The organism is Streptomyces sp. 7R007, from assembly GCF_054850255.1.
This window is the reverse complement of record NZ_JBTWMV010000048.1, coordinates 1-53,796: the sequence shown is the minus strand read 5'-3', so window position 1 is coordinate 53,796 and position 53,796 is coordinate 1. Positions and strand designations below refer to the sequence as shown.

Here is a 53,796-nt window from a genome sequence, read left to right as displayed (position 1 = left end):
GCCGGATGGGAACACGTCCGCATCCGGCGCGCGCCGGTGGAGGGCCGGGACCGCGGTGGCTCGCGACGGGCCGGGCGCTCCTTCCCTCAGGTCGTAGAAGGAGGTCCGGACCCTGCACCACCGCACTGGCTCGCACGCCACCGCGGTCCTCGGCCTGCCCGCGCACCCGCCGTCCGGCCACCCCTCATCCGGGCCGTAGGGCGGTCGCGGGCCGCCTGTGGGTCGGTCCTCGGTCATCGGCTGGAGCGGCCGCCGAGGTGAGCCGCACGGCTTCGCCGTCAAGTCCGCTGCCGAACACGGGGATCACGACCTGGCCGGGAACAACACCCCGGTGCGCCCGGGGTCGTGGGTTCCGGGCGGCGCCGCGGCCTGGGCGCGACAGGACAGATGTCGGCCGCGGCGCCGCCCGGAGGTCTCAGACCCGGGCGCCGGAGAGGCGCTCGACCGCCCGCAGCAGGGCGGAGTGGTCCAGGCCGCCGTCGCCCTGCGCGCGCAGGGACGCCACCAGCTGGGCGACGACGGCGCCGACCGGCAGGGCCGCGCCCACGGTGCGGGCGGCGTCGGTGACGATGCCCATGTCCTTGTGGTGCAGGTCGATCCGGAAGCCGGGCCTGAAGTCGCGCTGGAGGAAGTTGTCCTTCTTGCGGGTCAGCACCGTCGAGCCCGCGAGCCCGCCGTTCAGCACGTCCAGCGCGGCCTTCAGGTCCACGCCCGACTTCTCCAGGAAGACCACGGCCTCGGCGCACGCCTGGATGTTCACGGCGACGATCAGCTGGTTGGCGGCCTTCACGGTCTGGCCCGAGCCGTGCGGACCGCACAGCACGATGGTCCTGCCCAGCGCCTCGAACACCGGCCTGGCCTCGTCGAAGTCGGCCTGCTCGCCGCCGACCATGATGGACAGCACGGCCTCGACGGCACCGGCCTCACCACCGGACACCGGCGCGTCCAGCACCCGGATGCCCTTGTCCGCGGCGGCCTTCGCGAGGTCGACGGAGGTCTGCGGGGTGATGGACGACATGTCGATCAGCAGGGCGCCGGACCGGGCGTTGTCCAGGATGCCGTCGGGGCCGTAGGCGACGGCCTCGACCTGCGGGGACGCCGGCACCATCGTGACGATCACGTCGGCGTCGCGCACGGCCTCGGCGATCGAGCCGGCCGCGGTGCCGCCGGCGGCGGTCAGGCGGTCCAGCTTCTCCCGCTCCAGGGTGTAGCCGGTGACGTCGTAACCCGCCTTGATCAGGTTCTCGGACATGGGGGAGCCCATGATGCCGAGGCCTATCCAGGCGATCTTGGGGAGGTTGCTCATGTCGGGGGTGCCTCTCGGTGCGGGGGTCAGCGGGACAGCCAGTCGAAGGCCTCGGAGCTCGGCCGGTCGCCCGGCTTGTACTCCAGGCCCACCCAGCCGTCGTAACCGGCCTTCGTCAGCCGGCCCAGGAGGTCCGCGAGCGGCAGCGCACCCGTTCCGGGCGCGCCGCGGCCGGGGTTGTCGGCGATCTGGACGTGACCGGTCTTCGGGGTGAACTCGTCGATCACCGCGGGCAGGTCCTCGCCGTTCATGGACAGGTGGTAGAGGTCCATGAGGAAGCGCGCGTTGCCCAGGCCCGTCGCCTCGTTCACCTTGTCGACGATCCCGACCGCGGCCCGGGCCGACACCAGCGGGTAGCGCGGCGACTCGGGCCTGTTCAGCGCCTCGATCAGCAGGATCGCGCCGATCCGGTCGGCCGCGCGGGCCGCCAGCACCAGGTTCTCCAGGGCCAGCGCGTCCTGCTCGGCCGGGTCCACGCCCTCGACGCGGTTGCCGTACAGGGCGTTGAGGGCCGTACACCCCAGGGACTGCGCGAAGTCGGCGGCCACGTCGACGTTGGCGCGGAACCTGTCCGACTCCTCGCCGGGCAGGGACAGGGCGCCGCGGTCGGGGCCGGGCAGCCGGCCGGCGTAGAAGTTCAGGCCCGTGAGCCGGACGCCCGCGTCCTCGATCGCCGTCCTCAGGGCGTCCAGCTCCGACCGCTCGGGGGTGGGGGAGTCGATCCAGGGCCACCACAGCTCGACCGCGGTGAAGCCGGCCGCGGCGGCGGCCGCGGGGCGCTCCAGGAGCGGGAGTTCCGTGAAGAGGATCGACAGGTTGACGTTGAAGCGCTGCTCATCGAATCCCATACGGGCCGGCGCTCCCTTCCGTGGCGAGGGACTGGTCATTCAAGAATTCCATATTGCGGAAGTTTGTTTCTGCTTAACGGAAGACTGCCTGGGGTGGGGGAGGGCTGTCAAGTACTCTGAAGGGGTGGCCCGCTCCAACGACGAGGTCGCCGCGCTGCTCCAGGAGTACGCCGACCTGATCTCGATCACCGGCGGAGACGCGTTCAAGGCGCGCGTCTACGAGAAGGCCGCCCGCGCGGTCGGCGGCCACCACGCCGACGTCGCCACACTCGGCCCCAAGGGCCTTGAGGAGATCCCGAACGTCGGGAAGTCCATCGCCCGGAAGGTCCTGGAGTACGTCGACCACGGCAGCATCTCCGCCGTCGAGGAGCTGCGGGCGAAGATCCCCGCCGGCGTCCGCCGGCTGACGGCCGTCCCCACCCTCGGCCCGAAGAAGGCCATGGCCGTCTACCAGGAGCTGGGCATCTCCTCGGTCGAGGAACTGGCCGAGGCCGTCCGCCAGGAGCGGCTGCGCGACCTCAAGGGCTTCGGGCCGAAGACCGAGGAGAACATCCTGCACGGCATCGAGCTGCTGCGGTCCGCGGGCGGGCGGGTCCGGCTGGACGTGGCCACGGACCTCGCGGAGTCGGTCGTCGACGCGTTGGCCCGGACCACCGGCTGCCCGCGGGTCACGTACGCCGGATCGCTGCGCCGCATGCGCGAGACCATCGGCGACATCGACATCCTCGTGGCGGCGGACCGGCCGGCGCCGGTGACGAAGGCGTTCACCGCACTGCCGTACGTCACCGAGGTCATCGGCACCGGCGAGAAGAAGACCTCCGTGCGCACCGAAAAGGGTCTCAACGTCGACCTGCGGGTCGTGCCGCCGGACTCCTGGGGTGCGGCCCTGCAGTACTTCACGGGGTCCACAGCGCACAACATCCGCGTCCGCGAGCGCGCCGTGCACCACGGGCTCAAGCTCTCCGAGTACGGGCTCTTCGACGTCGGGACCGGCGAGAAGATCGTCTCCGAGACGGAGGAGGAGGTGTACGCCCGGCTCGGGCTGCCGTGGATCGCGCCGGCCCTGCGCGAGGACCGCGGGGAGATCGAGGCCGGGCTGCGCGGCGAGCTGCCCGAGCCGGTCACGGAGGCCGACCTGCGGGGCGACCTGCACACCCACACCGACCTCACCGACGGGCTGGCCTCGCTGGAGGAGATGGTCCGGGCCGCCGCCGGGCGCGGCTACGCCTACTACGCCGTCACCGACCACGCGCCCGACATGGCCATGCAGCGCATGACCGACGAGCGGATGCTGGCCCAGCGGGAACGGGTGCGCGCGCTCGACCGCGCCCACGGCGGCCGCGGCGGGATGCGGCTGCTGCACGGCACCGAGCTGAACATCGGACCGGACGGCGAGGTGGACTGGCCGCCGGAGTTCCTCGCCGGGTTCGACCTGTGCGTGGCGTCCGTCCACTCGCACTTCAACCAGGGGCGCGAGGCCCTGACCCGACGGCTCGTGCGGGCCTGCGAGAACCCGTACGTCCACATCATCGGCCACCCCACCACCCGCCTCATCGGCAGGCGGCCCGGCATCGACGCCGACCTCGACGAGGTCTTCGCCGCCTGCGCCCGCACCGGCACGGCCCTGGAGATCAACGCCCACCCCGACCGCCTCGACCTGCGCGACGAGGACATCCTGCGGGCCCGCCGGCACGGTGTGCGGTTCGCCGTGAACAGCGACGCGCACTCCGTGCTCCACCTGTCGAACATGCGCTACGGCATCGGCACCGCCCAGCGTGGCTGGCTCACCCGGGACGACGTGATCAACACCTGGCCGCTGCGGCGGCTGCGCGGCTTCCTGCGCAAGGCGAAGCCGTAAGCGGATGCCCGAAAGGCCGTGCCGCGCGTTAGGTTGAGCGCGTGCGATTGAGAGTGGAGTTCACGACCGAACCCTTCGACCTCGACGAGGCCCCCGGGCACGCGCTGGTCGCCCGCGAGGTCCTGGAGGCGGCCGAACTGGACGCGGTGGACGTCGGACCGTTCGGCAACACCGCGGAGGGCCGCGCCGACGCGGTGCTGACCGCCGTGGACGCCCTGCTGCGCAAGACCCTGGAGGCCGGCGCCACCCGCGTCTCCCTCCAGGTCAACGTGGTCGGGGAGGACGCCGAGTGACCGGCACCGGGGACGAGCCCTTCATCACGGCCGTGAAGCCGCTGGTCGACGCCATGGGCGGAGAGATGCTCCCGCCCGACGAGGCCGGCCCCGACGACGTCGTGCTCGCCTGGGAGGGCGCCGACGTGGTCGCCGTACGCCTGCCGCAGCTCGCCGACTCCCTCGACCACATCCTGGCCGCCATGGAGCGCAAGAAGGGCAAACCGCTGGCCGACCTGGACCGCAAGGCCAAGCAGGAGGTGGTCCGGATACTGGAGGCGCGCGGCGCCTTCTCGGTACGGCACGGCGTGGAGACCGTCGCGAGCGCGCTCGGCGTCAGCCGCTTCACGGTCTACAACTACCTCAACCGCGACAAGGACAGCTGAGCGCGGCCCCGTCCCGGCGACGCTCCGGACGGGTTTCGTTACCCCGAATTTTCAACAGACTGTTGACGCGCGGTCGTGGGGGAGCGTTAGCTGACTCCCGTGACTCCGACCTCCACGCCCCCTGGCCTGGTCCGGTTCAACGCCCTGGAGGAGCACGCGGCCCTCGCGGTCCTGCACGAGACGTGCGCCTCCACCACGTGGGCGAAGCGGCTGCTCGCCGCCCGGCCGTACGCCACCCCCGACGACCTCTACGCCGCCGGCGACGCCGCCCTGGCCGAGCTGAGCGCCGAGGACCTCGCCGAGGCCATGGCCGGCCACCCGCCGATCGGCCGCCCCAGGCCCGGCGACCCCGCCTCGGCCCGGGAGCAGCGCGGCATGGCCGGCGCCTCCGAGGAGCTCAGGGCGGAGATGCTCGACCTGAACCTGGCCTACCAGGACCGCTTCGGCCACGTCTTCCTGATCTGCGCCACCGGCAAGAGCGCCGAGCAGATGCGGGACGCGGTCAGGGAGCGGCTCGGCAACCCGCCGGAGCGGGAGCGCGAGATCGTCCGCACCGAGCTGGGCAAGATCAACCGTATCCGGCTGGCCCGGCTGGTCGAAGAGCTCGCCGACGCCGAAGAGGAAGCCTGAACCATGAGCACCAGCACCACCGCCTCCGTGTCCACGCACATCCTGGACACGTCCGTCGGCCGCCCCGCCGAGGGCGTCGCCGTCCGGCTCTCCGTCCGCGCGGGCCGGGAAGCGCAGTGGCAGGCGCTCGGCGGCTCGGCGACCGACGCGGACGGCCGGTGCAAGGACCTGCCGGCACCGCCGGAGGGGACGACCCACGTACGGCTCGACTTCGCCGTCGAGCCGTACTTCGAGAAGTTCGCGAAGAACCAAGCCGATGCGCAGCAGGACGCCCCCGCGAATCGGGACAGCGGTACCGGTGCGTTCTTCCCGGAGGTGGCGATCACGTTCGCCGTCGTGCCGGGCGAGCACTACCACGTACCGCTGCTGCTCAACCCGTTCGGCTACTCCGTATACCGAGGGAGCTAGCTACAGATGCCCACCATTCTGGGACAGAACCAGTACGGCAAGGCCGAGAACCGAGTCGTCAAGATCACACGGGACGGCGCCACCCACCACATCAAGGACCTCAACGTCTCCGTGTCGCTCTCCGGCGACATGGACGAGGTCCACTACTCCGGCTCCAACACCAACGTGCTGCCGACCGACACCACCAAGAACACGGTGTACGCGTTCGCCAAGGAGCACGGCATCGAGTCCGCCGAGCAGTTCGGCATCCACCTCGCCCGCCACTTCGTCGCCTCCCAGGAGCCCATCCACCGGGCCCGCATCCGCATCGAGGAGTACGCCTGGGAGCGGATCGAGCACACCGGCAAGGGCGCGCACTCCTTCGTCCGCAAGGGACAGGAGACCCGCCTCGCCCAGATCACGTACGACGGCTCCTCCTGGGAGGTCCTCTCCGGCCTGAAGGACCTGACCGTCCTGAACTCCACCGACTCGGAGTTCTGGGGCTACGTCAAGGACCGCTACACCACCCTGCCGGAGGCGTACGACCGCATCCTCGCCACCGAGGTCTCGGGCCGCTGGCGGTTCAACTGGACCGACGACGCCCAGCCGGCGCCCGACTGGGAGGAGTCCTACCAGCAGGCCAGGAAGCACATGCTGGAGGCCTTCGCGGAGACGTACTCGCTCTCGCTCCAGCAGACGCTGTACGCCATGGGCACGCGGATCATCGAGCACCGCGGCGAGATCGACGAGGTCCGCTTCTCCCTCCCGAACAAGCACCACTTCCTGGTGGACCTGGAGCCGTTCGGGCTGAAGAACGACAACGAGGTGTACTTCGCCGCCGACCGGCCCTACGGCCTGATCGAGGCGACCGTCCTGCGGGACGGCTGCCAGGCGCGGATCCCGGCCGACCTGACCAACCTGTGAGCCCTGCCGTGACCTCCCCACGCAACGACGAAGGAACGAGCATGGCAGCCACCCGGCGCATCGTCATCGACAACTGCGCGATCGCGACCGTCGACGCGCACGACACCGAGTACCCGAGCGGGTACGTCGTCATCGCCGGCAATCGCATCGAGGCGCTCGGCGCGGGCCGGGCCCCCGAGGGCCTGGAGAACGTCGTACGCCGCATCGACGCCACCGGCCACCTCGTGACGCCCGGCCTGGTCAACACCCACCACCACTTCTACCAGTGGATCACCCGGGGCCTGGCCACGGACCACAACCTCTTCGACTGGCTGGTCGCCCTCTACCCGACGTGGGCGCGCATCGACGAGCCGATGGTCCACGCCGCCGCCCAGGGCTCCCTGGCGATGATGGCCCGCGGCGGGGTGACCACCGCCATGGACCACCACTACGTCTTCCCGGCGGGCTCCGGCGACCTGTCCGGCGCCATCATCCGCGCCGCCCGCGAGACGGGCGTCCGCTTCACCCTCGCCCGCGGCTCCATGGACCGCAGCGAGAAGGACGGCGGACTGCCCCCGGACTTCGCCGTCGAGACCCTCGACGGCGCCCTCGCCGCCACCGAGGCCACCGTCAAGGAGCACCACGACGCCTCCTTCGACGCGATGACCCAGGTGGCCGTGGCGCCCTGCTCCCCCTTCTCCGTCTCCACCGAACTCCTGCGCGAGGGCGCCCGGTTGGCCCGCCGGCTCGGCGTGCGCCTGCACACCCACGGCTCGGAGACGGTGGAGGAGGAGAAGTTCTGCCACGAGCTGTTCGGGATGGGCCCGACCGACTACTTCGAGTCCACCGGCTGGCTCGGCGAGGACGTGTGGATGGCCCACTGCGTCCACATGAACGACTCCGACATCGCCGCCTTCGCCCGCACGAAGACCGGTGTCGCCCACTGCCCCTCGTCCAACGCCCGCCTGGCGGCCGGTATCGCCCGGGTGCCGGACATGCTGGCGGCCGGCGTCCCGGTCGGCCTCGGCGTCGACGGCACCGCCTCCAACGAGTCCGGCGAACTGCACACCGAGCTGCGCAACGCCCTGCTCATCAATCGCCTCGGCGCCCATCGCGAGGCCGCCCTCAACGCCCGCCAGGCGCTGCGCCTCGGCACCTACGGGGGCGCCCAGGTCCTGGGCCGCGCGGGCGAGATCGGCTCGCTGGAGCCGGGCAAGCTGGCCGACCTGGTGCTGTGGCGGCTGGACACCCTCGCCCACGCCTCCATCGCCGACCCGGTCACCGCGCTGGTCTTCGGTGCGGCGGCCCCGGTCACGGCGTCGTTCGTGAACGGCCGTCAGATCGTCGAGGACGGCCGCCTGTCGCACGTCGACGAGGACGCGATCGCCCGCTCGACCCGGGAGCAGGCCCAGCGCCTGGCGCGCATCGCCGCGCAGGGCTGACCGGTTGGAGACCTCCGGTCGAGGGGGACGGCCCTCGACCGGTGGTCATGGACCCGAGCCGGGTCCATGACGACCGTCTCCGGGGCGCACGTGGACGCGTGCGCCCCGGAACGGCCACCGTCCCCGGGCCCTCCCCCTTCTCGACTCCGCTCGAACGGGAGGCGCCCCCATGCCCACGCGCACCACCTCCCTGAAACCCACGTCAGAGCCGACGTGTCACCCGCCCGGAGGAGCCGCAGTGAACGCAGTGCCCGTCCACCCCGTCGACGAGAAACTTCCCGCGCACAAGATGGCGGCCACCGGCCTGCAGCACGTGGCCGCCATGTACGCCGGAGTCGTCGCACCGCCCCTGATCGTCGGCGCGGCGGTCGGCCTGTCCGCCGCCGACCTCACCTTCCTCACCGGCGCCTGCCTGTTCACCGCCGGCCTCGCCACCTTCCTCCAGACGCTCGGCATCTGGAAGATCGGCGCCCGCCTGCCCTTCGTCAACGGCGTCACCTTCGCCGGGGTCGCCCCGATGACGGCGATCGTCGCCTCCACCCACGACAGGGCCGACGCGCTGCCGGTCATCTTCGGCGCGGTCATGGTCGCCGGTCTGCTCGGATTCCTGGCGGCGCCCTTCTTCGGCAAGGCGGTCCGCTTCTTCCCGCCGGTCGTCACCGGCACGGTCATCACCCTCATCGGGGTGTCCCTGCTGCCGGTCGCCTTCGGCTGGGCGCAGGGTCCCGACCCCGCGGCGGACGACTACGGTTCGGCGACCAACCTGGGCCTCGCGGCGGCGACGCTCGTGCTCGTCCTGGCGCTGCGCCGCTTCACCCGCGGCTTCGTCCGGCAGATCGCCGTGCTGCTCGGCCTGGTCGCGGGCACGGTGGTCGCGATCCCCGTCGGCGGCACGGACTTCGGCCCGGTGGCGGACGCGGGCCTGGTCGGCTTCCCCTCCCCGTTCCACTTCGGGGCGCCGCAGTTCCAGCTCGCCGCGATCCTCTCCCTGTGCGTGGTGATGGTGGTGTCGATGACCGAGTCGACCGCGGACATGCTGGCGCTCGGCGAGATCGTCGAACGCCCCGCGGACGAGCGGACCATCGCCGCGGGCCTGCGCGCCGACACCCTCGGCTCGGCGCTCAGCCCCCTCTTCAACGGCTTCATGTGCAGCGCGTTCGCCCAGAACATCGGCCTGGTCGCCATGACGCGGATCCGCAGCCGCTACGTCGTCGCCACCGGCGGCGGCTTCCTGGTCCTGATGGGCCTGTGCCCGGCGGCCGCCTCCCTGATCGCCGTCGTACCGCGCCCGGTGCTCGGGGGCGCCGGGGTGGTGCTGTTCGGCTCGGTGGCCGCGAGCGGCATCCAGACCCTGGTCAGGGCCGGCCTGGACAAGGACACCAACGTCCTGATCGTCGCCGTCTCCCTCGCCGTCGGCATCATCCCGATCACGGCCCCCGACTTCTACCACGCCTTCCCCGGGACCGCGCGGATCGTCCTGGACTCCGGCATCTCCACGGGCTGCGTCGCGGCCCTCGCGCTCAACCTGGTCTTCAACCACCTGAGTCCGGGCCGCGATCCGCAGCGGGCGATCCCCCCGGTGGTGCCCGCCGTCACCTCCGAGTGACCACGGCCCTGCCGGGCGGGCGCGTCCGGGATCAGCGGGGCCGTACCGCCTGGCAGGGCGACGCCTCGGGGAGTCGGCCGGTGAAGTAGGAGCGGGGTGGGACGCCCATCAGGGTGCGGAAGTCGGTCGTCATGTGCGACTGGTCGTAGTAGCCGGTGGCGGCGGCGAGTTCGGCCCAGGGGCGGGTGGCGGCGTGGTCCAGGACGGTGCGGACCCGGTCGATGCGGGCGTAGTGCTTGGGGGAGAGGCCGACGCCCTCGGCGAACAGGTTGCGCAACTGCCGCTCGCTAACGGCCAGTTCCCGGGCCACGGCACGCACCGGCCGCGGCGCCCGGCCCGCCTGGACCGACAGCGCGGCCACGCCCGCCCGCAGCAACGCGGTCCGGGCGCGGTCCGCATGCGCCGCGAGCCGTTCGGGGAGCACCTCGACGAGCCGGGCGAGGGCCTCCTCGGGCGTCAACCGGTCCAGTTCGCCCGCCAGTTGCGGGCCCACGGAACCGGGCAGGTCGGCCAGCGGCACCGCACGTCCGACGAGGTCGAGGGCCGGCACGCCGAGCAGCGGGCGGACGGTGCCGGGCGCGAGCCGCAGTTCGACGCAGGACACGCGCCGCTTGCCCCGGTGGTAGGAGGCCCTGGCGCGGGGGCCGACGACCAGGGTGCTGCGGCGGCCGCTCTCCCCGGTGCGCACGACCACCCGGGTCGCCGCCTCGGGCAGGTGCACGAACGGCTCCGTCGCGGGCTCGTCGCCGACCGACACGGACCCGATGGCGGCGACCCACGGGCGCAGCGCCTCGGGAGTGGGCAGGACCTCACGGAACACGGCGTTCGTCACCCCTCCACCGTAAGCGCGCCGCCGGCCCGCCGGGGGCCCGCAACCGTGCCGGAATTTCCAAGAACTCCGGCCCGTGCGCCGCCCACCGTGGTGGGCATGATCCTAGTGACGGGTGCCACGGGCACCATCGGCAGTGACGTCGTACGACAGCTCGCGGCACGCGGGGAGAAGGTGCGCGCCCTGACCCGCGACCCGGACAGGGCCCAGGTGCCCTCCGGGGTGGAGACGGCGTACGGCCACCACCGCGACCGGGCGTCGGTCGAGGCGGCGATGGCGGGCGCCGAGGCCGCCTTCCTGGTCGGGGTGTTCGGGCCGGACGACGCCGGGCACGACCGCGCTCTGGTGGAGGCGGCCCGGGCGGCGGGGGTGCGGCGGATCGTGAAGCTCTCCGCCATCGGCACCGGCGACCCCCGGCTGGGCGAGTTCGGCACCTGGCACCTGCCGGGCGAGGAGGCCGCACGGGCGAGCGGCCTGGAGTGGACCGTCCTGCGCCCGTCCGCCTTCGCCTCCAACACGCTGTCCTGGGCGGCGGCCGTCAGGGAGGGCGTCCCCGCGCCCAACATGATGGGCGGCGGCCGCCAGGGAGTCGTCGACCCCAGGGACGTGGCCGAGATCGCCGTGGCCGCGCTGCTCGATCCCCGGCACGCGGGGCACACGTACACCCTGACCGGTCCCGAGACGCTCAGCGCCGCCGAGCAGGCCGGCATCCTCGGCGCGGTCCTCGGCCGCCCGGTGCCGCTGCACGACCTGTCGCCCGAGGAGCGCCGCGCGCAGTTGCTGGCCTCCGGTCTGAGCGAGCACTACGCGGACGGCCTCGTGGTCACCGCGCGGTTCGTCCAGGAGGGCGGCAACGACGTCGTCACCGACGACGTGCCGACGGTGCTGGGGCGGCCGGCGCGGACCTACCGGGAGTGGGCCGAGGACCACCGGGAGGCGTTCCGGCAGGACTGAACGGCCGCTGCGGCGGCGGGAGTTCAGGCGGCGCGGGGCCGCAGGGCGACCGCCGCCAGGGCCAGCGCCGCCGCCGCGACCAGCGCCGCCACCCGCAACGCCAGCTGGTAGCCCTCCGCCGTCGCCGCGACGAGCCGCGCCCCCCGGCCGAGCAGCGCGTCCGTCCGGCTCGCCGCCAGCGTCGACAGCACCGCGAGTCCCAGGGAACCGCCCACCACCTGCGTGGTGTTGAAGAGCCCGGAGGCCACTCCCGCGTCCTCCTGCCGCGCCCCCGACATGGCGAGCCCGGTCAGCGGGGGCATCGCCGCGGCGAACCCGGCGGCCAGCAGGAGCATCGGCGGCAGGACGTCGGTGACGTACACCCCGTGCACCGGCGCGCGGCTCAGCAGCGCCATGCCGACGGTGATCAGCACCAGCCCGGCCAGCAGCGCCCGGTACGCCCCGAAGCGGGCGATCGCCCTCGCGGACAGGGCCGTCATCAGCACACCGATCGCGACGGGCGCGGGCAGGAAGGCCAGCCCGGTGGTCAACTCGTCGAAGCCCAGGACGCGTTGGAGGTAGAGCGCGCCGATGAACTGGAAGCCGTACATCGTCGCGATCATGAGTACCTGGACGCCGTTGGCGCCGCTGAGCAGCCGGGAGCGCAGGAGGCGCAGCAGCAGCAGCGGGCGTGCGGTCCGGGCCTGGCGGAGGACGAAGCCGGCGAGGAGGGCGAGAGCGAGGGCGGCGAGCAGCGCCGTGACGGTCGCGTCGCGGTCGCCGGCGCCGACGATGACGTACACCGTGAGCATCAGCGCGCCGGTGACCAGCGCGGCCCCCGGGTAGTCCGCGCCGCTGCCCAGCCCGGCGCCGCGCGCCGGCGCCAGCACGCGCACGGCCGCGAGCCACGCCACGACGCCAATCGGCAGGTTGATCAGGAAGATCCAGTGCCAGCTCAGCGCCTGCGTCAGGGCGCCGCCGAGGAAGGTGCCGAGGGTCGCCCCGACCGAGCCGACCGCGCTGAACACCGCGATGGCGCGGGCCTGTTCACGCGGCTCGGGGAACAGGGCCACGAGCATGCCGAGCACCACCGCCGACGCCATCGCCCCGCCGACGCCCTGCACGGCCCGCGCGGCGACGAGCAGGCCCTGGCTGCCGGCGACCCCGCACAGCACGGACGCGGCCGTGAACACGGCGAGCCCCGCCGTGAACATCCGCTTGCGTCCCACCAGGTCGCCCAGCCGGCCGGCCAGCAGGAGCAGCCCGCCGAACGGGATCAGGTACGCGTTCACCACCCACGCCAGGCCGGGCCCGGTGAAGCCCAGGTCGCTCTGGATCGCGGGCATCGCCACGGTCACGATGCTGCCGTCCAGGATGGTCATCAGCGTGCCCGCGCACAGTACGACGAGGGACGTCCAGCGGGAGTACGTCCGGTGCGGCGGGGATGTCCTGGCTGCCGCGGACTGTATCAGGGACGGCATGACGGCAAGGGCCTCCTAGGTGCACGACTTGTAACGGGGTTTATCGTGCGTAACCATGGAGGGCGGCGTAAGGAGGCAGTTCGATGTCCCAGAGGAACACCGGTGTTACCTCCCAGGTCGTGAACGCGCACGCGTGCCCGGTCCGCGAAGTTCTTGACAGGGTCGCGGGGAAGTGGAGCGTCCAGATCCTGGTGGCCGCGGCCCACGGGCCCATCCGCTTCACGGAGTTGGAGCGCGGCATCGAGGGCATCAGCCGCCGCATGCTCACCCTCACCCTGCGCAACCTGGAACGCGACGGCCTCGTCACCCGCACCGTCCACCCGACGGTCCCGCCGAAGGTCGAGTACGCACTCACGCCGGTGGCCCACGAGCTGCACGAAACCCTGCAACGCCTCACCGACTGGGCCGAACGCAACCGCGTCTACATCGCCGAGTCCCGCGCAACCTACGACATGCAACAAACCGACGCCCCGGCCGGGGCGCCGTCGTAGCGCAGCCGGTGGCGGGGCGTCGGCCGGGGCCGGCCACTGCACCGCGGCCCACGCCCCCGGGCGCGCCACGTCCTGCCGCGCAGGTGCGGGCGCGAGGTGTCCGAGGCGGGTCAGGCGTCGAAGAACGTCGGGTCGGTGGACAGTTCCTGGAAGATCTTCTGGGGGTTGGTGACCAGGCGGCGTTCGTTCAGGTCGAGCAGGCCGCCCACCGCCGTGATCTCCGCGGCCACCGTGCCGTCCGCCTTGCGGATGGTCTGCTCGGTGCGGAACGTCTTGCCGCCGACCCAGTCGAAGGCGCACGTCACCTCGACCTCGTCACCGGCGCGCAGCTCCCGCTGGTAGCGGACGGTGATCTCCAGGACGACCGGGCCCACGCCCCGGCCTATCAGGGCCGCCTGGGTGATCCCGGCCGCCTGCAGCAGCGACCAGCGGGCGTGCTCCGCGTAGTTGACGTACACGCTCTGGTTGAGATTGCCCGTCATGTCGGTTTCGTATCCGCGGACGGTCACCGGTACGGAAAACGGCTCGCTCACGACTTCCCCTTCTGGCCATGGACGTCTGCCTGCGGGCGGCTGCCCGCCCGACCGATCTTGGCACGCCCGTCACACGCGCCGGGGCGATGCGAGCAGATAACGCGCCCTGGACCGCGGGTCGTTGTGCTCGCCGACCTGCCATCCCGCCCGCTCCAGCGTGGCCCCGCACGCCCGCAACGCCTCCGGGTCGGCCTCGTGCACGGCGACGGCGTCCGGCTGCGGGGTCGCCCGCACGCGGTAGCCCGGCTCCGGTCCCGCCGGCCGGTGCCCGGCCGCCTCCAGGGCGAGCGCGGCGGCCTGCACCAGATGCGTGCGCTCCCAGCCGCACGGCCGGTTCGTCGCCCCGTCCGGGTTGGTCATCCGGCGCAGCTCCAGCAGCCCCTGCCAGGCACTGTGCACCTCACGCACCCGCGCCGGCCCGCCCCGCGGCGGCGCCTCCTCGCCCCCGACCCGCGCGGCGAACACCCCGGCGGCCTGCCCGGCGTCCTCCGGTACGGGCTCGGCCTCCCGTATCCGGTGCCCGGCCGGCGTCAGGAAGTGGTCGTGCGGCGGGCGCGGGTGCCGGAAGGCGAGCCCGTGCCGGACCAGCGCCGCCAACTGCGCCTCCGTACCCCGCAGGCGCCCGGTGACGGGATCGGCGGCGTCGATGACACGCCGCAGGGCGGCGGTCGGCGGTCGTGTCACGGCGTACTCCTTCCGGCCCGGGCCTGTCTCCTCCCACCTGCCTGGAAGGCTACGACGGGGGTCTGACAACCGACCCACCCGCCGCGACCGCCACGGCGTTCTCAGGCGGGCTGGCCCAGGGGCCGGATGGTCAGGGTGTTGAGGTCGACGCCCGTCGGCTGGTCGAGAGCGAAGCAGACGGCCTCGGCGACGGGCTGGGGCGGCAGGGCGAAGGGGGGAACGCCGGCGCCTTGCCAGAAGGGCGTGTCGATCATGCCGGGGTTGACGAGAGTGACACCGACGCCGCGGGTCGTGGCGTACAGGCGCAGGTTCTCGGCGAGCCCGGTGATGGCCCACTTGGTGGCCGAGTAGAGGTTGGCGGGGGAGTTCTTCAGCCCGGCGACGCTGCCGACGAGCACCAGCCGTCCGCCGGTGGCTTCGAGGTGGGGCAGGGTGGCATGGGCCAGCAGGGCGGGACCGAGGACGTTGGTGAGGACCATGGGCGCCCACGATGTCGGGTTACCGGCCCCGATGGAGTCACCGGACATGAATCCGGCGTTGGCCACTGCCGCGTCAAGGGCACCGAAATGCTCCACGGTCCGGGTCACGGCCGACTCGGTGGCCTGCCAGTCCGCCGCGTCCGCGACCAGGCCCAGCAGACGGTCGGGGTGACCGGTCTCGTCGAGGAACGCCTTCAGCCTGCTCTCGTCGCGTCCGGTGACGGCCACGCGGTGGCCGCGGTCGACGAGCAACCGCGCGGTGTGGGCGCCTATACCGCTGGTCGCGCCGGTGATCAGTACGGTCCTGGTGGTCATGGTCATGCTCCTGAGGTGGGGATGAGAGGGCGGACGGCGGCTCGCGGTGAAGGTGAAGGAGTGCCGGTCACGTCCGCCGGTCCCCACGAAACCGGCGCCGCCTGAAGCGGACAAGGTCGCGTTCATGGGGGGTACGGACTCAACCTCCCTCGCCGGCCGGACCGTGGGTACCGTGGGCGAATGGAACCTCCGCCCGGACACCACACCGGGAGTCACACGGACCACCGCTCGGCCATCCGCGACTTCCTCGTCAGCCGACGCGCCAAGCTCACCCCGGACCGGGTCGGACTGCCCACCAGCCGGCGCCGCCGGGTTCCGGGACTACGGCGCGAGGAGGTCGCGGCCCTCGCCGGCGTGAGCACCGAGTGGTACACGCGGCTGGAGAAGGGCCACATCGGCGGCGTCTCCGAGGACGTGCTGGAAGCGGTCGCGCAGGCACTGCGCCTCGACGAGGACGAGCGCACCTACCTGCTCGAACTGGCCAGAGCGGCTCGCCCCGCCCGCCGCAGGCCGCACCGCCGCAGGGACGTCGAGATCCCGTCCGCCGTCCAATGGATGGTGGACTCCATGACCATGGCCCCCGCCTTCGTACGCACCGGGCGTCTGGACATCGTCGCGAGCAACGCGCTGTGCAGGGCCCTGTACTCGCCGATGTTCGACAGCGACACCACCGGCGACCGGGGCTGCGCCAATTTCCCCCGTTACTTCTTCCTCGACCCCGGCTCCCGCGACTTCTTCGCCGACTGGGAGGAAGGCGCGAGGGCCACGGTCGCGGTGCTCCGCGCCGAAGCCGGACGCGAGCCCCACGACCGGGCCCTGCGCGAGCTCGTCGGCGAACTGTCCACGCTCAGCCCCGAGTTCCGCACCATGTGGGCCAGTCACGACGTCCGGATCCGGCACGAAGGCGTCAAGCGGCTGAACCATCCCGAAGTCGGCCGTGTGGAGATGACCTTCCGCTCCCTGGACCTGCCGCTGCCGCAACGGGCCGTCCACGACCTGATCATCTACACGGCCGAGCCGGGCACCCCCTCGGAGGACCGTCTCAGACTCCTCGCCAGTTGGACGGCACCGCAGGCCGCACCCACGGAACGGGACCGCCCGCCCGGCTGACGTCACACGCGCGCGGCCCCGGCGAGTCGTTGATCAGGCCGTCGGGGACCGCTACGGCCGGATGTTCCACCCCGCGATCACATGCCGCCCGTGCTCCGTCCCCAGCCGGCACAGCGTGCCCGTGCCCAGTTGGAACAGCGCCCCGCCCGAGGGCGGCAGTCCGAGCCGGCGGGCCGTCAGGACCCGCAGGAAGTGCCCGTGCGCCACCAGCACCACGCACCCCTCGGTGTTGGCGAGCGCCGCGTCCGCCTTGGCCAGCATCCGGTCGGCCCGCTCGCCGACCTGCTCCGGCGTCTCCCCGGGATGCTCCGGCGGCCCGGGCGCCACCCCGTCCGTGAACAGGAACCACCCCGGCCGCTCCCGCTGGATCTCGACGGTGGTGACGCCTTCGTACCCGCCGTAGTCCCACTCCCGCAGGTCGGCGTCGACCCGCGCCTCGTCCAGCCCGATCAGCTCGGCCGTCTCCCGCGCCCGCTGCAGCGGGCTGACGAACGCGGCCCCGATCCGGTGCGAGCGGATCAGCGGCACCAGCCGCCGCGCCTCCTGGCGCCCCCGCTCGGTCAGCGGCACGTCGCTCCACCCGGTGTGCCGCCCGGACCGCGACCACTCGGTCTCACCGTGCCGGACGAGGAAGAGATCACCCATGCGCCCAGGCTAGGAGCGCGTCACTGCCGGTACCCGCCCAGGAACCGCCCGATCCGCCCGATCGCCGCCTCCAGGTCGTCCGCGTGGGGGAGCGTGAGGATGCGGAAGTGGTCGGGGGCCGGCCAGTTGAAGCCGGTGCCCTGGACCACCTGGATCTTCTCCCGCAGCAGCAGGTCCAGGACGAACTTCTCGTCGTCGTGGATCTTGTGCACCTTGGGGTCGATACGGGGGAACGCGTACAGCGCGCCCTTGGGCTTGACGCAGGACACGCCCGGGATCTCGTTGAGCTTCTCCCACGCCACGTTGCGCTGTTCGTGCAGCCGCCCGCCCGGCGCGGTCAGCTCGCGGATGGACTGCCGGCCGCCGAGCGCGGCCTGGATGGCGTACTGGGCGGGCGCGTTGGCGCACAGCCGCATGGAGGCCAGCATGGTCAGGCCCTCCAGGTAGTCGCGCGCGTGCTGCTTGGGGCCGGTCACCACCAGCCACCCCGAGCGGAAGCCGGCCACCCGGTACGTCTTCGACAGGCCGCAGAAGGTCAGCACGACCAGGTCGGGGGCGAGGGCGGCGGCGGAGTGGTGCACGGCGTCGTCGTAGAGGATCTGGTCGTAGATCTCGTCGGCGAAGACCATCAGCCCGTGCCGGCGGGCGAGGTCGAGGATGCCCTCGACGACCTCCCTGGGGTAGACCGCGCCGGTGGGATTGTTCGGGTTGATGATGACCACGGCCTTCGTTCGGTCCGTGATCTTCGACGCCATGTCGGCCAGGTCCGGGTTCCAGTCGGCCTGCTCGTCGCACAGGTAGTGGACCGCCTTGCCGCCGGCGAGCGTGGTGACGGCCGTCCACAGGGGGAAGTCCGGGGCGGGGATCAGGATCTCGTCGCCGTCCTCCACGAGGGCCTGGACGGCCATCGACACGAGCTCGGAGACGCCGTTGCCGAGGAAGACGTCGTCGACGTCGACCTCCAGGCCGAGCGTCTGGTAGCGCTGGGCGACCGCCCGGCGGGCGGAGAGGATGCCGCGCGAGTCGGTGTAGCCGTGCGCCTGGGGGAGCATCCGGATCATGTCCTGGAGGATCTCCTCCGGCGCCTCGAAGCCGAAGGCCGCGGGGTTGCCGGTGTTCAGGCGCAGCACGCTGTGCCCCGCCTCCTCCAGCGCGTTGGCGTGCTCGATCACCGGGCCGCGGATCTCGTAACAGACCTCGCTCAGCTTGTTCGACTGCCGGAACTCCATGCGCGCTCGCCCCTCCGGTTACGTGTGATGCTTGGTTTTACCAAGTTCGAGCTTGGAAAGTCCAACAACTTGTCTAGACTGCGTCGCATGTCACCTCGCCGAAGCTACGACCAGTACTGTTCCGCCGCCCGCGCGCTCGACCTGGTCGGCGACCGCTGGACCCTGCTGATCGTCCGGGAGCTGCTGGCCGGTCCCCGGCGCTACACCGACCTGCACGCGGACCTGCCCGGCGTGAGCACGGACGTGCTGGCCTCCCGGCTGAAGGACATGGAGCGGGACGGGCTGACCACGCGCCGGCGACTGCCTCCGCCGGGTGCCGCCTACGTCTACGAACTCACCCCGCGCGGACGTGAGTTGCTGCCGGTGCTGCAGGCGCTCGGCGCGTGGGGCGAGGGCGAGCTGGGCGAGCGGCGCCCCACGGACGCCGTACGGGCGCACTGGTTCGCGCTGCCGCTGCTGCGGGCGCTGGCCGGGCAGGGGGAAGGGGTCGCCGAAGTGCGGCTGGAGGAAGGGGAGTTCCATCTGTACGTCGGTACCCAGGACGGGCCGGTGTACGGCGACGGGGCGGCCCCGGGTGAGCCGGACGCGCGGCTCGTGCTGGACGGCGACACGTGTGCGGCCCTGGCGCGCGGGGAGGTGGACCTGGCCGAGGCGGTGCGGGCGGGGCGGGTCACCGTCACCGGCGAGGGGACGCTGGCCAAGGCGTTGCGGGAGACGTGAGGTTCGCTGGGGGAGGGGCTGGGGCCCCGCCGTGACCAGGCGGCACGGCAGGCGTGAGGTTCCCTCCGGGGAGGGCCGGGGCCTGCCGCACCAGGCGGTACGGCAGGCCCCTTGACGTACCGTCAGGCGCCGGGCGGCACCCGTGACGGCCGGCCCGAACCCCGCGTCAGCGCGTATCCGCCGACTCCGGCGAGCGCGGCCAGCACGCCGCCCACCGCCGTCCACACCCAGCGGTCGGACCACCAGCCGGACGACCAGCCGCCGTCGGGCTCGATGCTCGACAGCACGGCCGACTTCGACGACGAACTCTCCTCGTCCGACTGCGCCTTGACGGCGATCCCCGGCACCAGCGGCTGCGCCAGCGAGCCGTCCACGGCCGCCGAGCCGCCGATGTCCTTGGAGCCGACGCGGACCGAGGTGTCCACCGGCAGGCCCAGGTCGGCGGTGGCGAGGCGCACCGCCGTGAGCCGGACGTAGTAGGTGCCCGGCAGCGGGTCGTCGGCCCACGGCTCCGACCAGGCCCGGACGGTGCGCAGCGTGCAGGCCAGTTCCACCGAGGCCGCGCCCTGCGCCGCGGTGCGGGTCTGCGCGCCGTACTGGCAGGCCTGGCGGCGGCGCAGGCCGTCGTACACGTCGATCTGCCAGGTCTGCGCGCCGTGCACGTCCGGCAGCTTCACCGTCGCCTCGACGGTGGGGCGTTCGCCCGCGTCCGCCGGGAACGACCAGTACAGGTAGTCGCCCGTGGAGGCGCTCGCCGTGGCCTCCTGGCCCTGCTCGATCTCCGTCGCCGTACGGAACGACGTACCGGCCGAGGTGGGCGCCGAACCGTCCGCCGACGCCGAGGGGGACGGCGAGGAGTCGGCCACGGCCGGTGCGGCCGCGAGCCCGAGCAGCAGCGCCGCCGCGCCCAACGCACGTGTGATCCGCATCAGTTGGTCCTCCAGACCGCGACCCGCCAGCGCGACAGCCAGCCCCACAGCACACCGGCGAGGAAGCCGGCCAGTACCAGCACCCCGAGCAGCCACCAGCCGCGGCCCAGCCCGAAGGAGGCCACGTCGCTCGCTTGCGAGGGGCCGTCGACCACGTCCACCGTCAGCTCCAGCGGGAGCCCCGGCGTGGTCTTCACCCCGGAGGCGGCCGAGAAGGAGTTGGTCACCTCAAGGCACACCGTCTCGGCCGGGGCGTCGTCCTCGTCGCCGTCCGCCTTGGGATAGCGCAGGCCCGTCGAGATCACGTCCGTACGGCCGTTGCCCGCGGCCTCGCCGCGCACGATCTCGCGGCCGTGCACCGTCACCGCCCGCAGCAGCACCCCGTAGTCGGGGTTCACCGCCCGGTCCGCGCCCACGCTCACCGAAGTGCGCAGCTCCTGACCGGGGTTGACGTCCACGCGGTACCAGCGCTCCTGGCCGAACTCCTCGCGGTCGGTGTACAGCCCCGACTTCAGCGCGGGTGCCTGCGCGCACTGCGAGGCACCCTCGGTGGCCACCGGCGTCACCACCGGATCGGCCGCCCGGTCCACCAACTGGTTGACCTTGTCGGTGAGTTCGTCGGTGTGCTCGACCGAGGTGTACGTGCCGCCGGTCGCCTCGGCGATACAGCTGAGCTGCTTGTTCAGCTTGGTGCTGGGGACCAGGCCGAGGGTGTCGATCGTCATGCCGATGCCCTTGGCGGCGATCTCGCGGGCCACCTCGCACGGGTCCAGCGGGGCGCACGTGTCCTCGCCGTCGGTGATCAGGACGATGCGCTTGGATCCGTCGCCGCTGCCCAGGTCGTCGGCCGCCTTGAGCAGCGCGGGGCCTATCGGCGTCCAGCCGGTGGGCTTGAGCGTCGCCACCGCCGTCTTCGCCTCGGTGCGGTCCAGCGTGCTGACCGGGTACAGCTGCGCGGTGTCCTTGCAGCCCGTCTTCTGGTCGTCGCCCGCGTAGTTGGCGCCGAGTGTGCGGATGCCGAGCTGCACGTCCTCGGGCGTGCCGTCCAGCACCTCGTTGAACGCCCGCTTCGCCGCCGCCATCCGGGTGCCGCCGTCGATGTCCCGGGTGCTCATGGAGCCGCTGACGTCGAGGACGAGGTCGACCCTCGGCGTGGCCTCGCCCGTGGGTTCGCCGGCGGCCGCCGTCGCCGGGAACGCCCACCCGGCCGTCAGTGCGGCCAGCAGGGCACAGACGCCTGCCGCCAGCCGTTGTGTTCTGATCATCGACGGATCTTATGGAGCGGCGCCGCCGTGATCCAAAACGAGCGGTCAGGGGCGGGAGCGGAAGGTCAGCGCAGCGGGTTGGGCAGAGCGGTCCACTGGTCGCCGGGGATTCCCGGCGACAGCCGCATCAGCGTCAACGCCTTCACCGGAAGCGGCTGTTCGCACAGCGCCACCACGTCGGGGGTGCGCGGCAGCTCCCGTACGACCGTCTCCAGCGCCGCCCGCAGCGCCGGCGCCGAACCCGCCGTACCGGCGAGCGCGCCGCCCACCAGGGAGCCGAACAGCTTGCGCCGCAGGGCGGTTTCGTCGTCCGTGACGACCCGTGCGGTCAGCTCCGGCACCGGGATGCCGTGCCGGGCCAGCCGGGCGGGGCTGACGCGGATGTCGGCGAGGTCGCGGTAGACCAGGCGCAGCGGGGCACCCGTCCCCGACAGCACGACCAGCAGGTTCTGGCCGTGTGCCTCCAGGGCCACACCGAGGTCCAGCAGGCGCAGGCACACCGTGAGGGCGAGACGCGTGAGGTCGACGAGCCGGCGCGGCGATGCGGGCAGGTCCGTGGTGGCCAGCGCGGCCACCGGCACCACCCGCTCGCCGCGGTCGGTGGCCGCGTACGTCTGCGGCGACTCCCGCACCACCGCCGCCAGGTCGGGGGAGCCGGCCGCGGCGGCGCCCAGCGTGCGGGTGACGTGCAACAGGCCGCCCGTGCGCGCCGCCAATGCCTCCCCGAACGCCGAGAGCGCCGCCGACAGCGACACCGAGGAGACCGAGATGTCCCGCACGGACGACGTCAGCCGGGCGCTCAGCGCGGTCTTGACGTGCGGCCCGCCGGGCACGGCGAGCGTGCGCAGCGACATCAGCGGACGCGCCGCGGCCCACTCCTCGCAGGACCGCTTCAGGACGTGCTCCGCCTGCCACGGATGCACCGGCAGCAACAACCGCCCCCCATCCCGCAGTTCCCCCGGCCACGCCCCGCTCACCACGCACTCCCGCTCCCGCAGCGGCACCGTCCCCAGCGTCACCACCGGCCGGTGCTCGGGCGCGTACGCGAACTGCTCGGCGACGGAGAAACCGGGCCGGGAACGGCAGTTGGGATGGTAGGGATGCCCGTCCACCACCCGCTGCTCCCACTCCCAGTCCGAACCGGGCCGCTCCTCCGGGCGGGCCCCCTGCCCCGCCCGCGACAACGCCAACGAGGCCACGCTGTGCGCGAGTTCGCCCGCGAAGTCCGTCCCGTGCGGGACCGCGAGAGCGGCCATCAGCCGTGCCGGGTGGTCGTACGGCGTGCCGTCCAGCTCCACCGAGGTCACGTACGCGGCGGTGGCGTACGGGTCGCACGCCGGGCCGTGCAGCCGGCGGCCGTCCCGCAGCCGCAGGGTGGTGCCGTCCCGGCCGGCGATCCACGGCAGCGGCTCGTACGCGAGCGCGCGCCACAGCCGGGTCAGCACGGCCGCCCGGGCTCCCGGCAGCGCGGCCTCGTAGCGGGCCACGAGACCGGGGCGCAGGGCGGCCAGTTCCTCGGCGACCTCGGCCTCGGCGGGGTGCGGACGGTGCACGGAAGGGCTCCTCGGGTACGAGTAGGGCGTCACGGACAGGGCGTGACGGCATCCATACTGATCGTCTCCGCCCGAAACGCACACCTGGGAACGAGTGGAACGCGTGGATCTCATCCCCCCGCCCGCCGATGACGCCGACGCGGCCGCCCGCGCCGACGCCTACGCGGTCGCGCCCCTGCTCAACTGCCTGCTGCGCGAGGTCGCGCAGCCGGTCGCGGACCGCACCTACCGCCTGCCCGGCGTGGACCGGCTGCTGCGGGTCACCGGCACCCGGCGGCCCACCGCCCCCGAGGTGTACGCGGCCGGCCGCTGGCACCGCGTCGGCCACACCGAACTGGTCAAACTGGTCGCCGAGGAGCTGCGCCGTCACACCGGCCTGTCCAACCACGAGCTGCCCGCCGAGATGATCGACAGCCGGGACGCCGTGGCCGCCCTGCTCGCCGCCCGCGCCCGGACCACGGCGCCCGAGGACCCGTACCTGCGCTCCGAGCAGTCCCTGGTCACCGGCCACCCCTGCCACCCGGCCCCGAAGGCGCGCGGCGGCGGCCCGGTCGCCGCCTGGCTGCCGTACGCCCCCGAGGCGTACGCCCGCTTCCCGCTCACCCTGCTCGGGGTGCGCGCGGACACGGTCGTCGAGGAGGGCGACACCTCGGCGCTCGACGCCCTCGGCGAGGCCCCGCCCGGCTACCGGCTGCTGCCGGCCCATCCCTGGCAGCTGGAGCTGCTCGACCTGACGGACGCCTTCGCCGACGGCCGCCTGATCCGGCTCGGCGAGACCGCTTTCGACGCCTTTCCCACGGCCGCCGTCCGCACCCTCTACGCCCCCGGGGACGACCTGTTCCTCAAGTTCAGCCTCGACGTCCGCATCACCAACGACATCCGCCGGCTGTGGCGCCACGACCTGCGCACACTGCGCCGGACCGACAGCGCCGCCGCCCGCGCCCTGGCCGGCGGCCCGGCCGCCTGGCTGAGCGACCGCGGCTACCGCACCGCCGGCTTCGCCTTCGAGGAACTCGCCGTCCTCGTCCGCGACGGACTGCGCGCCAAGCTGCCGCCCGGCGCGACCCCGCTGCTCGCCGCCGGCCTGGTGGAGGGCTTCGACGGCAGCCCGCTGGAGCACGCGGCCGACCCGGCGGCCTGGTGGGAGGCGTATCTCGCGGCCGTCGTGCCCCCGGCGCTGGCCGCCTTCGCGGACCACGGCGTCGTCCTGGAGGCCCATCTGCAGAACACGCTGGTCGCCGTCGACGCCGCCGGCACGCCCGTGCGGGCGCTGTTCCGGGACGCCGAGGGCGTGAAGCTGCTCGCGGACGTCCCCCGGGCGGCCGGCTGGGAGCGGCTGGTGTACTGCCTGGTCGTCAACCACCTCACCGAGGTCGCCGCCGCCCTGGCCGAACACCACCCCGGCCTCGACCCCTGGCCCGCCGCCCGCCGCGCCCTGACCCGCACCGGCCTGCCCGAGACCGCCGCCCTGCTCACCGCGCCCACCCTGCCCGGCAAGACCAACCTGCTGCTGCGCTGGACCGGCGCGGACGGCGCGGACGCCCGCTATCTGCCGCTGCCGAATCCGCTGGCCGGGTGAGGGCTGACATACCCTGGCCGGTGTGCTGCGCGATGTGACTGCTGTGCGATACGTGACCCCGTTGCGGTCGGGCGGCTCCGTGCCCGGGGTCGTCGAGGCCGACGACCTGGGCACCTACGTCGTGAAGTTCACCGGCTCCGCGCAGGGCCGCAAGGCGCTGGTCGCCGAGGTGATCGTCGGCGAGCTGGCCCGGGCGCTCGGCCTGCGCTTCCCCGAACTGGTCCTGGTCCACTTCGACCCGGCGATCGCGGAGAGCGAGCCGCACCAGGAGGTGCGCGACCTGCACGCCGCCAGCCGGGGGGTCAACCTCGGCATGGACTACCTGCCGGGCGCGAAGGACTTCACCCCCGAGGTCGCCCGGGTCTTCCCGGTCGATCCCCTGGAGGCCGGCCGGATCGTCTGGCTGGACGCCCTCACCGTCAACGTCGACCGTACGGTGCACAGCTCCAACCTGATGGTCTGGCCGACGCTCGGCACCGTGCCGCCGCGCCTGTGGCTGATCGACCACGGCGCGGCCCTGGTCTTCCACCACCGCTGGGACGGCTCCGACCCGGCGAAGGCCTACGACTTCCGCCACCACGCCCTCGGCCACTACGGCCCCGACGTGCGCGCGGCCGACGCGGAACTGGCGCCCAGGGTGACCGAGGACCTGCTGCGCGAGGTCGTCGCCGAGGTGCCGGAGGACTGGCTGACCGACTTCGCGACCCCGGCCGAGATGCGCGAGGCGTACGTCGGCTATCTCCACGCGCGCGTGCGGGCCTCCGCGGCCTGGCTGCCCACCGACTTCCCGACCCGGGAGGAACTCGCCGCAGAGGAGGCCCGCCGGGCGGCGCGCACACAGGAAGGCCGGCCGGACTGGCTCAAGCGGGTCCCCGACCTGCACGGCAAGCCGGCCGCGGAACAGGATTGGTCGGTGCACCTCGGATGAGTCCCGTCGAACCCGTCGAACCCGTCGGAACAGGGGAACTGGTCGAACCCGTCGCGCCCGTCGTGCAGATCGAGTACTGCACCCAGTGCCGCTGGCTGCCGCGGGCGGCCTGGCTGGCGCAGGAGCTCCTGACGACCTTCGAGACCGAGCTCGGGGAGCTGTCGCTCAAGCCCGGCAAGGGCGGCGTGTTCGTCGTGCGCGTGGACGGCGAGGTGGTCTGGGACCGCGGGCAGCAGGGCTTCCCCGAGCCGACGGCCGTCAAGCAGGCCGTACGCGACCGAGTGGCCCCGGGGAAGTCCCTGGGCCACTCGGACAGGTGACGGGTCGTCAGCCGCGCAGCTGCTCGTAGGCGGGGAGGGTGAGGAAGTCCGCGTAGTCCTCGTCGAGGGAGACGGTCAGCAGCAGGTCGTGGGCCTGCTGCCAGTGGCCGGCCGCGAAGGCCTCCTCGCCGATCTCCGCGCGGATGGCGTCCAGTTCCTCGGCGGCGACCTTGCGCGCCAGCTCCGGAGTGGCCTTCTCACCGTTCTCGAACTCGACGCCCGCGTTGATCCACTGCCAGATCTGCGAGCGGGAGATCTCGGCGGTGGCCGCGTCCTCCATCAGGTTGAAGATGGCGACCGCGCCCAGGCCGCGCAGCCACGCCTCGATGTAACGGATGCCCACCTGGACGGCGTTGACCAGGCCCGCGTAGGTCGGCTTCGCGTCCAGGGAGTCGACCGCGATCAGGTCGGCCGCCTCGACGTGCACGTCCTCGCGCAGCCGGTCCTTCTGGTTCGGCTTGTCGCCGAGGACCTTGTCGAAGGACTCCATGGCGATCGGCACCAGGTCGGGGTGGGCGACCCAGGAGCCGTCGAACCCGTCGTTCGCCTCGCGGTCCTTGTCGGCGCGGACCTTCTCGAAGGCGACCCTGTTCACCTCGGCGTCCCGGCGCGAGGGGATGAAGGCCGCCATGCCGCCGATCGCGTGCGCGCCGCGCTTGTGGCAGGTGCGCACGAGGAGTTCGGTGTACGCGCGCATGAACGGGGCCGTCATCGTGACCGCGTTGCGGTCCGGCAGGACGAACCTGGCGCCGCCGTCACGGAAGTTCTTGACGATGGAGAACAGGTAGTCCCAGCGGCCGGCGTTCAACCCGGAGGCGTGGTCGCGCAGTTCGTAGAGGATCTCCTCCATCTCGTACGCGGCCGTGATCGTCTCGATCAGGACGGTGGCGCGGATGGTGCCCTGCGGGATGCCGACGTAGTCCTGCGCGAAGACGAACACCTCGTTCCACAGGCGCGCTTCGAGGTGCGACTCGGTCTTCGGGAGGTAGAAGTAGGGGCCCTTGCCGAGGTCGAGCAGGCGCTGGGCGTTGTGGAAGAAGTACAGGCCGAAGTCGACGAAGGCGCCGGGGACCTGCTCGCCGTCCAGCTGGAGGTGGCGCTCGTCGAGGTGCCAGCCGCGCGGGCGCATGACGACCGTGGCGAGTTCGTCGTCCGGGCGCAGGGCGTACGACTTGCCCGAGGCCGGGTCCGTGAAGTCGATGTTCCGGGTGTAGGCGTCGATCAGGTTGAGCTGGCCGAGGACCACGTTCTCCCAGGTCGGTGCGGAGGCGTCCTCGAAGTCCGCGAGCCAGACCTTCGCGCCCGAGTTGAGGGCGTTGACGGTCATCTTGCGGTCGGTCGGGCCGGTGATCTCGACCCGGCGGTCCTGGAGCGCGGGCGGGCAGGGGGCCACCTTCCAGGAGTCGTCCGCGCGGATCGCGGCGGTCTCCGGGAGGAAGTCGAGGGTGGAGGTGCGGGCGATCTCGGCGCGGCGCTCGGCGCGGCGGGCGAGGAGTTCGTCACGGCGCGGGGTGAAGCGCCGGTGCAGCTCGGCCACGAAGGCGAGGGCCGCCTCGGTGAGGACCTCCTCCTGCCGGGGCAGGGGCTCGGCGTCGACGATGGCCAGCGGGGACGGCGCTGGTGCGGACATGAGCGGTCACTTCCTTCAGCGGTGGCACCGGGTGCCAGTCGAACCGGGTACGGCGAGCGGCGCCCTCGAACCCGTCGGGCGCTTCTGAGCAGTGGATACTAGTTTCCTCATCGTGGAACTTCAATGGTTTGTTGATGTCGAGATTCTCCGGGTCGAGGAAAGGTGGCGCTCCGTGCCACCGGGCTCACTCAAGGTGGACCAGATCGGCCTCGGTGTCGATGTCGTAGGGCTGGGCCACGTCCCCGCACTCGACCAGCGTGATCGACGCCGCGTGCGCCGTGAGGTAGGCGCGGGCGCCGCGGTCCCCGCTCGCGCTCGCGGCGACCCCGGCCCAGTGCGCGGCGCCCAGCAGCACCGGATGCCCGCGTACGCCGTCGTAGGCGGCCGCGACGAGCGACGACTCGTCCTCGTACGCGGCCAGCACCCGCCGCACCGCCCGCGCCCCGATCCCCGGCTGGTCCACCAGCGACACGAGCGCGGCCCGCGCCCCCGTCCCGGCGAGCGACTCCAGCCCGGCCCGCAGCGACGTCCCCATCCCCTGCGTCCATCCGGGGTTCTCCACCAGCACGCACCCGCCCAGCTCCGCCCGCTCCCGCACGTCGGCGGCCCGTGCTCCCAGGACCACGTGGACGCGGGTGCACCCGGCCGCGCGCAGTACGCCGACCGCGTGCTCCACCAGCGGCCGGCCCCGGTGTTCCAGCAGCGCCTTGGGCCGCCCGCCGAGCCGCCGCCCGCCTCCCGCGGCCAGGAGCAGCCCCGCGATCCGGTCCTCGTTCTCCGTCATGCGTCCTGCATACCTGACATCGGGGCGAGTGCCCGGTTTCCCGGGGTTGAATTTCGGTCCGTACGGTGGCGCGGCGGGCATCGCGTGGCGTTTACTGACCCGCGTCCCCCGGCGCCCGACCAACGCCACGGGACACGACGGGACCGCCGGGCGGGATTCACCGGACGACGGCGCGCAAGGACGTGCGAGGGGGAGAGCTGTGTTGCGGAGCTTGGGGCAGAGACCAGTGACCGGCAGTGACGAGGACCCGAGGGTGGCGGGGCTGCGGACGGCGGTGTCCCGGCTGCGCCGCGAACTCGCCGCGCACCCGGCCGAGTTCCCCGACCGCGCCATCGCCGAGGACGAACTCGCCGCGCTGGCCGCCATGACGATCGACGGGAGCCCCGAAGTGCCGCGCCTGCGCCGCTCGTTGCTGGTGATCGCCGGCGCGATCGGTTCGGTGAGCGCGCTGTCGCGCGGGCTCACGGAGGTGCGGGACGCGGTGGAGCTGTTCGGCGAACCGCCGCGCGGGAAGCGTTAGTTCACGCGGGGTTCTGGGTGGCCAGCGCCTGGGACAGCTCCGTCGCGACCTGCTGCAGCACCGGCACGATCCGGTCCGTCGCCGTCTCCGTGACGCGGCCCGCCGGGCCGGAGATCGAGATGGCCGCGGCGGTGGGGGAGTCGGGGACCGGCACCGCCAGGCAGCGGACGCCGACCTCCTGTTCGTTGTCGTCGATCGCGTAGCCCTGGCGGCGGACGTCCACCAGCGCCGCGAGGAAGCCCTCGGGCGTGGTGATCGTCTTCTCCGTCGCCGCCGGCATGCCCGTGCGGGCCAGCAGCGCCCGCACCTCGTCGTCCGGGAAGCCCGCGAGGAGGGCCTTGCCCACGCCCGTGGAGTGCGGCAGGACGCGCCGGCCGACCTCGGTGAACATGCGCATGGAGTGCTTGGACGGCACCTGGGCGACGTAGACGATCTCGTCACCGTCCAGCAGTGCCATGTTCGCCGTCTCGCCGGTCTCCTCGACCAGGCGCGCCAGGTAGGGGCGGGCCCAGGTGCCGAGCAGGCGGGAGGCGGACTCGCCGAGGCGGATCAGCCGGGGACCGAGCGCGTAGCGGCGATTGGGCTGCTGACGGACGTAACCGCACACCACGAGCGTCCGCATGAGGCGGTGGATGGTGGGCAGCGGCAGCCCGCTGGTCGCGGACAGCTCGCTCAGGCCGACCTCGCCGCCCGCGTCCGCCATCCGCTCCAGCAGATCGAAGGCGCGCTCGAGGGACTGGACGCCACCGCCGGCGGAGGACCTGGCGGAGTCGGTGGTGCTGGCGCTGGACGTCGGCACGGCGCGTTCCTTTCGGGGCTGGCAGGAAGGGCCTGGCAGGAAGGCCCAAAGCCTACCCGGGGGTCGGTTGACTCCCTGATGGTGCATAGCTACGTTCTGCTTGCCGGAATCATAATTTCGCTTTGTGGAAACGTCCAGAGTGTCGTCCGGCGGGACTCCGCGGTGACGCGTGCTCTTGACGGTACGGGAGCGGGAGTGAAGACTCCTTCAACAGAACGTTGAATTCCGTTACGTGGAAGTTAACGGCGGCAGAGAGGGGTCGGGGTGTCCGACGGAGAACTGGTGCTGCGCTCGACGCGGGTCGTCACACCGGAGGGGACGCGCGCCGCCTCGGTCGCCGTCCGCGCCGGCACGATCACGGCCGTACTGCCCCACGACGCCCCCGTCCCGGCCGGCGCCCGCCTGGAGGACCTCGGCGACGACGCGCTGCTGCCCGGTCTGGTCGACACCCACGTACACGTCAACGACCCCGGCCGCACCGAGTGGGAGGGCTTCTGGACCGCCACCCGCGCGGCGGCGGCCGGCGGCATCACCACCCTCGTCGACATGCCCCTCAACTCCCTCCCGCCGACCACCACGGTCGACCACCTCCGTACGAAGCAGGCGGTCGCCGCCGACAAGGCCCACGTAGACGTGGGCTTCTGGGGCGGCGCCCTGCCCGACAACGTCAAGGACCTCCGCCCGCTGCACGAGGCGGGCGTCTTCGGCTTCAAGGCGTTCCTGTCGCCGTCCGGCGTGGACGAGTTCCCGCACCTCGACCAGGACCGGCTCGCCCGGTCCATGGCCGAGATCGCCTCCTTCGACGGCCTGCTGATCGTGCACGCCGAGGACCCGCACCACTTGGCGGCGGCCCCGCAGCAGGGCGGCCCCCGGTACGCCGACTTCCTCGCCTCCCGCCCCCGTGACGCCGAGGACACGGCGATCGCCCACCTCGTCGACCAGGCAGAACGCCTCCACGCGCGCGTGCACGTGCTGCACCTGTCCTCCAGCGACGCCCTGCCGCTGATCGCCGGGGCCAAGGCGCGGGGCGTCCGGCTCACCGTCGAGACCTGCCCCCACTACCTCACCCTCACCGCCGAGGAAGTCCCGGACGGCGCCAGCGAGTTCAAGTGCTGCCCGCCGATCCGGGAGGCCGCCAACCAGGACCTGCTGTGGCGGGCGCTGGCCGACGGCACCATCGACTGCGTGGTCACCGACCACTCGCCGTCCACCGCCGACCTCAAGACCGACGACTTCGCCACCGCCTGGGGCGGCATTTCGGGACTCCAGCTGAGCCTGCCCGCCGTGTGGACGGCGGCGCGCGAGCGCGGGCACACCCTCGATGACGTGGTCCGCTGGATGTCCGCGCGGACCTCCCACCTGGTCGGGCTCACCCGCAAGGGCGCCATCGAGCCCGGGCGCGACGCCGACTTCGCGGTCCTCGCGCCCGACGAGACGTTCACCGTCGACCCGGCGGCCCTCCAGCACCGCAACCGCGTCACGGCGTACGCGGGCAGGACCCTGTACGGCGTCGTGAAGTCGACCTGGCTGCGCGGCGAACGCATCGCCGCCGACGGCGAGTTCGCCGCGCCGAGGGGCCGGCTGCTGAGCCGAGAGGCCGGCTGCTGACCCGCACCCCCACCCCCTGACCCGCCCGCACCCGCAGCGGCCGACACCCGAAAGGACACCCTTCGTGACGGCGATCCCGAGCTTCACCGGCGACGCGAACCCCTACGGAGGCGGCGACCCGTACGCGGACTACCGCACCGCCGACTTCCCCTTCACCCGGTACGCCAACCTCGCCGACCGGCAGCTGGGCGCCGGTGTCATCGCCGCCAACGACGAGTTCTTCGCCCAGCGCGAGAACCTCCTGGTGCCCGGGCGCGCCGAGTTCGACCCCGAGCACTTCGGGCACAAGGGCAAGATCATGGACGGCTGGGAGACCCGCCGCCGGCGCGGCGCGAGCGCCGAGCACCCCTGGCCCGCCGCCGACGACCACGACTGGGCGCTGGTGCGCCTCGGCGCGCCCGGCGTCGTGCGGGGCGTCGTCGTCGACACGGCCCACTTCCGCGGCAACCACCCGCAGGCGGTGTCCGTCGAGGGCACGTCCGTCCCCGGCGCGCCCTCCCCGCGGGAACTCCTCGGCGACGACGTGAAGTGGACGACCCTGGTGCCGCGCACCCCGGTCGGCGGCCACGCGGCGAACGGCTTCGCCGTCGCCGTCGAGCAGCGCTTCACACACCTGCGCGTCAACCAGCACCCCGACGGCGGCATCGCCCGCCTGCGCGTGCACGGCGAGGTCGTGCCCGACCCGGAGTGGCTGGCGGTCCTCGGCACCTTCGACGTGGTCGCCCTGGAGAACGGCGGCCGGGTCGAGGACGCCTCCGACCTCTTCTACTCGCCGGCCACCAACACCATCCAGCCGGGCCGCTCCCGCAAGATGGACGACGGCTGGGAGACGCGCCGGCGCCGTGACCAGGGCAACGACTGGATCCGCTACCGCCTGGCCGCGCAGGCCGAAATCCGTGCGCTGGAGATCGACACGGCGTACCTCAAGGGCAACAGCGCGGGCTGGGCGGCGGTGTCCGTGCGGGACGGGGAGGACGGCGACTGGCGCGAGGTCCTCCCGCGCACCCGCCTCCAGCCCGACACCAACCACCGCTTCGTCCTGCCGGCCCCGTCCGTCGGCACGCACGCGCGCGTGGACATCTACCCCGACGGAGGCATCAGCCGTCTGCGCCTGTTCGGCTCCCTGACGGAGCAGGGCACGGCGACGCTGAGGGCCAGGTACCAGGAACTGGGCGGCTGACGGCTGGCCCCCGACGCCGGACGGGCCGCGCCCCGACGCCGGACGAGTGACTTCGCGGCCCGTCCGTATGTGAGGAGGAGGTTCCGCCGAGCGGGCCGGAACTCTTCCGGTCGCCTCCGTCGTTGTCCCGGCGTGACACTTCAGCAAGAGATCGTCGGCAACGCCATGCAGATGGCGGTCGTCAACCTGCAGCTCGGTCAGACCGTGTACTGCGAGGCCGGAAAGTTCCTGTTCAAGACGGCGAACGTGACCATGGAGACCCGTCTGTCCGGTCCGTCCGGCGGCGGCCAGCAGCAGGGCGGAGGCGGCGGCATGGGCGGCATGCTGCGCCAGGCCATGGGCACCGCCATGCAGGTCGGCCAGCGCATGCTGGCGGGCGAGTCGCTGGCGTTCCAGTACTTCACCTCCCAGGGCGGCGAGGGCACCGTCGGCTTCGCGGGCGTGCTCCCCGGCGAGATGCGCGCCCTGGAGCTCGACGGCACGCGCGCGTGGTTCGCCGAGAAGGACGCCTTCGTGGCCGCCGAGTCCACCGTCGACTTCGGCATCGCCTTCCAGGGCGGCCGCACCGGCATGAGCGGCGGCGAGGGCTTCATCCTGGAGAAGTTCACCGGCCACGGCACGGTGATCATCGCCGGTGCCGGCAACTTCATCGACCTCAACCCGGCCGACTTCGGCGGCCGCATCGAGGTCGACACCGGCTGTGTCGTCGCCTTCGAGGAGGGCATCCAGTACGGCGTCCAGCGCGTCGGCGGCCTCAACCGCCAGGGCCTGATGAACGCCGTCTTCGGCGGCGAGGGCCTGTCCCTGGCCACCCTGGAGGGCAACGGCCGGGTGATCCTGCAGTCCCTGACCATCGAGGGGCTGGCGAACGCCCTGAAGAAGGCCCAGGGCGGGGACAAGCAGGGCCCGACCGGCGGCCTGTTCTCCACGCACGCGGGATGACCGGCCCGGCCGACCACCGATGAGTTGCGGGCGCCGGCGGGGTCTGAGGTGATGACAGCAGACCCCGCACCAGGAAGCAGGAACCCGCCATGGGCAAGCTCGTCTCCACGATCTTCGTCACACTCGACGGCGTCTACCAGGCCCCCGGCGGCCCCCAGGAGGACACCCGGGGCGGCTTCGAGCACGGCGGCTGGAGCTTCGTCTACGGCGACGACGACTTCGGCCGGTTCGTCACCGAGGTCTTCGAACGCCCCGGCGCGTTCCTCCTCGGCCGCCGTACGTACGACATCTTCGCCGCGTACTGGCCCAAGGTGACCGACCCCGACAACCTCGTCGCCGCCCAGTTGAACACTCTGCCGAAGTACGTGCCCTCGGCCACCCTCACCGACCCCTCCTGGGCCGGCACGACCGTCCTCGGCGGTGACCTCGCCAAGGAGGTCACCGCCCTCAAGGAGCGCACCGACGGCGAGCTCCAGGTGCACGGCAGCGGCGCCCTCGTGCAGTCGCTGCTCGCCCTGGACCTGGTCGACACCCTGCACCTGGCGACCTTCCCGGTCGTGCTCGGCACGGGCCTGCGCTTCTTCGCGGAGGGCGCCCTGCCGACCAGGTTCCGCCACACCGGCGGCCTCGTCACCTCCGCCGGGGTCTCCATCCAGACGTACGACCTGGCCGGGCGGCCCGAATACGGCTCCTACGAACTCCTCGAGAACGCCTGACCGAACGCCGTGTGGGGGCCGTGTGGCGGCGCGCGGCCCCACGTTAACTGCCGGAAAACTCATCGGACTTGACGGGAAATTCTGCGGAGTTGTCATTGACATGCCACCATCTACGCGCGTCATCATGAGGGCATGAGATTCCCCCCACGCGCCACTCGGATCGGCGCCGCAGCCGCACTTCTGTCCGCCCTCCTCGTGGGCGGCACCGTCTCCGCCACCACGGCGGACGCCGCTGCCACCTCCGTCGGCAGCATCTGCTACAGCGACCTGCCCTCCCAGGCGTACGACACGCTCGACCTCATCGCGTCGGGCGGCCCCTTTCCGTACGCGCAGGACGGCACCGTCTTCCAGAACCGCGAAGGCGTGCTCCCCTCACAGCCGTCCGGGTACTACCACGAGTACACCGTCATCACGCCTGGCTCCTCCACGCGCGGAGCTCGCCGCATCGTCACCGGCGAGGAGTACGAGGAGGACTACTACACGGCGGACCACTACGCCACGTTCGACCTGATCGACTTCGGCTGCTGAGCGGCTTCCTCCGCCCGGCGGTCCGCTGAGGAGCGGCGCGACCGTCCGGAGGGCCCGGCCGCGCTCACCCGGGCCTCCGGCTCACCTGCCGCACTCCGGCTCACCCGCCGGATTCCCGGCAACGCTTTCCACGGCACCACCCTCGCCCCGCGGTCCCCCCACATCGGCCGCGGGGCGAGCCGCGTCCGCCGGGGCTGCGGTTGCCCGCGACGGGTGCCTGCGCGCCGAAAGTCTGCGGCGGCGCGACTTTGGTCGGCGATCGGCCTCGCGCAGGGGTGAACGGCGGCTTCCCTGCGTAGATTTGTCGACCGTGAGGGATGAAGAGGCGACGTCGGCCGCCGCGCGGGTCGTGGGACACCGGTGGCTCTTCCCGTCCGCCGTACTGCACGAACTCGACCCCGACGCCGGCCGGTCCGCCCGGCCGCGGCGCACCGCGCGGGACTGGGTCGTCGACGTCACCTGCTTCCTGCTGGCCGTCGCCGTCGCGCTCGCGGCCGCCAACTCCCTGCACGACCAGCCGCACCTGTCGCACTCCCTCGCCGTCTTCGACCAGCTCCTCGGCGCCCTGGCCTGCGCCGCCGTCTGGCTGCGCCGACGCTGGCCGGTCGGCCTCGCCGTCGCCATGCTCCCCGTCGGGCTGCTGTCCAGCACGGCGGGCGGCACCGGCATGGTCGTCCTGTTCAGCCTCGCCGTGCACCGGCCCTTCCGGTACGTCGCCTGGATCGGCGGTGTCTCCCTCGCGCTGATCCCGCTGTTCTCCTGGATGCGCCCCGATCCCGACCTGCCCTACGCGGGCGCGGTCGCCTTCGCCGAACTGCTCACGCTCACGGTCATCGGCTGGGGGATGTTCGTACGGTCCAAACGGCAGCTGATGCTGAGTCTGCGCGACCGCGCCCGGCGCGCCGAGACGGAGGCGCGGCTGCGGGCCGAGCAGGCGCAGCGGCTCGCGCGCGAGGCCATCGCCCGCGAGATGCACGACGTCCTCGCGCACCGGCTGACCCTGCTCAGCGTGCACGCCGGAGCGCTGGAGTTCCGGCCGGACGCGCCCCGCGAGGAGGTCGCCCGGGCCGCCGGCGTCATCCGGGAGAGCGCCCACGAGGCCCTCCAGGACCTGCGCGAGATCATCGGCGTGCTGCGGGCCGGGGAGCCCGACGAGACGGGGCGTCCGCAGCCGACGCTCGCCGCGCTGGACGCGCTGGTCGCCGAGTCCCGCGAGGCCGGCATGAAGGTCGCCCTCGACAGCCGTGTCACCGACTCCGCCGCCGTCCCGGCCTCCGTCGGCCGCACCGCCTACCGCATCGCCCAGGAGGGCCTGACCAACGCCCGCAAACACGCCCCCGGCACCGAGGTCACGGTGTCCCTCACGGGAGCGCCGGGGGAGGGCCTGACGGTGACGGTACGCAACCCGCCCCCCGAGGGCGAGGTCCCGCACGTCCCCGGCTCCGGCCAGGGCCTGATCGGCCTGACGGAACGCGCGACACTGGCCGGCGGACGCCTGGAACACGGGGTCGCGTCGGACGGGGGGTTCGAGGTGCGGGGATGGTTGCCGTGGGGGGCGGGGGGATGAGGCCGCGGTTCGTGGGGGGCGGGGGGATGAGGTGGCGGTTTGTAGGGGGCGGGGGGATGAGGTGGCGGTTCGTGGGGGGCGGGGGGATGAGGTGGCGGTTCGTGGGGGGCGGGGGGATGAGGCGGCGGTTCGCAGGGGGTGACGTGCGCCGCAACTGTGCCGACCCCGCCCACCGCGCCCCGGCGAGGCGCGCCCATCCACGCGCGCGTGCCCTCTGCGCCAGGGCGCGTCGCCTCCCGAGGTGCCCGAGGCCGGCTCTCACGCGTACGTGCCCGCGGTGCCAGCGCCGTCCGCGCCCGCGATGTCCCCGCTTGCCGCGCCAGTACTGTCCGCGCCCGGGATGCGTGAGCCTGCCGCGCCAGTACCGTCCGCTCTCGCCGTGTCCGAGATCGCGCCCCACACGTGCGTGCCGTGACCGGCGGTCGGCGCGTCTGCCCATACGCGCGTGCCGTGGTCGTTGTCCGTGTGCCCCGCCCACGCGTGCGTGCCATGACCATCGGTCCGTGTGCTCGCCCACGCGTGCGTGCCATGACCATCGGTCCGTGTGCTCGCCCACGTGCGCGTGCTGTGGTCGTTGGTCCGTGTGCTCGCCCACGCGCGCTTGCCCTGACCGTCGGTCCGTGTGTCCGCCACGTGCGCGTGCCGTGACCGGCGGTCCGTGTGCCCGTGCGCTCGCGGGTGTTCGTCCTCGGTGTACCGCAGTTCAGGCCCCCGGGCGGGCCGAGCACGCCGCGCGGGCGGGGGCGGCGTGGTTTTGTGAGCGCATGACTGCGATCAGACTGCTCCTCGTGGACGACGATCCTCTGGTGCGGGCCGGACTGTCCCTCATGATGGGCGGTGCCGAGGACATCGAGATCGTCGGCGAGGCCGCCGACGGCGCCGACGTGGAGGCGCTGGTCGAGCGCACGCGCCCGGACGTCGTGCTCATGGACATCCGGATGCCGTCGGTGGACGGCCTGACGGCCACGGAGCGACTGCGCGGGCGCCCGGACGCCCCGCAGGTCGTGGTGCTCACCACCTTCCACGCCGACGAACAGGTCCTGCGCGCCCTGCGCGCGGGCGCCGCCGGGTTCGTCCTCAAGGACACCCCGCCGACCGAGATCGTCGACGCCGTACGCAGGGTCGCGGCCGGCGATCCCGTGCTGTCGCCCGTCGTCACCCGCCGTCTGATGGACCACGCCGTCGACTCCGCGGCCGACACCCGCCGGGCACGCGCGCGTGAGCGCCTCGCCACCCTCAACGACCGCGAACGCGAGGTCGCCGTCGCCGTCGGCCGCGGTCTGGCCAACGCCGAGATCGCCGCCGGGCTCTTCATGAGCGTGGCCACCGTCAAGACCCACGTCTCCCGCATCCTGGCCAAACTGGACCTCAACAACCGCGTACAGATCGCCCTGCTGGCGTACGACGCGGGGCTGTTGGAGGAAGCGGAGGGGAACGGGCACTAGCGGCGGGTGCCGGGCGTTGTCGGGGGGAGGGGTGAGGGCGGGAGCCGGGAAGCGACGGGGGAGAGGCATGACGGACGTGATCGACCTGGGGGAGTTCGGCGACGACTTCCGCCGCGACCCGCATCCCGTGTACGCGCGGCTGCGCGAGCGCGGCCCGGTGCACCGGGTGCGGCTGCCCGTGCCCGACGAGCACTACGAGACCTGGCTCGTCGTCGGCTACGAGGAGGCGCGCGCCGCCCTCGCGGACCCGCGGCTCGCCAAGGACGGCACCAGGATCGGCATGACGTTCCTGGACGAGCAGCTGATCGGGAAGTACCTCCTGATCGCCGACCCGCCCCAGCACACCCGCCTGCGCTCCCTGGTCTCCCGTGCCTTCACCATGCGCCGCGTGGAGGAACTGCGGCCGAGGATCCGGCAGATCACCGACACCCTGCTCGACGAGATGCTCCCGCACGGCCGCGCCGACCTCGTGGAGTCGTTCGCGTACCCCCTGCCGATCACGGTGATCTGCGAGCTGCTGGGCGTGCCGGAGATGGACCGCGCGGAGTTCCGCAAGGTGTCGACGGAGGCCGTCGCGCCCACCAGCGCGCAGAGCGAGTACGCGGCCTTCGAGCGGCTCGCCGCGTACCTCACGGAGCTGATCCAGGACAAGCGCCGCGCCGGCCCGGGCGACGACCTGCTGAGCGACCTGATCCGCACCACCGCGGAGGACGGCGACCGCCTCTCGCCGGGCGAACTGCGCGGTATGGCCTTCGTGCTGCTGATCGCCGGCCACGAGACGACGGTGAACCTGATCGGCAGCGGCGTCCTCGCCCTGCTCACCCACCCGGACCAACTGGCCGCCCTGCGCGCGGACATGACCCTGATCGACGGCGCGGTCGAGGAGATGCTGCGCTACGAGGGACCGGTGGAGAACGCCACGTTCCGCTTCGCCGCCGAGCGCCTGGAGATCGGCGGCACGAGCATCGCGCCCGGCGAGGCGGTGATGGTCGGCCTCACCGCCGCCGGCCGGGACGGCACCCGCCACCCCGACCCGGACCGCTTCGACATCCGCCGCGACGCCCGCGGCCACCTCGCCTTCGGCCACGGCATCCACTACTGCCTCGGCGCCCCCCTGGCCCGGCTCGAGGCGCGCACCGCGATCCGCACCCTCCTGGAGCGCGCCCCGGACCTCGCCCTCGACGGCCCGCCCGGCGACTGGCTGCCGGGCATGCTGATGCGCGGGGTGCGCAGCCTGCCGGTGCGCTGGTAGAACGCCCGCCGAGGACTTTCGAGGGGGCACGCGTGCTGCGTACCGCGGAGATCACCGCCGAGCTGACCGGACGGCTCGACGGCGACGACTTCCACAACCTGCACTGGCGTTCCAAGGTGGAGTTCACCGTGGACTGCTTCATCTGCGAGCGGACCGACCGCACCACCATCTTCGAGCGCGGCGCCGAACGGGCCCTGTGCTCCGGCAGCAGCGGCTTCAAGAGCCACTACACCGCGGGCCGCATCGCCGCGTACGACACCACCACCGGCTCCGGGCGGCTCGCCCTGCGGGCCCTCGTCGACTTCTGGTGGGCGCCCTTCGAGGACGCCAAGGACGGCAAGCGGGGCCTGGCGCCCACCAGCCACCCGTGGGTGCGCCTGCACCTCGGCTACTACTGCCCGAGGACCAAGGAGTCCGGCGCGGACTTCCTCCAGACCAACGTCGTCCGCCCGTACGCCCTGCGGTGCGCCCACTGCGAGTCCGTCCTGGCCACGGACACCACCGCATCCGCGATACGCCTGCTCACCTGAACGCGGACTCCGCCCCGCCGGGGATCTCCGCGAGCGCCACCGGTCTGCGCTCCCGCCGGGAGACCTCGCACGCCTCGGCGATCCGCAGCGCCTGCAGGGCCTCGCGCCCGTCGCAGGGGTTGGCCCGTTGGCCCAGCACCACCTCCACGAACGCGGCCAGTTCCGCCTCGTAGGCGGGCCCGAAGCGCTCCAGGAACCCGGTCCACGGCTTGTCCGCGGCCGGCGGCCCGGTCGGCTCGGTGGACGCGATGGGCGTACGGTCGTCCAGCCCGACGGCGATCTGGTCGAGCTCCCCGGCCAGCTCCATGCGGACGTCGTACCCGGCGCCGTTCAGCCGGGTCGCGGTGGCCGTGGCGAGCGTGCCGTCGTCCAGCGTGAGCAGGGCGGCGCCCGTGTCGACGTCGCCCGCCGCGCGGAACACCGCCCCTCCGGCGTCGGAAGCGGCCGCGTACACGTCGACGACCTCGCGCCCCGTCACCCAGCGCAGCATGTCGAAGTCGTGGATCAGCGTGTCCCGGTACAGCCCGCCGGACAGCGCCAGCCACTCGGCCGCGGGCGGCGCCTGGTCGCTGGTGAGCGCTCGTACGGTGTGCAGCCGCCCGAGCCGGCCCGCGCGGACCGCTTCCCGCGCGCCCGTGTAGCCCGCGTCGAAGCGGCGCTGGAACCCCATCTGCAGGATCGTCCCGGCGGACTCGACCTCGGCGAGTGCGCTCAGCGTGCCGGGCAGGTCGAGCGCGATGGGCTTCTCGCAGAACACCGGCAGCCCGGACCGTGCTGCCCGACCGATCAGTTCGGCGTGCGCCGAGGTCGCCGTGGTGATCACCACCGCGTCGACGCCCCACCGGAAGATCTCGTCCACCCCGGGGGCCGCCGTCTCTCCTAAACGATGGGCCAGATCCTGGGCCCGGGCCGGGTCCGTGTCGGTGAGGATGAGAGAGCCGACCTCGCGGTGGCGACTGAGCGTGTTCGCGTGGATGGTGCCTATGCGGCCCGTACCGATGACCCCGATGCGCATGAAAACAAAGTGCGGGTTTGGTGTGGACGCTGTCAATCCGTATGTCCGGACAACCGAACTACACAACTTCCCGTCAACAACGTGTGGAGCTACGCTCGGGCCGTGCCGAAACCAGAAGTGGACCCGACCGTGTCGCTCGAGCTCAGTGTGGACCGGAGCTCTCCCGTGCCGTTGTACTTCCAGCTGTCCCAGCAGTTGGAGGCGGCGATCGAGCACGGAGCGCTCACGCCGGGCAGCCTGCTGGGCAATGAGATCGAGCTGGCCGCCCGGCTCGGCCTGTCCCGGCCCACCGTCCGCCAGGCCATCCAGTCCCTGGTCGACAAGGGTCTGCTGGTGCGCCGCCGCGGCGTCGGCACGCAGGTCGTGCACAGCCAGGTCAAACGCCCCCTGGAGCTCTCCAGCCTCTACGACGACCTGGAGGCGGCCGGCCAGCGACCCGCGACGAAGGTGCTGGTCAACACCGTCGTCCCGGCGACCGCCGAGGTCGCCGCCGCCCTCGGGGTGGCCGAGGACGGCGATGTGCACCGGGTGGAGCGGCTGCGCCTCGCGCACGGCGAGCCGATGGCGTACCTGTGCAACTTCATCCCGCCGGGCCTGCTCGATTTGGGCACGGAGCAGCTGGAGACGACCGGCCTGTACCGCATGATGCGCGCGGCCGGCATCACCCTGCACAGTGCCCGGCAGACGATCGGGGCCCGCGCCGCCACGGCCGCCGAGGCCGAGCGGCTGGCCGAACCGGAGGGCGCCCCGCTGCTCACCATGCAGCGCGTCACGTTCGACGACACCGGCCGGGCCGTCGAGTACGGCACGCACACCTACCGGCCGACCCGCTACTCCTTCGAGTTCCAGTTGCTGGTGCGCACGTAGGGGACGAGTACGGCGAAGTCCGCCCGATGGTCGTAATGTAACGACAATCGAAGGGCCTGCCGGCGCGCGGCCGTCCGTCCGCCCCACCCGGACTGGGCGCACATCCCCCGTCCGCCTTTGCTCCCCCGCACAGCACCCTTACCCGCGGTGAGGCAGAATCGGGCCTTGATGAGCACCTACGGCAACTTCACGGCCCCCATAGGCTCCCGCCGCGCCCCCGCGCTCCGCACCGTCGGCACGAGGGAGCGCCGGTCACACCTGACCGCGCCCCGTGTCCCCACCGTCGGCATCGACATCGGCGGCACCAAGGTGATGGCGGGCGTGGTGGACGCCGACGGCAACATCCTGGAGAAGGTCCGCACCGAGACGCCGGACAAGTCCAAGAGCCCCAAGGTCGTCGAGGACACGATCGTCGAACTGGTCCTGGACCTCTCCGACCGGCACGACGTGCACGCCGTCGGCATCGGCGCGGCCGGCTGGGTCGACGCCGACCGCAACCGCGTCCTGTTCGCGCCGCACCTGTCCTGGCGCAACGAGCCGCTGCGCGACCGTCTCGCCGGCCGTCTCGCCGTGCCCGTCCTGGTCGACAACGACGCGAACTCCGCCGCCTGGGCCGAGTGGCGCTTCGGCGCCGGCCGCGGCGAGGACCACCTCGTCATGATCACCCTGGGCACCGGCATCGGCGGCGCGATCCTGGAGGACGGCCAGGTCAAGCGCGGCAAGTACGGCGTCGCCGGCGAGTTCGGCCACATGCAGGTCGTGCCCGGCGGCCACCGCTGCCCGTGCGGCAACCGCGGCTGCTGGGAGCAGTACAGCTCGGGCAACGCCCTGGTGCGCGAGGCGCGCGAGCTGGCCGCGGCCGACTCCCCGGTGGCGTACGGGATCATCGAGCACGTCAAGGGCAGCGTCGGCGACATCACCGGCCCGATGATCACCGAGCTGGCCCGCGAGGGCGACGCGATGTGCATCGAGCTGCTGCAGGACATCGGCCAGTGGCTCGGCGTCGGCATCGCCAACCTGGCGGCCGCCCTGGACCCCTCCTGCTTCGTGATCGGCGGCGGTGTCTCGGCCGCCGACGACCTGCTGATCGGCCCCGCCCGGGACGCCTTCAAGCGCCACCTCACCGGCCGCGGCTACCGTCCCGAGGCCCGCATCGTGCGCGCCCAGCTCGGCCCCGAGGCCGGCATGGTCGGCGCCGCCGACCTGGCCCGTCTGGTCGCCCGCCGCTTCCGCCGCGCCAACCGCCGCCGCGTCGAGCGCCACGAACGCTACGCGCGGTACACGGAGGCCCGCCGCTCCACCCGGGACACCGCATGACGGCCTCGCTGCCGCGTCAGGCCGCGCCCCCGGACGAGCCGTCCGGGCCCGTCGAGGACCGCCGCCACATGATCCGCCGCCGGGCGCTCACCCTGCTCATCATCGTGCTGCTCATCGGCGTCCCCGCGGGCTACCTGGTGATCTCCGCCAACCAGAGCCGCGACGCCGGCAAGGACAAGGAGGCGAAGTACTCGGCGACCGGCCTGACCAGGGGCTGGCCGTCGAAGGTGCAGCGCCGCCTGTACGAGGTGCCGATGCCGCACCCGTCCGGCAAGGTCGCCTACTACGAGACGAACAACTGGAAGACCAGCCGCCTCTACGTCCAGTTCCAGACCCCGCTCCGGAACCTGGACGTCTTCCTCGCCGACCTGGGCGTCAGGCGCTCCGACTTCCAGCGCGGCGACATCACCATCAGCGCGCGCGACCAGAAGATCACCGGCTGGAAGTTCACCGGCCCCGGCCCCTGGTACGGCCTCGTCCACAAGCAGAAGAACCCGAAGCCGACCCAGGACATCGTCATGAGCCTGGCGGACCCGAACAACCCGTTCTTCTACGTCGTCTCCCGCACGGTTCCCTGACGCGACCGGCCCCGGCCCGGTCGCCGGGGCCGATTGTCAGACCCCGCCCGTAGAGTCGAAGACGTCTGATCCGACACACGGGCGGGAGGTGACAGGTCGTATGAGCGACAGGGCTGCGGTGACCGAGCGGGTACCGCTGCGAATGGCGGCCGTCTACCTGCCGGCGCCCCTCCCGCGGGACGGACGCATCGCCTTCTGGGACCCGGACGGCGGGTCGCTTCCGGAAGGCAACCCGGACGGTGGATCGCCTGCGGACGGGACCACGGAGCTCACGGTCGTACGACCGCACGGCGCGGGTGTACGGCGCCGCAGCGCCCGCGCGCTCTGCCTGCCGGTCGGCGAGGCGCTGCCCCTTCTCGTCCGGGCCCGCCGCGAGGCCGGCGCGCACCCCGCCACCGCCTGCTGGGGAGCCGCCGCGCTGCACGCCCTGGGGCTGGTCGCCCGTGGCCGCCTGCTGCCCGGCCTGACGCCCTCCGGGCACGACGCGTGGCGGGCCGGACCCCTCGACCCGGACGACATCGCGCACCTCAGGGCGATCGCCGCGGCCCTGCCGTACGAGGGCCACGCGGTGCCGCTGCCCGGGTCCGGACCACTGCGGCTGCCCGAGCCGGAGGCGCTGCTGCGCTCCTTCCTGGACGCGGTCGCCGACACCCTGCCCCGCACCCCCGCCGCCGCCCACGCCTCCGGCAGGCCCTTCGCCGACCGCCGACCCCAGCACCTGCCCGCCGCCCACGACTGGGCCGCGGAGGTCGCCGCCGGCATGGACGCGGGCGTGCGCGTCTCGCTCCGCCTGGACCTGTCGGCGTACGAACTGTTCGACGGCGACGACGCCGACGCGGGGGTGCGCACGGCGGGCGCGGCGATCGTCCAGGTGCACAGCCTCGCCGACCCCACCCTCGTCGTCGACGCGGCGGCCCTGTGGGCGGGCGAGGCGGCCGCCGCGTTCGGCCCCCGCGCGCGGGTGGACGCCGCCCTCGCGATCCGCCGCGCGGCCCGCATCTGGGCCCCACTGGACCGGCTGTCCGAGCAGGACGTCCCCGACGTCCTGGCCCTGTCCGACGAGGAACTGGGCGACCTGCTCGGCGTGGCGGCGGCGCGGCTCGCGGCCGCCGGAGTCGCCGTGCACTGGCCGCGGGACCTGGCGCAGGACCTGACCGCGGCCGCGGTGGTCCGGCCCGCGCCCGGCTCCGCCACGGACGGCACCGGTTTCTTCGAGAGCGAGGAACTGCTGCAGTTCCGCTGGCAGTTGGCGCTGGGCGGCGACCCGCTGTCCGAGGCCGAGATGGACGCCCTCGCCGAGACGCACCGCCCGGTCGTCCGGCTCAGGGACCGCTGGGTGCTCGTCGACCCGGCGCTCGTGCGCAAGGCCCGCAAACGGGAGCTGGGCCTGCTCGACCCGGTCGACGCGCTGTCCGTCGCCCTCACCGGCAGCGCCGAGGTCGACGGCGAGAGCGTCGAGGCGGTACCGGTCGGCGCGCTGGCGGCCCTGCGCGACCGCCTGACGGCCGGCGTACGCCCCGCCGAACCGCCGCCGGGCCTGCACGCCACCCTCCGGGACTACCAGCTGCGCGGCCTGGCCTGGCTGGACCTCATGACCTCCCTGGGCCTCGGCGGCTGCCTCGCCGACGACATGGGCCTCGGCAAGACGATCACCGTGATCGCGCTGCACCTCAAGCGCGCCCGCACCGAGCCGACCCTGGTGGTCTGCCCGGCCTCCCTGCTCGGCAACTGGCAGCGCGAGATCACCCGGTTCGCCCCCGGCGTCCCCGTCCGCCGCTTCCACGGCCCCGACCGCACCCTGGACGACCTGGCCGGCGGTTTCGTCCTGACGACGTACGGCACCATGCGCACGGCGGCCCCGCGGCTGGCCGAGCAGCGGTGGGGCATGGTCGTCGCCGACGAGGCGCAACACGTCAAGAATCCCTACTCGGCGACGGCCAAGGCGCTGCGCACCATCCCGACGCCGGCCCGGGTGGCGCTCACCGGCACGCCGGTGGAGAACAACCTCTCCGAACTGTGGGCCCTGCTCGACTGGACGACCCCCGGCCTGCTCGGCCCGCTCAAGTCCTTCCGCGCCCGGCACGCGCGCGCGGTGGAGAACGGCGAGGACGAGGAGGCGGTGACCCGCCTGGCCGCCCTGGTCCGTCCCTTCCTGCTGCGCCGCAAGAAGTCCGATCCCGGCATCGTCCCCGAGCTGCCGCCCAAGACGGAGACGGACCACCCCGTGCCGCTCACCCGCGAACAGGCGGCGCTGTACGAGGCGGTGGTGCGGGAGTCGATGCTCGCCATCGAGACCTCCGACGGCATCGCGCGCCGGGGGCTGGTGCTGAAGCTGCTGGGCGCGCTGAAGCAGATCTGCGACCACCCCGCGCTGTACCTCAAGGAGGAGCCGCACGCCGACGGCCGCCTGCTCGCCCGCTCGGGCAAACTCGCCCTCCTCGACGAGCTGTTGGACACGCTGCTGGCGGAGGACGGCTCGGCGCTCGTCTTCACGCAGTACGTCGGCATGGCCCGGCTGATCACCGCGCACCTGGCCTCCCGGGCGGTCCCGGTCGACCTCCTGCACGGCGGCACGCCCGTCGCCGAGCGGGAGCGCATGGTGGACCGCTTCCAGGCCGGCGCCACGCCGGTCCTGGTGCTGTCGTTGAAGGCGGCCGGCACGGGCCTGAACCTCACCCGTGCGGGCCATGTCATCCACTTCGACCGCTGGTGGAACCCGGCGGTCGAGGAACAGGCCACCGACCGCGCCTACCGCATCGGCCAGACCCAGCCGGTCCAGGTGCACCGCCTCATCACCGAGGGCACCGTCGAGGACCGTATCGCCGACATGCTCCAGTCCAAGCGCGCCCTCGCCGACGCGATCCTCGGCTCCGGCGAGTCGGCCCTCACGGAGCTCACCGACCGTGAGCTGTCCGACCTGGTGTCCTTGCGGAGGCCGGCATGACGGACCGACCGGCGGACGAGGCACGCCGCGCGTTGCGGGAGGCGCGGGAGCGGCGGGAGAAGGGGGCGGGCGAGGAGAAGACGGAGAGTGAGCACGCGCCGGTGAGCGGGGAGGGCGCGAAGGAAGCGGAACGTGCCGCGGAACGGCCCGGTGACGCCGCTCGCGCGGCGTTGCGGCAGGCGGTCCGGGCGGGCCGGTACGGCGGGGACGAGGTGGGCCCGGACGATGGTGAGGCACGTCAGGGAGCAGACGGCTCGGGCACCGAAACCGCGGACGACTCCGACGACGACGCGGTGTCCACGCCGCCGCCAGACTCTCCGTCCCGGCGCGACGAGGGTGGCGGTGCCGAGGCGCGGGTGGTGCGTCCCGCCGACGCCGCACGGGAGGCGTTGCGGGCGGCGCGGGGCGCGGCACGGCAGGCCCGTGGCGGGGAGGACGGGGCTGGCGGCGCGCCTGAAGACGCGTCCGCGCGGGAGACGCGGCGCGCGGGCCGGGCCGGCGGTGGCGGTCGTCCGGACCGTGGAGCACGGCGGGCCGGCGGGGTTCGGGCGCGCAGCGTGCGGGACTTGCTCGGCGACGCCTTCCGCATGCCATCCGAGCCGGACCAGCAGGAAGCGGAAGGAGGCGCCAACGCCGTTGGGGGCACGGGAAGTTCGGTCTCCCCGGAGTCCGTCGCGCGGAAGGCGACACCTGGCATCCACGGCACCGCGCCACATTCCGCCGACGACACTGCGACTCCCGCGAACGCCGAGGCTCACTCCTCCGACCCCGCGGCTTCGTCCGGCGCCGGCCCCCGCCGGCATTCCGCTGGCGACCCTGTGGCTCCTGTGGATGCCGAGGCTGACTTCTCCGGCCCTGCGGCTTCGTCCGGCGCCGGCCCCCGCCGGCATTCCGCCGGCGACCCTGCGGCTCCCGCTGGAGCCGGGGCCGACTCCTCCGGCACCGCGGCTTCGTCCGGCACCGCGGCTTCCTCCGGCTCCGGACCCCGCCCCTCCGGCCCCGCGGTTTCCCGCAGCGCCGCGGCACCCTTCGTCGGTCCCACGTCGCCCAACCCCACCGCCACCTCCAGTCCCACCACCAGCTCCACGCCCAGTTCCACGGCCAGTCCCACTACCAGCTCCACTACCAGCTCCACCCCCGCTGCCACCCCCGCTCCCGCCTTCACCCCCGGCGTGGCCTCCCCGCCACCGACCGGTGCCCCCCGCCGGCCTCGCTCCATGGGCGCGCCCTCCCGGGATGGTGATCTGCGTCGTACTTTTGCCGCCCTTCCGGCCCGTTCCTCCGGCGGTGATGCTCGGTTCGCGGAGACGTGGTGGGGGAACGCGTGGGTGGCGGCGTTGGAAGAGGGGGCGTTGGACGGCAAGCGGCTCGCGCGGGGGCGGGGTTATGCCGACCAGGGCAACGTGGACGCCATCACGGTGACCCCGGGCCTCGTGCTCGCCTACGTCCAGGGCAGCCGTCCCCGGCCGTACCGCGTGCAGGTGCGCGTGCGCACCCTCGACGACGCGGACTGGGACCGTTTCCTGGACGTCGCCGTCGAGCGCCCCGGGCACATCGCCGCGCTGCTGGACAAGGAGCTGCCCCAGTCACTGGCCGACTGCGGGGTGCCGTTGCTGCCGGGTCCGGGCGACCTCGACCCCCGGTGCAGCTGCCCCGACCGGGGCCATCCCTGCAAGCACGCTGCGGCCCTGTGCTACCAGACCGCCCGCCTCCTCGACGCCGACCCCTTCGTGCTGCTCCTGCTGCGCGGCCGGGGCGAACGCGAACTCCTCGACTCCCTCTCCCGCCTGAACGCCGCCCGCGCGGCCCGCGCCGCCCAGGAGCAGGAACCCGCGCCCCTGCCCGGCGTACGCGCCGCCGACGTCGTCGCCCGCGACCGCCGGCTGCCGCCGCTGCCACCGCCGTCGCCCGTGCCCCCGCACCCCGAGCAGCCCCCCGTCTACCCCGCGGCCCCGGGCGGCCCGGACCCCTTCGCGCTGGACCAGCTCGCGACCGACGCCGCCGCCCGCGCCCACGCCCTCCTCGTCACCGGCCACGACCCGGTGGCGGAGCTGACGTTCTGGCAGGACGCGGTCCGGCTCGCCGCCGCCCGCCCCGGCTCGGGCCTCACCGCCGCCACCCGCACGCTCTACTCCACCCTCGCCTCGGCCGCCGAACGCACCCCGGCGGAGCTGGCCCGCGCGGTCGCCGCCTGGCGGCAGGGCGGGTTGGAGGGCCTGGCGGTGCTCGAAGAACCGTGGGACCCCCCGGCGGGACGTTTCGACCGGGCGCGTCCCCTTCTCCTCGCCGCCGACCTGCCCCCGTTCCGCCCGTGGCGCAACCGCCTCACCCATCCCCGCGGCCACGTCCAGCTGCGCCTCGGCCGGGACGGCCTGTGGTACGCCTACGAGTCGGAACCGGGTCACGACGACTGGTGGCCTCGCGGCACCCCCGACCTCGATCCCGTCGGCGCCCTGACCGGCCTCGGCAGCCCGGGCGACCTCTGACCCGCCACCCAGCCCGGCGCGCCTCCACCCGGCACTCGCCCCGCCCCGCATCCGGTGAAGACCGTGTGAGGGTTCCCCGGTGATCCGCGGGAGCCGGGTGTGGGGACTGGGGGTCGAGGGGCCGGGCGTACAGACACGGCGGTTAGCGTGGAGCGGTGAGTGAGACGCAGCCCCCCGCCCTCCAGTACCGCTTCGACGGCCCGGAAGACGCCCCGGTCCTCATCCTCGGTCCCTCCCTCGGCACCACCTGGCACATGTGGGACCGCCAGGTGCCGGAGCTCACGAAGCAGTGGCGCGTCTTCCGGTTCGATCTGCCGGGACACGGCGGCGCACCGGCGTACCCGGCGGGCTCCGTGGGCGATCTGGCGGCCCGGCTGCTCGCCACGCTCGACGGCCTCGGCGTGCAGCGCTTCGGCTACGCGGGGTGCGCCCTCGGCGGCGCCATCGGCATCGAGCTGGCGCTCGGCCACCCGGAGCGGCTCGCCTCGCTCGCGCTGATCGCCGCCTCCCCGCGCTTCGGCACGGCCGACGAGTTCCGCCAGCGCGGGGTGATCGTACGGACCAACGGGCTCGACCCCATCGCCCGTACCTCCCCGGACCGCTGGTTCACCAGCGGGTTCGTCGCCGCGCAGGCGGCCATCACCGAGTGGGCGGTGCAGATGGTGCGCACCACGGACCCCGGCTGCTACATCGCCGCCTGCGAAGCGCTCGCCGCATTCGACGTCCGCTCCGAGCTGGGCCGCGTCGGCGTGCCCACCCTGGTCCTGGTCGGCTCGGACGACCAGGTCACCGGCCCCGCCGAGGCCCGCACGCTGGTCGCCGGCATACCGGACGCCCGGCTCGCCGTCGTCCCCGGCGCCTCCCACCTCGTCCCGGTGGAGCAGCCCGCCGCCGTCACCGACCTGCTGGTCAGGCACTTCTCCACCGCCTGGCAGCCGGGCTACGTCGAGTCCTCCACCGGCCAGGTGGCCATCCCGGCGTCGCTCGCCAAGCCGGTGGTCCTGCCCGCCCCGGTCCAGGCCGCGCCCATCGCGGAGATCGCGCCCCCCGCCGCGCAGCCGCAGCAGGCGGGGCGGCCCGACCCGTACGACGCCGGTATCAAGGTGCGCCGCGAGGTGCTCGGCGACGCGCACGTGGACCGGGCCCTCGCACAGGCCGACGACTTCTCCGGCGACTTCCAGGAGTTCCTCACCAGATACGCCTGGGGTGAGATCTGGGACCGGCCCGGCCTCGACCGCCGTTCGCGCAGCTGTGTCACCCTCACCGCCCTGGTCGCCGGCGGCCACCTGGACGACCTGGCCACCCACACCCGCGCCGCCCTGCGCAACGGGCTCACGCCGGGCGAGATCAGGGAGGTCCTGCTCCAGGCGGCCGTCTACTGCGGCCTGCCGGCGGCCAACAGCGCGTTCAAGGTGGCGCAGCAGGTCATCAGGGAAGAGACGACGCCCACGGAGTGAGCCGCCCGGCCTGCGCCGGAAACGCGGCAGGATGGATCTCATGAAGCTGACGCTCACGAAGAAGTCGCACGCCTGCGTACGTCTGGAGAAGGACGGGCGGACACTCGTCCTCGACCCCGGAGGGTTCAGCGAGGAGGACGCCGCCGTCGGCGCGGACGCGATCCTCGTCACGCACGAGCATGCCGACCATTTCGACGAGGGCCGGCTGCGGGCCGCGATGGAGGCCAACCCGGCGGCCCGGATCTGGACCCTGAAGTCGGTCGCCGAGCAGATCTCGGCCGCCTTCCCGGGCCGTGTGCACACCGTCGGCCACGGCGACACCTTCACCGCCGCCGGCTTCGACGTCGAGGTGCACGGCGAGCTGCACGCGGTGATCCACCCCGACATCCCGCGCATCACCAACATCGGCTTCCTCATCGACGGCGGCCGCGTCTTCCAGCCCGGCGACGCCCTCACCGTCCCCGGCCGGCCGGTCGAGACGCTGATGCTGCCGGTCATGGCCCCCTGGAACAAGATCTCCGAGGTCATCGACTACGTCCGTGAGGTCGGGCCGCAGCGCGCCTACGACATCCACGACGCCCTGCTCACCGACCTCGCCCGCCCGATCTACGACCGTCAGATCGGCGCCCTGGGCGGCACGGAGCACCTGCGGCTGACGCCGGGCGAGTCCGCGGAGGTCTGAGTCACGGGCCCAACGGGCGGAAGCCGCGTTGTCAGTCCCGCCGGGTAGGTTGTCAGGCATGCGCATCGCGACCTGGAACGTGAACTCGATCACCGCCCGCCTGCCGAGGCTGCTGGCCTGGCTGGAGAGCACCGGCACGGACGTGCTGTGCCTCCAGGAGGCCAAGCTGGCCGAGGAGCAGTTCCCGTTCGACCAGCTGCGCGAGCTGGGCTACGAGGCGGCGGTCAACGCCAACGGCCGGTGGAACGGCGTGGCGGTGCTCTCCCGCGTCGGCCTGGAGGACGTGGTCAAGGGGCTGCCGGGCGACCCCGGATACGACGGTGTGGTGGAGCCCCGCGCCGTCTCGGCGACCTGTGGCCCGGTCCGCGTCTGGTCGGTGTACGTGCCCAACGGCCGCGAGGTCGGCCACCCCCACTACGCCTACAAGCTCCAGTGGTTCGAGGCCCTGAAGGCGGCCGTCGCCGGTGACGCGGGCGGCAGCCGCCCCTTCGCGGTCCTGGGCGACTACAACGTGGCGCCGACGGACGACGACGTGTACGACGTCTCCGCCTTCGAGGGCTCCACCCACGTCACCCCCGCCGAGCGCGCCGCCCTCGCCTCCCTGCGCGAGGCCGGCCTGTCGGACGTGGTCCCGCGCCCCCTCAAGTACGAGCACCCGTACACGTACTGGGACTACCGCCAGCTCTGCTTCCCCAAGAACCGCGGCATGCGCATCGACCTGGTGTACGGCAACGAACCGTTCGCCACGGCCGTCAAGGACGCGTACGTCGACCGGGAGGAGCGCAAGGGCAAGGGCGCCTCGGACCACGCGCCGGTGGTCGTCGACCTCGACGTGTAGCCCAACAGGCGCCAGCCCTACAGGAGCCGCAGGTCCACCGACTCCGCCAGCGCCGCCAACCCCGTGTCGCCCGGGTGCAGATGGTCGCCGCTGTCGTACGCGGGAAGCATGCGCGTCGGCTGCGCGGGGTCGCGGATCACCGCGTCGAAGTCCAGCACCCCGTCGAACAGGCCGCTCTCCCGCAGCCAGGTGTTGACGGCGGTCCGCTCGGCGTCCACGGCGTCCGTGCAGCCCGCCCGGCCCCCGCAGGGCAGGATCGTCGCCGCCAGCATCCGCAGCCCCCGGGCGTGTCCCCGGTCCGCGAGCTCCCGCAGCCCGGCGGTCACCTGCTCGGCGCCGGCCCCCGCCAGCAGGTCGTTCACGCCCTCGAAGACCACCGCGGTGCGCACCGAGGTCTGCGCGAGGACGTCCCGGTCGAACCGGTGCAGGGCGCTCACGCCCGAGTTGTCCGTCGAGACCCCGTCGCCGGGATAGCGGTCGGAGACCACACGGTTGCCGGAGATTCCCTGGTTGAGGACCCCATAGTGCGGGACCACATGCTGCGCCCGCAGCCGTGTGGCCAGCACATCGGGCCAGCGCCGGTTGGCGTCCGTCGTCGACCGGTCCCCGTCGGTGATCGAGTCCCCGAGCGCCACCACGGACCCCGGCCCGCCGACCACGTCCACCCCGGTCAGCAGCGGCCAGTCGGTCCGGGTCGTCGAGTACGCCGTCGCCGGGCCGTCGGCCGTGTGGTCGCCCGGTTCGCTCAGATACGACCGCTGCACGGCGAGCCGGTGCACGGGCGCCGCCGTCACCGTGTCCGGCAGATGGAAGCTCACCAGCAGGTTGGCGTCGGCCGGCACCGCGAAGTCCAGCGGATCGGTGAACGCCTGCGCCCCCGCCGGGATCTCCACACCGGGCACGCCCCGGAACGACACCGGCACCGGCGTCCCCCGCGCCTCGGCCCCCGCGGCCTGCACGGCCACCGTGGCGGCGCCGATCCGTACCGGCGCCGACGCGAAGGTGTTGTCGAAGCGCAGCCGCACCCGCGGCCCGCCCACCGACGTGTGCACCACGAGCCGCAGCGTCCGGTCCTGCCAGGGCCCCAGCGCCGGATACCCGGAGGTGCCCGCCGCCCAACTCCCCGTCCAGCCGGTCCCGTCGTCCCGCACGGACAGGGCGAACACATGCAGCCCCGGCGCGCTCGGCAGCCGTACGGAGGCCACCGCGCGCCCCGGCACGAGCGGTGCCGTGACGACGTACAGCCGGGCCTTCTCGGTGAGCCGGCCGGCGGGTGTGTTGACGTGCGGCAGGGCGACGGCCTTCGTGGCGAGCGGGCCGGTGCGCCAGTCGGGGACGGTCAGCCGGTACGAGGAGCGGGTGCCGTCGGCGTAGGAGACCGCGCCCGTGCCGCCGGTGTCCGCGCCGTCCGTGCCCGCGACCAGGAAGGCGAGCGCGTCGCCGCGCCCGGTGACGCGGACGGACTGCCCGTCGGCCCGTACGTTGTCCGGTTCGCCGGGCCGCCGGTGCGGCCAGACGAGCCGGGCGCCCTGCACGGTGAGTGCCCGGCCGGGCGTCCACCCCGCCGCCGTCAGGTCCCCGGCCGACAGGGAGGCGCCCGAACCGTCGAAGTCGGCCGCGTCGGGGCGGGCGTCGTCGCTGACCGCCGCGTTGTCGAAGAGCCGCTCCAGCGGAAGCGGTTGCTTCGGCGGAAGTGGTTGCTCCGGCGGAAGTGGTTGCTCCGGCGCAAGCGGTCGCTCGGGCGGAAGAGGCGTCGCCGGGGAGTCGCGCCCTTCCGCCCGCGGGGCCTGCCCGGCCACTGCCGGTCCGGCGGACACGGCCGACAGGGCGATCACCACGGCGGCGATCGACGGAAGTCCTCGGACGAGACGCCGTGGACGCACGGGCGGCTCCCTCCCGCAGCGGAATCTGACGGATCGACAGTAATCACCGACCCCGGTACCGCACAGGAGACACTCAGGCCAACCGGGCCGGCCCGCGCCCCCCCGGGTCCCCGCCCGGTCAGCTCGTCGGAACCGGCCGGCCGGCGACGAACGGGTGGTCCTCCTCGGCCGGGCCGGTGTCGCTCGCGCCGCCGCCCAGCTCCGCGCAGAACTCGGTGTCCGCCGCGCGGAACGCCGACCACTCCTGCGGGAGGTCCTCCTCGAAGAAGATGGCCTCCATGGGGCAGGCGGACTCGCAGGCGCCGCAGTCCACGCATTCGTCCGGGTTGATGTACATCTTGCGCGGGCCCTCGTAGATGCAGTCCACGGGGCACTCTTCGACACAGGCCTTGTCCTTGATGTCGACGCAGGGCTGAGCGATCACGTACGTCATGAGGAACTCCCCACAGTCCAGGTGTCGTTACCGGAGAGAAGGGCGGTCAGGTCGCCCTTGCCGTGCTGTTCGACCGCGGTGTCGAGCTGGTCGGCCATCCGCGTGTCGTAGACGGGCCGCTCGACGTCACGGAA

At 73.2% G+C, this 53,796-nt stretch carries 51 protein-coding genes and 1 pseudogene; 33 read left to right on the top strand and 19 right to left on the bottom strand.

The window, feature by feature from the left end; translation table 11 throughout:
* Window positions 1-415: 415 nt before the first annotated feature.
* Together ACYF6T_RS36930 and ACYF6T_RS36925 are read right to left on the bottom strand one after the other, a co-directional pair.
* Window positions 416-1,306, bottom strand: coding sequence for a 2-hydroxy-3-oxopropionate reductase (locus tag ACYF6T_RS36930; RefSeq protein WP_461702084.1), 891 nt, complete (start codon window positions 1,304-1,306; stop codon window positions 416-418).
* Window positions 1,307-1,332: 26 nt separating this feature from the next.
* On the bottom strand, window positions 1,333-2,154 hold the full coding sequence (locus ACYF6T_RS36925; protein ID WP_461702082.1) for a TIM barrel protein: 822 nt from the start codon (window positions 2,152-2,154) through the stop codon (window positions 1,333-1,335).
* 124 nt (window positions 2,155-2,278) lie between these two features.
* Here ACYF6T_RS36925 and polX point away from each other — a divergent pair, with 124 nt between their 5' ends.
* The 8 genes from polX (at window position 2,279) to ACYF6T_RS36885 (ending at window position 9,638) form a co-directional block, all read left to right on the top strand.
* Entirely contained in the window at window positions 2,279-4,012 is a 1,734-nt protein-coding gene (gene polX, locus ACYF6T_RS36920) for a DNA polymerase/3'-5' exonuclease PolX (RefSeq protein WP_461702080.1), read from the top strand.
* Window positions 4,013-4,053: 41 nt separating this feature from the next.
* Entirely contained in the window at window positions 4,054-4,305 is a 252-nt protein-coding gene (locus tag ACYF6T_RS36915) for a YkoF family thiamine-binding protein (protein WP_461702078.1), read from the top strand.
* Complete coding sequence (locus tag ACYF6T_RS36910; RefSeq protein ID WP_461702076.1) at window positions 4,302-4,670, top strand: helix-turn-helix domain-containing protein; 369 nt, start codon at window positions 4,302-4,304, stop codon at window positions 4,668-4,670. The genes ACYF6T_RS36915 and ACYF6T_RS36910 overlap by 4 nt, the downstream gene beginning before the upstream one ends.
* Before the next feature lie 99 nt (window positions 4,671-4,769).
* Window positions 4,770-5,300, top strand: a complete 531-nt coding sequence (uraD, locus tag ACYF6T_RS36905; RefSeq protein ID WP_461702074.1) for a 2-oxo-4-hydroxy-4-carboxy-5-ureidoimidazoline decarboxylase — start codon at window positions 4,770-4,772, stop codon at window positions 5,298-5,300.
* Between the two features lie 3 nt (window positions 5,301-5,303).
* Window positions 5,304-5,708, top strand: a complete 405-nt coding sequence (uraH, locus tag ACYF6T_RS36900; RefSeq protein WP_461702072.1) for a hydroxyisourate hydrolase — start codon at window positions 5,304-5,306, stop codon at window positions 5,706-5,708.
* Between the two features lie 6 nt (window positions 5,709-5,714).
* On the top strand, window positions 5,715-6,611 hold the full coding sequence (gene pucL / locus ACYF6T_RS36895; RefSeq protein ID WP_461702070.1) for a factor-independent urate hydroxylase: 897 nt from the start codon (window positions 5,715-5,717) through the stop codon (window positions 6,609-6,611).
* Window positions 6,612-6,652: 41 nt separating this feature from the next.
* Complete coding sequence (locus ACYF6T_RS36890; RefSeq protein ID WP_461702068.1) at window positions 6,653-8,032, top strand: 8-oxoguanine deaminase; 1,380 nt, start codon at window positions 6,653-6,655, stop codon at window positions 8,030-8,032.
* 247 nt (window positions 8,033-8,279) lie between these two features.
* On the top strand, window positions 8,280-9,638 hold the full coding sequence (locus tag ACYF6T_RS36885; RefSeq protein WP_461702094.1) for a nucleobase:cation symporter-2 family protein: 1,359 nt from the start codon (window positions 8,280-8,282) through the stop codon (window positions 9,636-9,638).
* A 31-nt stretch (window positions 9,639-9,669) separates the two neighbouring features.
* Here ACYF6T_RS36885 and ACYF6T_RS36880 read toward each other — a convergent pair whose 3' ends face one another.
* Window positions 9,670-10,470: an AraC family transcriptional regulator gene (locus ACYF6T_RS36880; RefSeq protein ID WP_461702066.1), complete on the bottom strand. Its 801-nt coding sequence runs from the start codon at window positions 10,468-10,470 to the stop codon at window positions 9,670-9,672.
* A gap of 96 nt (window positions 10,471-10,566) precedes the next feature.
* Here ACYF6T_RS36880 and ACYF6T_RS36875 point away from each other — a divergent pair, with 96 nt between their 5' ends.
* Window positions 10,567-11,421: an NAD(P)H-binding protein gene (locus ACYF6T_RS36875; protein WP_461702064.1), complete on the top strand. Its 855-nt coding sequence runs from the start codon at window positions 10,567-10,569 to the stop codon at window positions 11,419-11,421.
* Window positions 11,422-11,444: 23 nt separating this feature from the next.
* Here the strand turns inward: ACYF6T_RS36875 and ACYF6T_RS36870 are convergent, their stop codons facing one another.
* The gene (locus ACYF6T_RS36870) at window positions 11,445-12,881 is read right to left on the bottom strand and encodes an MFS transporter (RefSeq protein WP_461702062.1); all 1,437 of its coding nucleotides are present in this window, start codon (window positions 12,879-12,881) and stop codon (window positions 11,445-11,447) included.
* Between the two features lie 83 nt (window positions 12,882-12,964).
* Between ACYF6T_RS36870 and ACYF6T_RS36865 the strand changes: the two genes are divergently transcribed.
* Window positions 12,965-13,372, top strand: coding sequence for a winged helix-turn-helix transcriptional regulator (locus ACYF6T_RS36865; RefSeq protein ID WP_461702060.1), 408 nt, complete (start codon window positions 12,965-12,967; stop codon window positions 13,370-13,372).
* A 110-nt stretch (window positions 13,373-13,482) separates the two neighbouring features.
* Here the strand turns inward: ACYF6T_RS36865 and ACYF6T_RS36860 are convergent, their stop codons facing one another.
* The 3 genes from ACYF6T_RS36860 to ACYF6T_RS36850 form a co-directional block, all read right to left on the bottom strand.
* Window positions 13,483-13,905, bottom strand: coding sequence for an acyl-CoA thioesterase (locus ACYF6T_RS36860; RefSeq protein WP_461702058.1), 423 nt, complete (start codon window positions 13,903-13,905; stop codon window positions 13,483-13,485).
* A 69-nt stretch (window positions 13,906-13,974) separates the two neighbouring features.
* Window positions 13,975-14,589: a hypothetical protein gene (locus tag ACYF6T_RS36855; protein WP_461702056.1), complete on the bottom strand. Its 615-nt coding sequence runs from the start codon at window positions 14,587-14,589 to the stop codon at window positions 13,975-13,977.
* 101 nt (window positions 14,590-14,690) lie between these two features.
* Window positions 14,691-15,383 (bottom strand): SDR family oxidoreductase, encoded by a 693-nt coding sequence (locus ACYF6T_RS36850; protein ID WP_461702054.1) that lies wholly within the window; start codon window positions 15,381-15,383, stop codon window positions 14,691-14,693.
* 180 nt (window positions 15,384-15,563) lie between these two features.
* On the opposite strand from ACYF6T_RS36850, the gene ACYF6T_RS36845 reads away from it, so the two are divergent.
* Window positions 15,564-16,493 carry a helix-turn-helix transcriptional regulator gene (locus tag ACYF6T_RS36845; RefSeq protein ID WP_461702052.1) on the top strand — a complete coding sequence of 310 codons (930 nt, stop codon included), beginning with the start codon at window positions 15,564-15,566 and terminating at the stop codon, window positions 16,491-16,493.
* Window positions 16,494-16,544: 51 nt separating this feature from the next.
* Here the strand turns inward: ACYF6T_RS36845 and ACYF6T_RS36840 are convergent, their stop codons facing one another.
* Both ACYF6T_RS36840 and ACYF6T_RS36835 read right to left on the bottom strand, forming a co-directional pair.
* Window positions 16,545-17,138 carry a histidine phosphatase family protein gene (locus ACYF6T_RS36840; protein WP_461702050.1) on the bottom strand — a complete coding sequence of 198 codons (594 nt, stop codon included), beginning with the start codon at window positions 17,136-17,138 and terminating at the stop codon, window positions 16,545-16,547.
* Window positions 17,139-17,158: 20 nt separating this feature from the next.
* The gene (locus ACYF6T_RS36835; protein ID WP_461702049.1) at window positions 17,159-18,367 is read right to left on the bottom strand and encodes a pyridoxal phosphate-dependent aminotransferase; all 1,209 of its coding nucleotides are present in this window, start codon (window positions 18,365-18,367) and stop codon (window positions 17,159-17,161) included.
* A gap of 87 nt (window positions 18,368-18,454) precedes the next feature.
* Here ACYF6T_RS36835 and ACYF6T_RS36830 point away from each other — a divergent pair, with 87 nt between their 5' ends.
* On the top strand, window positions 18,455-19,087 hold the full coding sequence (locus ACYF6T_RS36830) for a winged helix-turn-helix transcriptional regulator (protein ID WP_461702047.1): 633 nt from the start codon (window positions 18,455-18,457) through the stop codon (window positions 19,085-19,087).
* A 122-nt stretch (window positions 19,088-19,209) separates the two neighbouring features.
* Here the strand turns inward: ACYF6T_RS36830 and ACYF6T_RS36825 are convergent, their stop codons facing one another.
* The 3 genes from ACYF6T_RS36825 to ACYF6T_RS36815 all read right to left on the bottom strand — a co-directional run bounded on the left by ACYF6T_RS36825 (window position 19,210) and on the right by ACYF6T_RS36815 (window position 22,834).
* Window positions 19,210-20,016 (bottom strand): hypothetical protein, encoded by an 807-nt coding sequence (locus tag ACYF6T_RS36825; RefSeq protein WP_461702045.1) that lies wholly within the window; start codon window positions 20,014-20,016, stop codon window positions 19,210-19,212.
* Window positions 20,016-21,281 carry a VWA domain-containing protein gene (locus ACYF6T_RS36820; protein WP_461702043.1) on the bottom strand — a complete coding sequence of 422 codons (1,266 nt, stop codon included), beginning with the start codon at window positions 21,279-21,281 and terminating at the stop codon, window positions 20,016-20,018. The genes ACYF6T_RS36825 and ACYF6T_RS36820 overlap by 1 nt, the downstream gene beginning before the upstream one ends.
* A gap of 65 nt (window positions 21,282-21,346) precedes the next feature.
* Complete coding sequence (locus ACYF6T_RS36815) at window positions 21,347-22,834, bottom strand: IucA/IucC family protein (RefSeq protein WP_461702041.1); 1,488 nt, start codon at window positions 22,832-22,834, stop codon at window positions 21,347-21,349.
* Between the two features lie 103 nt (window positions 22,835-22,937).
* Between ACYF6T_RS36815 and ACYF6T_RS36810 the strand changes: the two genes are divergently transcribed.
* Genes ACYF6T_RS36810 through ACYF6T_RS36800 form a run of 3 tightly spaced genes read left to right on the top strand, consistent with a single transcriptional unit; the run spans window position 22,938 to window position 25,661 of the window.
* On the top strand, window positions 22,938-24,413 hold the full coding sequence (locus ACYF6T_RS36810) for an IucA/IucC family protein (RefSeq protein WP_461702039.1): 1,476 nt from the start codon (window positions 22,938-22,940) through the stop codon (window positions 24,411-24,413).
* Window positions 24,414-24,435: 22 nt separating this feature from the next.
* Window positions 24,436-25,341 carry a HipA family kinase gene (locus tag ACYF6T_RS36805; protein WP_461702037.1) on the top strand — a complete coding sequence of 302 codons (906 nt, stop codon included), beginning with the start codon at window positions 24,436-24,438 and terminating at the stop codon, window positions 25,339-25,341.
* Window positions 25,338-25,661 carry an Rdx family protein gene (locus ACYF6T_RS36800; RefSeq protein ID WP_461702035.1) on the top strand — a complete coding sequence of 108 codons (324 nt, stop codon included), beginning with the start codon at window positions 25,338-25,340 and terminating at the stop codon, window positions 25,659-25,661. The genes ACYF6T_RS36805 and ACYF6T_RS36800 overlap by 4 nt, the downstream gene beginning before the upstream one ends.
* A gap of 7 nt (window positions 25,662-25,668) precedes the next feature.
* Here the strand turns inward: ACYF6T_RS36800 and aceB are convergent, their stop codons facing one another.
* Both aceB and ACYF6T_RS36790 read right to left on the bottom strand, forming a co-directional pair.
* Complete coding sequence (aceB, locus tag ACYF6T_RS36795; protein ID WP_461702033.1) at window positions 25,669-27,291, bottom strand: malate synthase A; 1,623 nt, start codon at window positions 27,289-27,291, stop codon at window positions 25,669-25,671.
* Window positions 27,292-27,475: 184 nt separating this feature from the next.
* On the bottom strand, window positions 27,476-28,075 hold the full coding sequence (locus ACYF6T_RS36790) for a nucleotidyltransferase family protein (protein ID WP_461702031.1): 600 nt from the start codon (window positions 28,073-28,075) through the stop codon (window positions 27,476-27,478).
* A gap of 226 nt (window positions 28,076-28,301) precedes the next feature.
* Here ACYF6T_RS36790 and ACYF6T_RS36785 point away from each other — a divergent pair, with 226 nt between their 5' ends.
* Window positions 28,302-28,595, top strand: a complete 294-nt coding sequence (locus ACYF6T_RS36785; RefSeq protein WP_461702030.1) for a DUF5955 family protein — start codon at window positions 28,302-28,304, stop codon at window positions 28,593-28,595.
* Window position 28,596: 1 nt separating this feature from the next.
* On the opposite strand, the gene ACYF6T_RS36780 is transcribed toward ACYF6T_RS36785, so the two are convergent.
* Window positions 28,597-29,394 carry an IclR family transcriptional regulator gene (locus tag ACYF6T_RS36780; protein ID WP_461702028.1) on the bottom strand — a complete coding sequence of 266 codons (798 nt, stop codon included), beginning with the start codon at window positions 29,392-29,394 and terminating at the stop codon, window positions 28,597-28,599.
* Window positions 29,395-29,658: 264 nt separating this feature from the next.
* Between ACYF6T_RS36780 and allB the strand changes: the two genes are divergently transcribed.
* The 9 genes from allB (at window position 29,659) to ACYF6T_RS36735 (ending at window position 39,162) form a co-directional block, all read left to right on the top strand.
* On the top strand, window positions 29,659-31,002 hold the full coding sequence (gene allB / locus ACYF6T_RS36775; protein ID WP_461702026.1) for an allantoinase AllB: 1,344 nt from the start codon (window positions 29,659-29,661) through the stop codon (window positions 31,000-31,002).
* A 64-nt stretch (window positions 31,003-31,066) separates the two neighbouring features.
* A complete protein-coding gene (gene alc, locus ACYF6T_RS36770; RefSeq protein ID WP_461702025.1) occupies window positions 31,067-32,182 on the top strand; it encodes an allantoicase in 1,116 nt (371 codons plus the stop codon).
* A 132-nt stretch (window positions 32,183-32,314) separates the two neighbouring features.
* On the top strand, window positions 32,315-33,124 hold the full coding sequence (locus tag ACYF6T_RS36765; RefSeq protein WP_461702024.1) for an AIM24 family protein: 810 nt from the start codon (window positions 32,315-32,317) through the stop codon (window positions 33,122-33,124).
* An 89-nt stretch (window positions 33,125-33,213) separates the two neighbouring features.
* Entirely contained in the window at window positions 33,214-33,840 is a 627-nt protein-coding gene (locus ACYF6T_RS36760; protein ID WP_461702023.1) for a dihydrofolate reductase family protein, read from the top strand.
* 132 nt (window positions 33,841-33,972) lie between these two features.
* Window positions 33,973-34,368, top strand: a complete 396-nt coding sequence (locus tag ACYF6T_RS36755; RefSeq protein WP_461702022.1) for a guanyl-specific ribonuclease — start codon at window positions 33,973-33,975, stop codon at window positions 34,366-34,368.
* 301 nt (window positions 34,369-34,669) lie between these two features.
* Entirely contained in the window at window positions 34,670-35,935 is a 1,266-nt protein-coding gene (locus ACYF6T_RS36750) for a sensor histidine kinase (protein WP_461702021.1), read from the top strand.
* A gap of 764 nt (window positions 35,936-36,699) precedes the next feature.
* Entirely contained in the window at window positions 36,700-37,380 is a 681-nt protein-coding gene (locus tag ACYF6T_RS36745; RefSeq protein WP_461702020.1) for a response regulator transcription factor, read from the top strand.
* Between the two features lie 67 nt (window positions 37,381-37,447).
* Window positions 37,448-38,632, top strand: coding sequence for a cytochrome P450 family protein (locus tag ACYF6T_RS36740; RefSeq protein WP_461702018.1), 1,185 nt, complete (start codon window positions 37,448-37,450; stop codon window positions 38,630-38,632).
* A 32-nt stretch (window positions 38,633-38,664) separates the two neighbouring features.
* On the top strand, window positions 38,665-39,162 hold the full coding sequence (locus ACYF6T_RS36735; RefSeq protein ID WP_461702017.1) for a hypothetical protein: 498 nt from the start codon (window positions 38,665-38,667) through the stop codon (window positions 39,160-39,162).
* On the opposite strand, the gene ACYF6T_RS36730 is transcribed toward ACYF6T_RS36735, so the two are convergent.
* On the bottom strand, window positions 39,155-40,177 hold the full coding sequence (locus ACYF6T_RS36730; RefSeq protein WP_461702015.1) for a Gfo/Idh/MocA family protein: 1,023 nt from the start codon (window positions 40,175-40,177) through the stop codon (window positions 39,155-39,157). The genes ACYF6T_RS36735 and ACYF6T_RS36730 overlap by 8 nt on opposite strands.
* Before the next feature lie 129 nt (window positions 40,178-40,306).
* Here ACYF6T_RS36730 and ACYF6T_RS36725 point away from each other — a divergent pair, with 129 nt between their 5' ends.
* The 8 genes from ACYF6T_RS36725 to ACYF6T_RS36690 all read left to right on the top strand — a co-directional run bounded on the left by ACYF6T_RS36725 (window position 40,307) and on the right by ACYF6T_RS36690 (window position 51,346).
* Complete coding sequence (locus ACYF6T_RS36725) at window positions 40,307-41,044, top strand: GntR family transcriptional regulator (RefSeq protein ID WP_461702092.1); 738 nt, start codon at window positions 40,307-40,309, stop codon at window positions 41,042-41,044.
* A gap of 168 nt (window positions 41,045-41,212) precedes the next feature.
* The gene (locus ACYF6T_RS36720; protein ID WP_461702090.1) at window positions 41,213-42,361 is read left to right on the top strand and encodes an ROK family glucokinase; all 1,149 of its coding nucleotides are present in this window, start codon (window positions 41,213-41,215) and stop codon (window positions 42,359-42,361) included.
* On the top strand, window positions 42,358-42,939 hold the full coding sequence (locus tag ACYF6T_RS36715) for a sugar kinase (RefSeq protein ID WP_461702013.1): 582 nt from the start codon (window positions 42,358-42,360) through the stop codon (window positions 42,937-42,939). Before ACYF6T_RS36720 ends, ACYF6T_RS36715 begins: the two co-directional genes overlap by 4 nt.
* Window positions 42,940-43,039: 100 nt before the next feature.
* Window positions 43,040-45,883: a DEAD/DEAH box helicase gene (locus ACYF6T_RS36710; RefSeq protein ID WP_461702012.1), complete on the top strand. Its 2,844-nt coding sequence runs from the start codon at window positions 43,040-43,042 to the stop codon at window positions 45,881-45,883.
* Between the two features lie 587 nt (window positions 45,884-46,470).
* Window positions 46,471-48,369: an SWIM zinc finger family protein gene (locus ACYF6T_RS36705; RefSeq protein ID WP_461702088.1), complete on the top strand. Its 1,899-nt coding sequence runs from the start codon at window positions 46,471-46,473 to the stop codon at window positions 48,367-48,369.
* A gap of 155 nt (window positions 48,370-48,524) precedes the next feature.
* Entirely contained in the window at window positions 48,525-49,826 is a 1,302-nt protein-coding gene (gene pcaDC / locus ACYF6T_RS36700; protein ID WP_461702011.1) for a bifunctional 3-oxoadipate enol-lactonase/4-carboxymuconolactone decarboxylase PcaDC, read from the top strand.
* 46 nt (window positions 49,827-49,872) lie between these two features.
* Window positions 49,873-50,508 (top strand): MBL fold metallo-hydrolase, encoded by a 636-nt coding sequence (locus ACYF6T_RS36695; RefSeq protein ID WP_461702086.1) that lies wholly within the window; start codon window positions 49,873-49,875, stop codon window positions 50,506-50,508.
* Between the two features lie 58 nt (window positions 50,509-50,566).
* Complete coding sequence (locus ACYF6T_RS36690) at window positions 50,567-51,346, top strand: exodeoxyribonuclease III (protein WP_461702010.1); 780 nt, start codon at window positions 50,567-50,569, stop codon at window positions 51,344-51,346.
* 17 nt (window positions 51,347-51,363) lie between these two features.
* Here the strand turns inward: ACYF6T_RS36690 and ACYF6T_RS36685 are convergent, their stop codons facing one another.
* The 3 genes and pseudogenes from ACYF6T_RS36685 to ACYF6T_RS36675 form a co-directional block, all read right to left on the bottom strand.
* A complete protein-coding gene (locus ACYF6T_RS36685) occupies window positions 51,364-53,229 on the bottom strand; it encodes an SGNH/GDSL hydrolase family protein (protein ID WP_461702009.1) in 1,866 nt (621 codons plus the stop codon).
* 118 nt (window positions 53,230-53,347) lie between these two features.
* The gene (gene fdxA / locus ACYF6T_RS36680; RefSeq protein WP_461702008.1) at window positions 53,348-53,662 is read right to left on the bottom strand and encodes a ferredoxin; all 315 of its coding nucleotides are present in this window, start codon (window positions 53,660-53,662) and stop codon (window positions 53,348-53,350) included.
* Window positions 53,659-53,796 (bottom strand): annotated as a pseudogene (locus ACYF6T_RS36675) (2-oxoacid:ferredoxin oxidoreductase subunit beta); the annotation flags it as partial. The gene fdxA and the pseudogene ACYF6T_RS36675, both read right to left, overlap by 4 nt.

Excerpts from the sequence above, each read along its gene's own strand:
- ACYF6T_RS36930 (WP_461702084.1), bottom strand. The coding sequence starts at position 1,306 with ATGAGCAACCTCCCCAAGATCGCCTGGATAGGCCTCGGCATCATGGGC.
- ACYF6T_RS36925 (WP_461702082.1), bottom strand. The coding sequence starts at position 2,154 with ATGGGATTCGATGAGCAGCGCTTCAACGTCAACCTGTCGATCCTCTTC.
- uraH (WP_461702072.1), top strand. The coding sequence starts at position 5,304 with ATGAGCACCAGCACCACCGCCTCCGTGTCCACGCACATCCTGGACACG.
- pucL (WP_461702070.1), top strand. The coding sequence starts at position 5,715 with ATGCCCACCATTCTGGGACAGAACCAGTACGGCAAGGCCGAGAACCGA.
- ACYF6T_RS36890 (WP_461702068.1), top strand. The coding sequence starts at position 6,653 with ATGGCAGCCACCCGGCGCATCGTCATCGACAACTGCGCGATCGCGACC.
- ACYF6T_RS36875 (WP_461702064.1), top strand. The coding sequence starts at position 10,567 with ATGATCCTAGTGACGGGTGCCACGGGCACCATCGGCAGTGACGTCGTA.
- ACYF6T_RS36870 (WP_461702062.1), bottom strand. The coding sequence starts at position 12,881 with ATGCCGTCCCTGATACAGTCCGCGGCAGCCAGGACATCCCCGCCGCAC.
- ACYF6T_RS36865 (WP_461702060.1), top strand. The coding sequence starts at position 12,965 with ATGTCCCAGAGGAACACCGGTGTTACCTCCCAGGTCGTGAACGCGCAC.
- ACYF6T_RS36850 (WP_461702054.1), bottom strand. The coding sequence starts at position 15,383 with ATGACCACCAGGACCGTACTGATCACCGGCGCGACCAGCGGTATAGGC.
- ACYF6T_RS36845 (WP_461702052.1), top strand. The coding sequence starts at position 15,564 with ATGGAACCTCCGCCCGGACACCACACCGGGAGTCACACGGACCACCGC.
- ACYF6T_RS36840 (WP_461702050.1), bottom strand. The coding sequence starts at position 17,138 with ATGGGTGATCTCTTCCTCGTCCGGCACGGTGAGACCGAGTGGTCGCGG.
- ACYF6T_RS36835 (WP_461702049.1), bottom strand. The coding sequence starts at position 18,367 with ATGGAGTTCCGGCAGTCGAACAAGCTGAGCGAGGTCTGTTACGAGATC.
- ACYF6T_RS36830 (WP_461702047.1), top strand. The coding sequence starts at position 18,455 with ATGTCACCTCGCCGAAGCTACGACCAGTACTGTTCCGCCGCCCGCGCG.
- ACYF6T_RS36825 (WP_461702045.1), bottom strand. The coding sequence starts at position 20,016 with ATGCGGATCACACGTGCGTTGGGCGCGGCGGCGCTGCTGCTCGGGCTC.
- ACYF6T_RS36820 (WP_461702043.1), bottom strand. The coding sequence starts at position 21,281 with ATGATCAGAACACAACGGCTGGCGGCAGGCGTCTGTGCCCTGCTGGCC.
- ACYF6T_RS36800 (WP_461702035.1), top strand. The coding sequence starts at position 25,338 with ATGAGTCCCGTCGAACCCGTCGAACCCGTCGGAACAGGGGAACTGGTC.
- aceB (WP_461702033.1), bottom strand. The coding sequence starts at position 27,291 with ATGTCCGCACCAGCGCCGTCCCCGCTGGCCATCGTCGACGCCGAGCCC.
- ACYF6T_RS36790 (WP_461702031.1), bottom strand. The coding sequence starts at position 28,075 with ATGACGGAGAACGAGGACCGGATCGCGGGGCTGCTCCTGGCCGCGGGA.
- ACYF6T_RS36760 (WP_461702023.1), top strand. The coding sequence starts at position 33,214 with ATGGGCAAGCTCGTCTCCACGATCTTCGTCACACTCGACGGCGTCTAC.
- ACYF6T_RS36755 (WP_461702022.1), top strand. The coding sequence starts at position 33,973 with ATGAGATTCCCCCCACGCGCCACTCGGATCGGCGCCGCAGCCGCACTT.
- ACYF6T_RS36745 (WP_461702020.1), top strand. The coding sequence starts at position 36,700 with ATGACTGCGATCAGACTGCTCCTCGTGGACGACGATCCTCTGGTGCGG.
- ACYF6T_RS36740 (WP_461702018.1), top strand. The coding sequence starts at position 37,448 with ATGACGGACGTGATCGACCTGGGGGAGTTCGGCGACGACTTCCGCCGC.
- ACYF6T_RS36730 (WP_461702015.1), bottom strand. The coding sequence starts at position 40,177 with ATGCGCATCGGGGTCATCGGTACGGGCCGCATAGGCACCATCCACGCG.
- ACYF6T_RS36720 (WP_461702090.1), top strand. The coding sequence starts at position 41,213 with ATGAGCACCTACGGCAACTTCACGGCCCCCATAGGCTCCCGCCGCGCC.
- ACYF6T_RS36715 (WP_461702013.1), top strand. The coding sequence starts at position 42,358 with ATGACGGCCTCGCTGCCGCGTCAGGCCGCGCCCCCGGACGAGCCGTCC.
- ACYF6T_RS36710 (WP_461702012.1), top strand. The coding sequence starts at position 43,040 with ATGAGCGACAGGGCTGCGGTGACCGAGCGGGTACCGCTGCGAATGGCG.
- ACYF6T_RS36705 (WP_461702088.1), top strand. The coding sequence starts at position 46,471 with ATGCCATCCGAGCCGGACCAGCAGGAAGCGGAAGGAGGCGCCAACGCC.
- ACYF6T_RS36690 (WP_461702010.1), top strand. The coding sequence starts at position 50,567 with ATGCGCATCGCGACCTGGAACGTGAACTCGATCACCGCCCGCCTGCCG.
- fdxA (WP_461702008.1), bottom strand. The coding sequence starts at position 53,662 with ATGACGTACGTGATCGCTCAGCCCTGCGTCGACATCAAGGACAAGGCC.